Source organism: Actinoplanes sp. NPDC000266 (assembly GCF_042899005.1).
GTDB lineage: Bacteria > Actinomycetota > Actinomycetes > Mycobacteriales > Micromonosporaceae > Actinoplanes.
This window is the reverse complement of sequence record NZ_JBIAZI010000006.1, coordinates 392,278-449,626: the sequence shown is the minus strand read 5'-3', so window position 1 is coordinate 449,626 and position 57,349 is coordinate 392,278. Positions and strand designations below refer to the sequence as shown.

Annotated in this window: 51 protein-coding genes (2 of these 51 running past the window's edge); 28 read left to right on the top strand and 23 right to left on the bottom strand. The window is 70.6% G+C overall.

All coding sequences use genetic code 11. The annotated features are described in order from the left end of the window. A protein-coding gene (locus ACFY36_RS26315) for a sigma-70 family RNA polymerase sigma factor (protein WP_498656573.1) crosses the window boundary here: on the top strand, positions 1–411 show its 3' portion. It extends 111 nt beyond the left edge of the window; 411 of the gene's 522 nt are visible here — the last part of the coding sequence; the start codon falls outside the window, past its left edge; its stop codon occupies positions 409–411. Further along, the gene (locus tag ACFY36_RS26310) at positions 408–1,115 is read left to right on the top strand and encodes an anti-sigma factor family protein (protein WP_499748593.1); all 708 of its coding nucleotides are present in this window, start codon (positions 408–410) and stop codon (positions 1,113–1,115) included. The genes ACFY36_RS26315 and ACFY36_RS26310 overlap by 4 nt, the downstream gene beginning before the upstream one ends. Here ACFY36_RS26310 and ACFY36_RS26305 read toward each other — a convergent pair. From ACFY36_RS26305 to ACFY36_RS26285, 5 genes are all read right to left on the bottom strand, one after another. Beyond that, complete coding sequence (locus ACFY36_RS26305) at positions 1,108–2,112, bottom strand: ABC transporter permease (RefSeq protein ID WP_499748592.1); 1,005 nt, start codon at positions 2,110–2,112, stop codon at positions 1,108–1,110. The two genes, ACFY36_RS26310 and ACFY36_RS26305, sit on opposite strands and share 8 nt — an antisense overlap. Then, complete coding sequence (locus ACFY36_RS26300) at positions 2,109–3,059, bottom strand: ABC transporter permease (RefSeq protein WP_499748591.1); 951 nt, start codon at positions 3,057–3,059, stop codon at positions 2,109–2,111. The genes ACFY36_RS26305 and ACFY36_RS26300 overlap by 4 nt, the downstream gene beginning before the upstream one ends. Then, positions 3,056–4,558, bottom strand: coding sequence for a sugar ABC transporter ATP-binding protein (locus ACFY36_RS26295; RefSeq protein WP_499748590.1), 1,503 nt, complete (start codon positions 4,556–4,558; stop codon positions 3,056–3,058). Before ACFY36_RS26295 ends, ACFY36_RS26300 begins: the two co-directional genes overlap by 4 nt. 85 nt (positions 4,559–4,643) lie before the next feature. After that, positions 4,644–7,367, bottom strand: coding sequence for an AbfB domain-containing protein (locus ACFY36_RS26290; protein ID WP_499748589.1), 2,724 nt, complete (start codon positions 7,365–7,367; stop codon positions 4,644–4,646). Between the two features lie 9 nt (positions 7,368–7,376). Next, the gene (locus tag ACFY36_RS26285; protein WP_499748588.1) at positions 7,377–8,435 is read right to left on the bottom strand and encodes an ABC transporter substrate-binding protein; all 1,059 of its coding nucleotides are present in this window, start codon (positions 8,433–8,435) and stop codon (positions 7,377–7,379) included. Between the two features lie 287 nt (positions 8,436–8,722). On the opposite strand from ACFY36_RS26285, the gene ACFY36_RS26280 reads away from it, so the two are divergent. Beyond that, entirely contained in the window at positions 8,723–8,935 is a 213-nt protein-coding gene (locus tag ACFY36_RS26280; RefSeq protein WP_499748587.1) for a hypothetical protein, read from the top strand. Here ACFY36_RS26280 and ACFY36_RS26275 read toward each other — a convergent pair. Further along, positions 8,890–12,108 carry an ATP-binding protein gene (locus tag ACFY36_RS26275; RefSeq protein WP_499748586.1) on the bottom strand — a complete coding sequence of 1,073 codons (3,219 nt, stop codon included), beginning with the start codon at positions 12,106–12,108 and terminating at the stop codon, positions 8,890–8,892. The two genes, ACFY36_RS26280 and ACFY36_RS26275, sit on opposite strands and share 46 nt — an antisense overlap. 225 nt (positions 12,109–12,333) lie before the next feature. Here ACFY36_RS26275 and ACFY36_RS26270 point away from each other — a divergent pair, with 225 nt between their 5' ends. Both ACFY36_RS26270 and ACFY36_RS26265 read left to right on the top strand, forming a co-directional pair. Continuing rightward, a complete protein-coding gene (locus ACFY36_RS26270) occupies positions 12,334–12,957 on the top strand; it encodes a response regulator transcription factor (RefSeq protein WP_499748585.1) in 624 nt (207 codons plus the stop codon). A gap of 7 nt (positions 12,958–12,964) precedes the next feature. After that, positions 12,965–13,996 carry a S66 family peptidase gene (locus ACFY36_RS26265; protein WP_499748584.1) on the top strand — a complete coding sequence of 344 codons (1,032 nt, stop codon included), beginning with the start codon at positions 12,965–12,967 and terminating at the stop codon, positions 13,994–13,996. Here ACFY36_RS26265 and ACFY36_RS26260 read toward each other — a convergent pair. Both ACFY36_RS26260 and ACFY36_RS26255 read right to left on the bottom strand, forming a co-directional pair. Beyond that, positions 13,980–15,461: an MFS transporter gene (locus ACFY36_RS26260; protein WP_499748583.1), complete on the bottom strand. Its 1,482-nt coding sequence runs from the start codon at positions 15,459–15,461 to the stop codon at positions 13,980–13,982. The genes ACFY36_RS26265 and ACFY36_RS26260 overlap by 17 nt on opposite strands. A 40-nt stretch (positions 15,462–15,501) precedes the next feature. Further along, positions 15,502–15,963, bottom strand: a complete 462-nt coding sequence (locus ACFY36_RS26255) for a response regulator (protein ID WP_499748582.1) — start codon at positions 15,961–15,963, stop codon at positions 15,502–15,504. A gap of 138 nt (positions 15,964–16,101) precedes the next feature. On the opposite strand from ACFY36_RS26255, the gene ACFY36_RS26250 reads away from it, so the two are divergent. Next, positions 16,102–16,356 carry a helix-turn-helix domain-containing protein gene (locus tag ACFY36_RS26250; RefSeq protein ID WP_499748581.1) on the top strand — a complete coding sequence of 85 codons (255 nt, stop codon included), beginning with the start codon at positions 16,102–16,104 and terminating at the stop codon, positions 16,354–16,356. A 9-nt stretch (positions 16,357–16,365) separates the two neighbouring features. Beyond that, on the top strand, positions 16,366–17,379 hold the full coding sequence (locus ACFY36_RS26245; protein WP_499748580.1) for an NADPH:quinone reductase: 1,014 nt from the start codon (positions 16,366–16,368) through the stop codon (positions 17,377–17,379). Here the strand turns inward: ACFY36_RS26245 and ACFY36_RS26240 are convergent. From ACFY36_RS26240 to pseB, 6 genes are read right to left on the bottom strand one after another with little or no spacing between them, the layout of a single operon-like run. Next, on the bottom strand, positions 17,376–18,383 hold the full coding sequence (locus ACFY36_RS26240) for a PseG/SpsG family protein (protein WP_499748579.1): 1,008 nt from the start codon (positions 18,381–18,383) through the stop codon (positions 17,376–17,378). The two genes, ACFY36_RS26245 and ACFY36_RS26240, sit on opposite strands and share 4 nt — an antisense overlap. 2 nt (positions 18,384–18,385) lie before the next feature. Then, positions 18,386–19,111: a cytidylyltransferase domain-containing protein gene (locus ACFY36_RS26235; protein ID WP_499748578.1), complete on the bottom strand. Its 726-nt coding sequence runs from the start codon at positions 19,109–19,111 to the stop codon at positions 18,386–18,388. After that, the gene (locus ACFY36_RS26230) at positions 19,108–20,613 is read right to left on the bottom strand and encodes a class I SAM-dependent methyltransferase (protein WP_499748789.1); all 1,506 of its coding nucleotides are present in this window, start codon (positions 20,611–20,613) and stop codon (positions 19,108–19,110) included. The genes ACFY36_RS26235 and ACFY36_RS26230 overlap by 4 nt, the downstream gene beginning before the upstream one ends. Then, positions 20,613–21,440, bottom strand: coding sequence for a hypothetical protein (locus ACFY36_RS26225; protein WP_499748577.1), 828 nt, complete (start codon positions 21,438–21,440; stop codon positions 20,613–20,615). Before ACFY36_RS26225 ends, ACFY36_RS26230 begins: the two co-directional genes overlap by 1 nt. Positions 21,441–21,444: 4 nt before the next feature. Then, positions 21,445–22,569 (bottom strand): DegT/DnrJ/EryC1/StrS family aminotransferase, encoded by a 1,125-nt coding sequence (locus ACFY36_RS26220; protein WP_499748576.1) that lies wholly within the window; start codon positions 22,567–22,569, stop codon positions 21,445–21,447. Beyond that, the gene (gene pseB / locus ACFY36_RS26215) at positions 22,569–23,549 is read right to left on the bottom strand and encodes a UDP-N-acetylglucosamine 4,6-dehydratase (inverting) (RefSeq protein WP_499748575.1); all 981 of its coding nucleotides are present in this window, start codon (positions 23,547–23,549) and stop codon (positions 22,569–22,571) included. The genes ACFY36_RS26220 and pseB overlap by 1 nt, the downstream gene beginning before the upstream one ends. A gap of 189 nt (positions 23,550–23,738) precedes the next feature. Here pseB and ACFY36_RS26210 point away from each other — a divergent pair, with 189 nt between their 5' ends. The 9 genes from ACFY36_RS26210 to ACFY36_RS26170 all read left to right on the top strand — a co-directional run bounded on the left by ACFY36_RS26210 (position 23,739) and on the right by ACFY36_RS26170 (position 35,134). Next, on the top strand, positions 23,739–23,984 hold the full coding sequence (locus ACFY36_RS26210) for an acyl carrier protein (protein ID WP_097328818.1): 246 nt from the start codon (positions 23,739–23,741) through the stop codon (positions 23,982–23,984). After that, positions 23,977–24,714 carry an SDR family NAD(P)-dependent oxidoreductase gene (locus tag ACFY36_RS26205; RefSeq protein WP_499748574.1) on the top strand — a complete coding sequence of 246 codons (738 nt, stop codon included), beginning with the start codon at positions 23,977–23,979 and terminating at the stop codon, positions 24,712–24,714. The genes ACFY36_RS26210 and ACFY36_RS26205 overlap by 8 nt, the downstream gene beginning before the upstream one ends. After that, on the top strand, positions 24,711–25,940 hold the full coding sequence (locus tag ACFY36_RS26200) for an AMP-binding protein (protein WP_499748573.1): 1,230 nt from the start codon (positions 24,711–24,713) through the stop codon (positions 25,938–25,940). The genes ACFY36_RS26205 and ACFY36_RS26200 overlap by 4 nt, the downstream gene beginning before the upstream one ends. Continuing rightward, entirely contained in the window at positions 25,937–26,971 is a 1,035-nt protein-coding gene (locus ACFY36_RS26195) for a LuxE/PaaK family acyltransferase (RefSeq protein WP_499748572.1), read from the top strand. The genes ACFY36_RS26200 and ACFY36_RS26195 overlap by 4 nt, the downstream gene beginning before the upstream one ends. Continuing rightward, positions 26,968–28,161, top strand: a complete 1,194-nt coding sequence (locus ACFY36_RS26190; RefSeq protein WP_499748571.1) for an acyl-CoA reductase — start codon at positions 26,968–26,970, stop codon at positions 28,159–28,161. Before ACFY36_RS26195 ends, ACFY36_RS26190 begins: the two co-directional genes overlap by 4 nt. A gap of 51 nt (positions 28,162–28,212) precedes the next feature. Beyond that, positions 28,213–30,522, top strand: a complete 2,310-nt coding sequence (locus tag ACFY36_RS26185; protein ID WP_499748570.1) for a hypothetical protein — start codon at positions 28,213–28,215, stop codon at positions 30,520–30,522. Positions 30,523–30,581: 59 nt separating this feature from the next. Beyond that, on the top strand, positions 30,582–31,901 hold the full coding sequence (locus tag ACFY36_RS26180) for a sensor histidine kinase (protein ID WP_499748569.1): 1,320 nt from the start codon (positions 30,582–30,584) through the stop codon (positions 31,899–31,901). Positions 31,902–31,929: 28 nt separating this feature from the next. After that, complete coding sequence (locus ACFY36_RS26175; protein WP_498693989.1) at positions 31,930–32,574, top strand: transcriptional regulator; 645 nt, start codon at positions 31,930–31,932, stop codon at positions 32,572–32,574. A 412-nt stretch (positions 32,575–32,986) separates the two neighbouring features. Continuing rightward, positions 32,987–35,134, top strand: coding sequence for an MMPL family transporter (locus ACFY36_RS26170; RefSeq protein ID WP_499748568.1), 2,148 nt, complete (start codon positions 32,987–32,989; stop codon positions 35,132–35,134). Positions 35,135–35,156: 22 nt separating this feature from the next. Here the strand turns inward: ACFY36_RS26170 and ACFY36_RS26165 are convergent, their stop codons facing one another. From ACFY36_RS26165 to ACFY36_RS26150, 4 genes are read right to left on the bottom strand one after another with little or no spacing between them, the layout of a single operon-like run. Beyond that, positions 35,157–35,951, bottom strand: a complete 795-nt coding sequence (locus ACFY36_RS26165) for an endonuclease/exonuclease/phosphatase family protein (RefSeq protein WP_499748567.1) — start codon at positions 35,949–35,951, stop codon at positions 35,157–35,159. 35 nt (positions 35,952–35,986) lie between these two features. Continuing rightward, on the bottom strand, positions 35,987–36,616 hold the full coding sequence (locus ACFY36_RS26160; RefSeq protein ID WP_499748566.1) for a GNAT family N-acetyltransferase: 630 nt from the start codon (positions 36,614–36,616) through the stop codon (positions 35,987–35,989). A gap of 5 nt (positions 36,617–36,621) precedes the next feature. Then, entirely contained in the window at positions 36,622–36,966 is a 345-nt protein-coding gene (locus ACFY36_RS26155) for a fluoride efflux transporter FluC (protein ID WP_499748565.1), read from the bottom strand. After that, positions 36,963–37,472, bottom strand: a complete 510-nt coding sequence (locus ACFY36_RS26150; RefSeq protein WP_499748564.1) for a fluoride efflux transporter FluC — start codon at positions 37,470–37,472, stop codon at positions 36,963–36,965. Before ACFY36_RS26150 ends, ACFY36_RS26155 begins: the two co-directional genes overlap by 4 nt. 224 nt (positions 37,473–37,696) lie before the next feature. On the opposite strand from ACFY36_RS26150, the gene ACFY36_RS26145 reads away from it, so the two are divergent. Then, entirely contained in the window at positions 37,697–39,532 is a 1,836-nt protein-coding gene (locus tag ACFY36_RS26145; protein ID WP_499748563.1) for a hypothetical protein, read from the top strand. Between the two features lie 34 nt (positions 39,533–39,566). On the opposite strand, the gene pseI is transcribed toward ACFY36_RS26145, so the two are convergent. Then, complete coding sequence (gene pseI / locus ACFY36_RS26140) at positions 39,567–40,595, bottom strand: pseudaminic acid synthase (RefSeq protein ID WP_498693996.1); 1,029 nt, start codon at positions 40,593–40,595, stop codon at positions 39,567–39,569. Beyond that, entirely contained in the window at positions 40,595–41,047 is a 453-nt protein-coding gene (locus tag ACFY36_RS26135; RefSeq protein WP_097328833.1) for a GNAT family N-acetyltransferase, read from the bottom strand. Before ACFY36_RS26135 ends, pseI begins: the two co-directional genes overlap by 1 nt. Before the next feature lie 100 nt (positions 41,048–41,147). Here ACFY36_RS26135 and ACFY36_RS26130 point away from each other — a divergent pair, with 100 nt between their 5' ends. Together ACFY36_RS26130 and ACFY36_RS26125 are read left to right on the top strand one after the other, a co-directional pair. Continuing rightward, positions 41,148–43,412, top strand: a complete 2,265-nt coding sequence (locus ACFY36_RS26130) for a putative bifunctional diguanylate cyclase/phosphodiesterase (protein ID WP_499748562.1) — start codon at positions 41,148–41,150, stop codon at positions 43,410–43,412. 25 nt (positions 43,413–43,437) lie between these two features. Then, positions 43,438–43,611 carry a CsbD family protein gene (locus ACFY36_RS26125; RefSeq protein ID WP_097329123.1) on the top strand — a complete coding sequence of 58 codons (174 nt, stop codon included), beginning with the start codon at positions 43,438–43,440 and terminating at the stop codon, positions 43,609–43,611. A 52-nt stretch (positions 43,612–43,663) separates the two neighbouring features. On the opposite strand, the gene ACFY36_RS26120 is transcribed toward ACFY36_RS26125, so the two are convergent. Beyond that, on the bottom strand, positions 43,664–44,578 hold the full coding sequence (locus tag ACFY36_RS26120; protein ID WP_499748561.1) for an aminoglycoside phosphotransferase family protein: 915 nt from the start codon (positions 44,576–44,578) through the stop codon (positions 43,664–43,666). A 16-nt stretch (positions 44,579–44,594) separates the two neighbouring features. Then, a complete protein-coding gene (locus ACFY36_RS26115; protein ID WP_499748560.1) occupies positions 44,595–46,850 on the bottom strand; it encodes a putative bifunctional diguanylate cyclase/phosphodiesterase in 2,256 nt (751 codons plus the stop codon). 231 nt (positions 46,851–47,081) lie between these two features. Here ACFY36_RS26115 and ACFY36_RS26110 point away from each other — a divergent pair, with 231 nt between their 5' ends. The 8 genes from ACFY36_RS26110 to ACFY36_RS26075 all read left to right on the top strand — a co-directional run bounded on the left by ACFY36_RS26110 (position 47,082) and on the right by ACFY36_RS26075 (position 56,287). Further along, the gene (locus ACFY36_RS26110) at positions 47,082–47,843 is read left to right on the top strand and encodes a DeoR/GlpR family DNA-binding transcription regulator (RefSeq protein ID WP_498694003.1); all 762 of its coding nucleotides are present in this window, start codon (positions 47,082–47,084) and stop codon (positions 47,841–47,843) included. Positions 47,844–47,890: 47 nt separating this feature from the next. Then, entirely contained in the window at positions 47,891–49,240 is a 1,350-nt protein-coding gene (locus ACFY36_RS26105) for an ABC transporter substrate-binding protein (protein WP_499748559.1), read from the top strand. 8 nt (positions 49,241–49,248) lie between these two features. Further along, on the top strand, positions 49,249–50,169 hold the full coding sequence (locus tag ACFY36_RS26100) for a carbohydrate ABC transporter permease (RefSeq protein ID WP_499748788.1): 921 nt from the start codon (positions 49,249–49,251) through the stop codon (positions 50,167–50,169). Continuing rightward, the gene (locus ACFY36_RS26095; protein ID WP_499748558.1) at positions 50,166–50,966 is read left to right on the top strand and encodes a carbohydrate ABC transporter permease; all 801 of its coding nucleotides are present in this window, start codon (positions 50,166–50,168) and stop codon (positions 50,964–50,966) included. The genes ACFY36_RS26100 and ACFY36_RS26095 overlap by 4 nt, the downstream gene beginning before the upstream one ends. Then, positions 50,963–51,952 (top strand): zinc-dependent alcohol dehydrogenase family protein, encoded by a 990-nt coding sequence (locus ACFY36_RS26090; RefSeq protein WP_499748557.1) that lies wholly within the window; start codon positions 50,963–50,965, stop codon positions 51,950–51,952. Before ACFY36_RS26095 ends, ACFY36_RS26090 begins: the two co-directional genes overlap by 4 nt. A gap of 93 nt (positions 51,953–52,045) precedes the next feature. Further along, complete coding sequence (locus ACFY36_RS26085) at positions 52,046–53,551, top strand: APC family permease (protein WP_499748556.1); 1,506 nt, start codon at positions 52,046–52,048, stop codon at positions 53,549–53,551. Between the two features lie 388 nt (positions 53,552–53,939). Continuing rightward, positions 53,940–54,245, top strand: a complete 306-nt coding sequence (locus ACFY36_RS26080; protein ID WP_499748555.1) for a hypothetical protein — start codon at positions 53,940–53,942, stop codon at positions 54,243–54,245. A gap of 86 nt (positions 54,246–54,331) precedes the next feature. Beyond that, positions 54,332–56,287 (top strand): YncE family protein, encoded by a 1,956-nt coding sequence (locus ACFY36_RS26075; protein ID WP_499748554.1) that lies wholly within the window; start codon positions 54,332–54,334, stop codon positions 56,285–56,287. Here the strand turns inward: ACFY36_RS26075 and ACFY36_RS26070 are convergent. Then, on the bottom strand, positions 56,277–56,807 hold the full coding sequence (locus ACFY36_RS26070) for a hypothetical protein (RefSeq protein ID WP_499748553.1): 531 nt from the start codon (positions 56,805–56,807) through the stop codon (positions 56,277–56,279). The genes ACFY36_RS26075 and ACFY36_RS26070 overlap by 11 nt on opposite strands. A 176-nt stretch (positions 56,808–56,983) precedes the next feature. Here ACFY36_RS26070 and ACFY36_RS26065 point away from each other — a divergent pair, with 176 nt between their 5' ends. Further along, positions 56,984–57,349 carry the beginning of an MFS transporter gene (locus ACFY36_RS26065; protein ID WP_499748552.1) on the top strand. Its footprint extends 1,458 nt past the window's final position, so only the first 366 of its 1,824 coding nucleotides appear in the window; it begins with the start codon at positions 56,984–56,986; its stop codon lies off the right edge, out of view.

Here is a 57,349-nt window from a genome sequence, read left to right as displayed (position 1 = left end):
GAGGACCTCGTGCAGGAGACGTTGCTGCGGGCCTGGAAGCACATCGACACCCTCGACACCGACACCGGGCGCACCCGGTCCTACCTGCTCACCATCGCGCGCAACGTGGTGACCAACGCGTGGCGGGCCGAGCAGCGCCGGCCACATCTGGTGGCCGACGAGGCCGCGGTGAACGCGATGCCCTCGGCCGACAACGTCGACCAGCTGGTCGAGGGGTGGCTGGTGGCCGAGGCGCTGGAGCGGCTCTCCGACGAGCATCAGGCCGTGGTCCGGGCCATGTACTACGAGGGGCAGAGCGTGGCCGACGCGGCGCGGAAGCTGTCGGTGCCGGAGGGCACGGTGAAGTCGCGGGCCTACTACGCGGTGCGGGCGCTGCGCACTGCGTTCGAGGAGATGGGGGTGCTGCGATGAGCACGGATCCCCGGGAGAGCCACGACGACCTGCGACGGCTGCTCGGCGGCTATCTGCTCGGCGGCCTCGACGAGGCCGACACCGACCGGCTCGACGCCCACCTGCGCGACTGCGACGAGTGCCGCGACGAGCTCGACCGGCTCGCCCCCGTCCCGGAGCTGCTGCGGCGGCTGCCGGCCGCGGACCGGTCGGGGCCTCCGGTCAGCATGTCCGCCCGCCCCACGCAGGAGAACATCGACGGGCTGCTGCGGCGGATGCGGGCCGAGCGTCATCGGCAGACCCGCCGGGCGGGAGTCCGGTGGCTGGCCGCGGCGGCCGTGGTGCTGATCGCGGTGGCGGTCGGCATCGGCGTGATCCGCGGCAGCCGCCAGGACAACCGTCCGGCCGCGCTGCCCAGCGCCGAGCTGGTCACCGCCCAGTTCGAGCCGGCGCAGGGCAGCGGCATGTCGGGGCAGGCCGTGCTCACCCCCAAGACGTGGGGCGTCTCGGTCGCCCTCGACGTGACCAAGCTGCGTGGCGCCGGGCCGTTCCACTGTCAGGTGCGCGGCTCGTCGGGCCAGGTCGAGCAGGCCATGGTGTGGGGGCCGACGCCGAGCGGCAACGCCAAGGTGATCGGCGCCAGCTCCCTCCAGATCCGTAACGTCCGGTCGATCGAGGTGGCCGATCACAACGGCCACGTGCTGGGCAAGGCGACGCTCAAGTGATCCTTCGCAGACGTACGAGATAGGTCTGTGCCACCACGACCAGCGCGAGGAAGGCGCCGCTGATGACCTGTTGCCAGTTGCTGTTGACGTTGCCGACCTGGTTGATCAGGTTCTGGATCACGCCGAGCAGCAGCACACCGGCGACGGTGCCGGCGATCGTGCCGGCGCCGCCGGTCAGCAACGTTCCGCCGATCACCACGGCGGCGATCGCGTCGAGCTCCATGCCGGTGCCCAGGACAGTGACGCCGGAGCCGAGCTTGGCCGCGTTGATCGCGCCGGCGATGCCCGCCAGCAGGCCCGACAGCACGTACACCGCGACCTTTGTCCGGCGTACGGGCACGCCCATCAGCGCCGCCGCGTCCTCGCTGCCGCCGATCGCGTGGACGGACGCGCCGAAGCGGGTCCGGGCCAGCACGATCATGCCGAGCGCGACCAGCGCGGCGACCAGCCAGACCTGATATCCGATGTCGAGGAAGGAGCCGGTGCCGAGCCGGCGGAGCGCGTCGTCGCGCACCAGGTAGGTCTCCGAGCCCTCGGCGCTGATCGCCCGCATGAGGCCGCGCGCGCCGAGCAGAGCCGCCAAGGTCACGATAAAAGGTGCCATTCGGGTGTACGCAATAAGCAGCCCATTAGCCATGCCGATCGCACCGCAGACCGCGAGTGGCAGCGCGAACGCGGCGAGAATTCCGTATTGCGAGGCCCAGGCGGCCAGCACGCCACCGAGCACGTAAAGCGATCCCACCGACAGGTCGATCCCGCCGGTAATGATCACAAAAGTCATTCCCAGAGCGATCAACATCGGTGGTGCGGCCGCCACCAGAATGGTCGCCGCGTTGTCGAAACCGCGGAAGCCGGGAAAGGCCACCAGCGAGATCAACACGACGATGACCAGGACGGCGAGGGCGCCCTGGCGCTGCACGGCGCCGACCACGCGGTCGGTGCGCTCGGCCTTGCGGACGTCCTCGACCACGACGGCGGGCGCCTCGGACACGGTCACCGGGTCCTCCTCTCCCGGGCCACGTAGACCGCGATCAGGATGATGACGGCCTGCGCCATCTCGGTTGTCGAGGGCTGGAGGTCGTGCTTGATCATCGTGGCGATCACCAGCTGCATGAGCAGGGCGCCGGCCACGGTACCCAGGACGCGGACCTTGCCGCCGGTGAGCGGGGTGCCCCCGACGACCACGGCGGTGATCGCGGACAGCTCGATGAGCAGGCCGACCGCCGACGCGTCGCTCGACTGGATGCGGGCCACCGAGAGCAGCCCGGCGATCGAGGCGAGCACAGCGCACAGGACGTACACCGTGACCAGCACGCGCTTGACCGGCAGGCCGGCCAGCTCGGTGGCCCGGCGGTTGCCGCCGACGGCCAGCAGCCGCCGGCCGAAGACCGTGCGCCGGACCAGGAACGCCACGGCCAGCACCAGCACCGCGGCCACCCAGACGAGCACGGGGACGCCGAGTAGGTCACCCGAGCCGAGGTAGAGCAGGTCAGGGTTGCGGACGTCCTTGAGCTGGCCCTCGCTGATGACCACGGCCAGCCCGCGGCCGCCGACGAACAGGGCGAGGGTGGCCACGATCGGCTGGAGCCCGATCCGCGCCACCAGGACGCCGTTGATCAGGCCGACCGCGACGCCGGCCAGCAGCGACACAAGGACGGCCGCGACCACCCCGTACCCCAGGTAAAGGGGTATGAGAGCCGCCGCGAGGGCCATCACCGAGCCGACCGACAGGTCGATGCCCTCGGTGCCGATCACCAGGGCCATGCCGAGGGCGACGATCACGACGGGCGCCACCTGGATCAGCTGGATGCGCAGGTTGCTCCAGGTCAGGAAGTACGGCGTGAAGAAGACGTTGTAGAGCACGAGCACCGCGATGGCCAGGTAGACGCCGTACTTCGGAAGCCAGGCGGCGCTGATGCGCGGCCGGACCGCTAGAACAGTCATGATCGTTCTCCCGCGATGGCGGCCATCAGGTCCTCGGTGGTGACCGCCGCCCCGGTCAGGGTGCCGACGACGACGCCGTCGCGCAGCACCACGACCCGGTCCGAGCCCTCGATCAGCTCCTCGGCGTCCGACGAGACCAGCACGACGCCGAGCCCCTCGGCCGCGAGTTCGTCGATCAGCGCCTGGACCTCGGCCTTGGCGCCCACGTCGATGCCGCGGGTCGGCTCGTCCAGCAGCAGCACCTTGGGCCCGGTGGCCAGCAGCCGGGCCAGCAGCACCTTCTGCTGGTTGCCGCCGGAGAGGTCGCCGACGGCCTGGTCCGGGCTCGCTGCCTTGATCCGCAACCGGGTCATGTACGTCGTCACGACCTCGTCGACGCGCGCGTCCGAGACCAGGCCCAGCCGCGACATCCGCGGAAGGATGGCCAGCGCGATGTTCTCCCGTACGGACAGTGCCGGAATGATCCCCTCGGCCTTGCGGTCCTCGGGCTGGACGGCGATGCCGGCCTTGACCGCGCGCACGGTCGTGGGCTTCTTCAACGCGAGGCCGTCGACCTCGATGTTGCCGCTGTCCAGGTGATAGGCCCCGCCGACGGCCTTGACGGTCTCGCTGCGCCCGGCTCCCAGGAGGCCGCCGAGCCCGACCACTTCGCCCGGCCGCACGTCGAAGCTGACGTCGTGCAGTTTGTGCCGGCTGTTCAGCTCACGCACCCGCAGGACGGGCGGCGCCTCGGCGTCGCCCGTGCCGGCGCCGGAGAAGGCCGTCGTGCCCTCGGTCATCTCCCGTCCGAGCATGAGCGAGACCAGCTTGATCCGGGGCAGCGACGCCAGCTGTCCGGTGTGCACGACCCGGCCGTCGCGCAGGATCGTGACCGCGTCGCAGATCTCGTAGAGCTCGTCCAGCCGGTGGCTGACGTAGACGATGCCGATGCCGCGCGCGTGCAGGTCGCGGATGATCCCGAACAGGGTCCGCACCTCGCGCGGCTCGAGCGACGAGGTCGGCTCGTCCATGATGACGACCTTGGCGTCGACCATCACGGCGCGGGCCAGGGCGACCATCTGCTGCGCGCCGAGCGCGAGGGTGCCGAGCGGGCGCCGAACGTCGGTGGTGACGCCGTAGCCGGCCAGGATCGCGCGGGCCTCGCGCTCCATCCGCCGGCGGTCGAGCAGGCCGAGGGCGTTGCGGGGCTCCCGGCCGAGGAAGAGGTTCTGGGCCACGCTCATCAACGGGACGAGGTTGACCTCCTGATAGATGGTCGAGATGCCGGCCTGTTGCGCGTCCATCGGCGTGCCGAACCGGGCCGGCGAACCCCGGTAGGTGATCTCGCCGTCGTCGGGCTGGTAGACGCCGGTGAGCACCTTGATCAAAGTGGACTTGCCGGCGCCGTTCTCGCCGACCAGGGCGTGCACCTCGCCGGGCCTCAGGGTGAACGAGACCCGGTCGAGGGCGCGCACGCCGGGGAAGGTCTTGGAGACCTCGGTGACGTGGAGCAATGTCATGCTGAGCCTTCCTGCGGCATGCCCTTCAGGCCCTCGCCTGCGATGCCGTCGACCGGTGCGGCTGGGTGCCGCTCGGTGCAGGCGGTCATGCCAACGGCCCCGCGTTGTTCCAGGTCGCATCGGCGTTGAAACTGGTGGCGTTGTCCCAGGTGTTACCGCCGCCGTTGGTGGCTATGTAGACCGCCTCGGCGTAGTGCCGCCAGTAGTAGCCGGGGTAATTGATCGACTCCAGGGACAGGTTTCCGCCGCTGAGGCCGGGCTGCCCGCAGAACGTGGCGTCCTGGGCGAAGACGGCCGAGCCGTCGTTGCTCGCCTTCTGCAGCCGATATCCGGCGTGTCTCAGATACTGCCCGGGGTAGTTGACCGACTCGAACGTGTAGCAGCTGTTGTCGGCCAGGCCGGCCCGGACGGTGAAGGTGGCGTCCTGCCGGTCGGTGGCCGGGCTCGCGGTGGTGATCACGTCGGTGCGGGCCAGGCCGTCGCGGTGCCGCAGATATCGGGTGTCGTATCCGGCCGTGGTGACCCGGAACGACCGGTTCTGCCCGACGGTCAGGTCGGCACCGCTGCGCCACAGCGGGGCGCCGATGGCCCAGGTCGCGTCGTCGTTGAACGAGCCGCCGCTCGGAGCGTCCACCCATACCTCTTCGCCGCGGTGGCGCAGGTAGTAGCCGGGCAGGTTGGCCGACTCGAGCGACGTGCCCGCGCCGGACAGGCCCGGGCGGCCGCAGAACGTGGCGTCGGCCGTGAAGGTGCCGCCGCTGTTGGCCTCCCGGTAGACACGGTAGGCGCGATGCCGCAGGTACTGGCCGGGGAAGTTCCGCGACTCGAACGAGTAGCAGGCCGCGTTGGACAGGCCGGGCCGCACCCAGTAGGTGGCGTCCTGCCGGTCGCTGGTCGAGCTCGCCGTGCCGATCACGTCGGTCCGGGCGGCGCCGGCCGCGTGCCGCAGGTAGCGGTTGGTATATCCGGGCGTGGTCACCCGCAGCGAGGCGAGCCGGTTGACCGAGAGCGCTCCGCTGATCACCCGCTGGTTGACCTCACGGACCCGGGCGAAGTCCATCTTCTGGACCTGACGGTCGTACGTGAAGAAGCCGTTGAGCTCCTCCTCGACGTCGGTGGGCTCGGTGTAGACGGATCCGGACAGGCCGTTGCCGTTCATCAGGTCGACCAGGCGGGACGTGATCTGCACGTAGCGGCTGGTCAGGGCGTTGGAGTCGGGCAGCCACTCGTACGCGAACTTGCCGCTGGTCGGCCACTCGTGCCCGGCCGAGCGCAGGCCGAGGCCGCCGTACTCGCCGTTGACCACGAACCGGGTCGCCGTGGGCGGCCGCGAAATGCCGGGACCGACGTACGCGTGGTCGTCGATCACGTCGCCGTTGCCCGGATCGGGGTCGGAGTCGCAGCAGTTGGAGCCCGAGTTGTGGTTGACCATCCGGGTCGGGTCGAGGCTCTTGACCAGATCGGCGATGCGGCCGGCGTCGTACTCGCCCCAGCCCTCGTTGAACGGCACCCACTGGACGATCGACGTGATGCCCTTGTGCTGGTCGATCATCGCCCGCAGCTCCTTCTCGAAGCGCGTGCGCCCGGCCGTGGACGGCTCGCGGCCGCTGGCCAGGGCCGGCATGTCCTGCCAGACCATCAGGCCGAGCCGGTCGGCCCAGTAGAACCAGCGGTCGTTCTCGACCTTGATGTGCTTGCGGACCATGTTGAAGCCCAGCGCCTTCTGCTGCTCCAGGTCGAAGCGCAGCGCGGCGTCGGTCGGCGCGGTCGCGATGCCGTCCGGCCAATAGCCCTGGTCGAGGGTGCCGAGCTGGAAGACGAACTTGCCGTTGATCGTCGGCCGGAGCACGCCGCCGAGCATCGCCTTGCCCAGTGAGCGCATCCCGAAGTAGCCGCCCACGGCGTCGCCGCTGCTCAGGGTGACGCGCAGGTCGTACAGGAAAGGATCTGTGGGTGACCACAACCGGGCGTTCGGCACCGGCACGCGGAAGGAGGCGCCGACCGTGCCGGTGGCCGAGCCGACCACCGTGCCGCCGGAGAGGACCTGCGCGGTCACGGTCTGACCGCTCGCGTTGGCCGCCTGCACGACCAGGTCGAGGCCGCCGGCGGCGACGTTCGGGGTGGTGTCGAGCCGGGTGACGCGGGCCGGGTTCGTCGGTTCCAGCCAGACGGTCTGCCAGATTCCCGAGTACGGCGTGTAGAAGATCCCGCCGCGGCTCAGCCGCTGCTTGCCGACCGGGATGTCCTGGGTCTCGACCGGGTTCCAGACGCCGACGATGATCTCGTTGCTGCCGGCGCGCAGGGCGCTGGTGATGTCGTACGAGAACTTGTCGTAGCCGCCCTCGTGCGTGCCGAGCAGGGTGCCGTTGACCCAGACCTTCGACTGCCAGTTGACGGCGCCGAAGTTGAGCTGGACGTTGCGGCCCGACCAGCCGGCCGGGACGGTGAAGGCGCGCCGGTAGTACGAATAGTCCTGGCGCCGCATGATCCCGGAGAGCGCGCTCTCGATCGGGTACGGGACGAGGATCTCCTCGCCGAGCGTCTGCCCGGTCGGCGGGGTGTTCAGGTTCGAGGCGCCGGCGAACTGCCAGATGCCGTTGAGGCTCTGCCAGTCGGGCCGGGTGAGCTGGGGCCGGGGATATTCGGGCAGCGGATTGGCCGTGGACACCTGGCTGGTCCACGGGGTGGTCAGCGGCGGCGTCTTGGGGACGAAGGCCGCGGCCGGTCCGGTGGTGACGACGAGGGTCCCGGTGATGGCGACTGCTGTTCCGACGATGGCGACGAGAATTTTCCGAACAAAACTGAACATGGACGCCTCTCAGTACGCGCTGGAGAGATCCGACGTGGCATTGCTCGCGTCGTATTGACGGTCCTGAATGATGATGTCCTGGCCGACCGGCTCGCCGGACAGGAATTTGGTGGCGGTTTCGAAGGCCAGCGGGCCGAACCGCGGATTCGACTCGATGACGGCCGACGCCCAGCCGTCCACGATGGCCTGCACCGCGCCCTTGGTGCCGTCGATCGAGACGACCTTGACGTCGCCGGCCTTCTTGCCGGCGCCCTTGAGGGCGGTGATGGCGCCGAGGGCCATCTCGTCGTTCTCGCCGTAGATCCCGTTGATGTCCGGATTGGACTGGAGCAGTTGCTCGGTGACTTTCTGCCCGTCCTCGCGGGCGAAGTTGCCCGTCTGTTCAAAGACGATCTGGATGTCCGGCGCGATCTTCGCGATCTCGTCCTTGAAGCCGCTCGTGCGCAGCGTGGTCACGTTGTTGCCGGGCGCGCCGAGCAGGATCGCGACCTTGCCCTTGTTGCCGAGTGCCTTCGCCATCTCCGTGGCGGCGCGTTTGCCCTGCTCAGCGAAGTCGGATCCGATGAAGGTGAGATAGTCCTGGCACGGCTTGGCGTTGATCTTCCGGTCGATCGTGATGATCGGGATGTGCTTGGCCGACGCCTTGGCGAAGACCGAATCCCATCCGTCGGAGTTCAGCGGAGCGATGACGAGCAGCTGGACGCCCGAGTCGATCATTTGCTCGACGTCGCTGATCTGCTTGTTGAACTGCGAATTCGCATTGGTGGTCGTCAAATTGACGATGCCCTGTTCGGCCGCCTCGTCCTCGATCGACTGGGTCTCGGCGATGCGGAACGGGTTGGCCTCCTTCTCCGACTGGGAGAAGCCGACCTTGGCCGTTTTGAGGTCCACCTTGGATCCGCCGTACTGCTCGATCGTGCAGGTGGCGGCGCCGGAGGCGGCCGACTGGGCGACCTGGGCGCCACCGGCGGCGGCGGGCGCGGGGTCGTTGTCCTCGGATTTGGCGCAGGCGCTGATCAGGAGAAGGGCCGCGCCGAGAATGGCGGCAGCCGGGCGCACTCGGGTCATGGGGAATGGCTCCTTGCGGTGGATGTGACATCGGGGAGTAACCGCTTGGAAACACATTCCTGCACTAACGAACTTTTCTTGTCAAGGGCAACGGCCGCAAACGCTCAGGAACGCACGTGGAGCATCGGAAAGCGCTTTCCCGCATCGACGGCGATGATCAGAATGCGACAGCGTCAGGCGGCGCGCGATGGGCGGTGGGGCGGCGCGCGATGGGCGGTGGGGCGGCGCGCGATGGGCGGTGGGGCGGCGCGCGGTGCGCGGCGGGGGGCGGTGCGCGGTGAGGGGCGGTGCGGGGTGGGCGGTGCGGTGCGGGGTGGGCGGTGGGCGGTGCGCGGTGGGCGGTGCGCGACCAGGCGGTGCGCGACCAGGCGGTGCGCGACCAGGCGGTGCGCGACCAGGCGGTGCGCGACCAGGCGGTGCGCGACCAGGCGGCGCGCGGTCAGGCGGTGCGCGGTCAGGCGGTGCGGGCTACGTCCCAGCGGGCTGACATCGAGGCGTAGAGGCGGCGGGCCTCGTCGGGGCGGCCGCCCTCCTCGAGGGCCTGCGCGAGCTCGAAGATCCGGCCCACCTTGCGGTAATGCTCGGCCGCGGCCAGTGCCGGGGCCGGATCGCCCGTGAGCAGGGCCCGGCAGCGCAGGTCGGCCGCGTAGGCCCGGGCCGGGCGTACCTCGCGCTCGGCCTCGCCGGCGCAGATGGCGGCCGCCCGCCCGGCGATGTCGGCTCGGCCCTGTGCGAGGGCCAGCCGCACCACGCCGGGCAGCCACTGGTGACGCAGCATGATCGGGGCGTAGGCCGGTTGCAGCAGCGGCTGGAGCAACTCCAGGGCCTCGTCGGCGCGGCCGCGCTGCTCGGCCGCCAGCGCCCGCGCGACCAGGAGGAAGTCGCAATTCTCCCGCTCCGCCTCGCTCGCCGGCACGGCGTCGGCCGCGCCCAGGTGGGCGGCGGCCAGATCCTGGGCGTCGCGGTGCAGCGCGATCAGCGCGGCCACCCCGTGCAGCAGCATCGTGATCGCGCCCGGCTCGCGCTGGCCGTGGAAGGTGATGTCGCCGCTGGCCTCGCCCACCTCGGCCAGCGCCTCGTCCCAGCGCCCGAGCCAGTAGTCCTGCACGGCCGCCGTGACCCGCAGCCCGGCCGGAAGCGGCTGCTCGGCCCGGCGCAGCGTCTCCTGCGCCTCCTCCAGCCGGTCCAGGTTCTGCAGCGAGAACAGGCGGTTGTCGAGGAGGTCGTACGACAGTGAGGTCTCGCCGCGCATCACGGCCAGCGCCCGGTCGGCGTGCTCCAGCGCCCGCTCGTGGTCGCGCCGGATCGAGCTGGTCAGCCAGATCGTCTGGAGCGCGAACGCCGTCTCGTACGGCTGGCCGGCCGCCACCGCCTCGTCGTGCACCCGCCGCGCCCGCTCCTCGGCCCGGTCGAGATCGTCCAGGTCGCCGCGGCGGAAGTTGGCCAGCAGCACCCGGTGCCGCGAGCGCCAGATCGACGGCACCCGGTGATCGTCGACCGCGTCGCGCAGCATCGCGACCGCCTCGGCCTCCTCGCCCCGGCGATGCCGCATGGTGGCCAGCAGCTGGCGCATCTCGGCCCGGTCGCCCGGATCGGTGGCCAGGCTCAGCGCCTCCTCGGCCTCGGTCATCGGGAAGCGCTCGCGCCGGAACTCCAGCCGCACCAGGGCCACCAGCAGCACCCCGCGTTGCCCGGCCGAGGGCAGATCGGTGGCCAGCGTGCGCCGGATCAGGTCGCCGGCGATCTGCGGCGCCCGGCGGACCACCTCGGCGTGGTGCTCGACCAGCCACGACAGCACCCAGGTGTCGACCGCCGGCGCCGAGGCGTTCAGCTGCTCGGCCACGCGGGTCAGCGGGCTGCCCCCGGCCGCCAGCACCTCGGCCGCGTGCCGGTGCAGGCCCGCCCGCAGCGCCGGTGGGACGCTGGCGACCAGCGCCTGGCGCAGGAACGGGTGACGGAACGCCAGGTCGGTGCCGCTGTCCACCAGCACGCTGGCCGACAGCGCCTCCTCCAGCGCGCCGACCAGGTCGAGGGCCGAGCGGCCGGTGACCGCCACGACCTCGCTCACCGAGAACTCCGAGCCCAGCAGGGCGGCCAGCCGCAGCACCTCGCGGGTCTCGCCGGAGAGCACGTCCAGGGCCGCGTGCACCGCGTCGAGCAGGGTCTGCGGCGGGTCGACGGTCACGTCCGGCCCGATGTCGGCCCGGCCGCCCGAGATCTCGACCGCGTCGCGCTGCCGCAGCGCCTCGACCAGCTCGCGGGCGAACAGCGGGTTGCCGCCGGAACGGGCGGCCAGCGCGCGCAGGTTCGGGCCGGGCGGGGCGCCGATCAGCGCGCTGACCAGCCGGTCGAGCTCGGCCGGGGCGAGCGGGCCCAGATCGAGCGGCATCCGCTGCCGTGACCGGACCCGGTTGCGCAGCGCGGCCTGGTGCGCGTCGGGGCGGGCCGCCGCGACCAGCAGCAGCGGCGTGCGGGGGACCAGGGTCAGCAGCCGCTCCCAGACCCGCACGGTCGCGCTGTCGGCCCACTGCATGTCGTCGACCACGAGGATCAGCGGGGCCGTGCCGCAGGCGGAACGGACGGCGGCGACGATTTGGTCGTCGGCCGGCTCCGGCCCGTCCGCGTCCGGCGGCTGGCCCAGGGCCCGGAACAGCACCTGCAACGGCACCTGCGAGCCCAGCTGGTCGGCCGCGCCCCAGGCCACCCGGCATCCGGAACGGGCGGCGTCGGCGAAGGCGTGCGTCAGCAGCTCGGTCTTGCCGATGCCGGGCTCGCCGGAGATCCAGACGGCGCCGCCGACACCGGCCGCCACCGAGCGGACCAGACTTCGAAGGTGATCGATTTCGGCCACTCGGCCCACCCAGGATCGGCCGGCCAGGCCGTCCCGCAGCGCCTTGGCGATCGGGGTCGGCACGACCGTACGGGTCGAGCGCTCCTCGGCGCCCCCGAGCACCTGCCGCTGCACCGACCGCAGGCCCGGACCGGGCTCGATGCCCAGCTCGGCCACGAGCGTCCGCCGGGCCGTGCGGAAGACCTCCAGCGACTCGCCGTGCCGGCCGGCCTGGTGCAGCGCCCGCATCAGCAACTCGTGCAACGGCTCGTGCAGCGGATGGTCGTGGACCAGCGCGGTCAGCTCGGCGATCAGCCCGTCGTCGCCGCCGGCCTCCAGCCGCAGCCGGGCCCGCTGCTCGGCCGCGGTCAGCCGCAGCTCGGCCAGGCGCTGCCGGTCGAGCTCGAGGAAGGGGCCGGCCAGGGTGGCGTACGCGTCGCCGTGCCACAGGGACAGAGCCTCGTCGAGCCGGGTCACCGCGGTGCTCGCGTCGCCCGCCGCCAGCGCGGCGCTCGCCTGCGCGCGCAGGCTCTGGAACCGGGCCGAGTCGAGCTGGTGGGGGTCGAGACGCAGCAGATAGCCGCCGGCGCCGGTGCCGAGCATGGGCGGTTCGAGCATGCGGCGCAGTCCCGAGACGTACGTATAAATACTGCCGACCGCCGTCGCCGGCGGTGAGTCGCCCCAGGTGGCGGTGATCAGCTCGTCGCGGCCGACGGTGCGGCCGGCGTGTGCCGCCAGCACCGCGAAGACGGCCCGCTGCCGGGCCGGGCCCAGATCGATCTCCTCGGCGCCGACCCACGCGCGCACCGGCCCGAGCACACTGACGCGCAAGACGTTCGCCACGTGTCCTCCCAGGTCGGTGAGTGTCAACTTCAGGGGAGACGGGCCGGGTGTCAATGGATAACACAAACCGCACGGACGGGCACTGATCGGGGTCAGCGCTTCCCAGCCCGCATCAGCCTCTGTTGAACTGTTTCATCGGCCTTGCCGGCCCGATGAAGGATCCGTGAAGGTTCCCTGAAGGCACTTCTCACAGACTGGCTCCACCGCCAGGCGAGGGGAGCAGCCGTGGAACAGATCCGGGTCGCCGTGCAGGCGACGGACCCGCTCAGTCATGCCGGACTCGCCGCGTTGCTCCAGTTCCGGAGCGACCTGACCGTGCTGCGCAACGCCCAGCGGGCCGAGGCCGACGTGCTCGTGGTGGCCGCCGAGCGGCTCAGCACCGAGGTGGTGGCCAGCCTGCGCCGGGCCACCGGCGAGACCAGCGCGCCGGTCGTGCTCGTGGTGCAGGACATCGACGAGGGCGACCTGCTGACCGCCGTCGAGTGCCGGGTCATGGCGATCCTGCCGCGCGGGGCGGTGAACCCCGACCGGCTGGCCCACAGCGTGCGGGCCGCGGCCACCGGCGGCGGCGTGATGCCGCCCAACCTGATCGGCGAGCTGCTCAAGCACGTCGAGCGGATGCAGCGCGACGTGCTCGCCCCGAACGGGCTGAACGCCTCGGGGCTGAGCCCGCGCGAGGTCGACGTGCTGCGGCTGATGGCCGACGGCTTCGACACCAACGAGATCGCCGGCAAGCTCTGCTACTCGGAGCGGACGGTCAAGAACGTCATCTACGGCGTGACGCATCGGCTGAAGCTGCGCAACCGCTCGCATGCGGTGGCCTACGCCCTGCGGGCCGGGATGATCTGATGGCGGGATGGATTCACCCCCCAAACTGAAGCAGGGCGACCGGGTGGCCGTCGTCTCCCCGTCGTGGGCCGGTCCCAGTGTCTTCCCCGCCGTGCACGAGCAGTCGCTGCGCCGCATCCGCGAGGATCTCGGGCTCGAGCCGGTCGAGTTCCCCTTCACCCGCGTGCAGGGCACGCCGGCCGAGCGGGCGGCCGATCTGATGGCCGCCTTTGCCGACCCGGCGATCCGGGCGGTCTTCGCGACCATCGGCGGCAGCGACCAGATGACCGTACTGCCGCACCTCGATCCTCAGATTTTCCGGGCCGACCCGAAGCCGTACTTCGGATATTCCGACAACACCAACATGCTGAACTGGCTGTGGGCGCACGGCATCGCGAGCTATCACGGCGGCTCGACGATGGTGCACCTGTCGCGTGGGCCGTCGATCGACGCCGAACATCTGACCTCGCTGCGGGCGGCGCTCTTCGAGACCACCGACCTGCCGATCACCCCGGTGCCGGGCTTCCGCGACGAGGAGATCAACTGGGAGGATCCGCGGGCGCTGATCGACGCGGCGCCGGTCGAGCCCAACCCGGGCTGGGTGTGGCACAACGCCGACCGGGTGGTCACCGCGCCGACCTGGGGCGGCAGCATGGAGATCTTCCACTGGAGCCTGGCCGCCAACCGGTGGATCCGGCCGAACGCCGACTACGCCGGCTCGATCCTGCTGCTGGAGACGTCCGAGGAGATGCCGGAGGCCGAGACCGTCTTCCGGATGTTGCGCAACGCGGGGGAGCGGGGCCTGCTCGAGCAGTTCCCGGTCGTGCTGATGGCCGCGGCCAAGGCCAGCCAGTTCGGCTCCCGCCCCGATCGAGCCGATCGGGACGGATATCGCGATGAGCAGCGTACGGCCGTACTGCGGGCCCTGGAGACCTACAACCCCTCGGCGATGGCCGTCTTCGGCGTCGAGTTCGGGCACACCGGGCCGCAGTGGATCCTGCCGTACGGGGGCCGCCTGACGGTCGACGGCCCGCAACGCCGGATCATTGCCCACTTCTGACCGGTTCGGCGCGGCTCGGGTGCACCGGCGGTGCGCCCGGGTCGCAGAACGACTTGACCGGCGTGTGCCCGCGCAGTCGTGTCGGGATCAGGAACCAGGCCACCACACCACCCGCCACCATCAGGGCCGCACAGATCATCATGGTGTTGCGATAGACCGGTGACAGCTGGGCCGAGTCGGTCAGGTTGCCGCTGCCCAGACCGGCCGCGAGCGGGAGCACCGCCACCGCCAGCAGACCGGCGGCCCGGGCCACCGCGTTGTTGACCCCGGAGGCGATTCCGGCGTACGCGTCGTCGAGCGCACCGAGAGCCGTGGACGTCAACGGCGCCACGAGCAACGTCAGGCCCAGCCCGAAGACGATCACCGAGGGAAGGACGCCGGTCCAGTAGTTCGCGCCGGCGCCGATCCGCGACATCATCAGCAGCGCCAGCGCGCAGATCAGCGGGCCCACCGTCATCGGGATGCGCGGGCCGATCCGCTGGCCGAGCGCGCCCGAGCGGGCCGAGAACAGCAGCATCAGCACGGTCGAGGGCAGCAGCGCCGTCCCGGCCAGCAGCGGCGAGAAGCCGGCCACGACCTGGAGGTTGATGACGAACAGGAAGAAGACGCCGCCGTTCGCCCCGTAGACCAGGAAGGTGACCAGGTTGGCCCCGCTGAACGCCTTGCTCTTGAAGATCGACACCGGCATCATCGGCTGCCGCGCGCGCCGCTCGGCCAGCACGAAGGCGACCAGGCCGAGCACGCCCAGCGCGAGCGTGCCGAGCACCACGGGATCGCCGGCGCCGCGCATCGGCCAGGCTGTGAAGCCGTACGTCAGACCAGCGAGACCGATCGCCCCGGTCAGCACGCCCACGTAGTCGATGTGGCCGCTCGCGTCCGGATTGCGCGACTCGGGCACGTGCTTGGCCGCGACCAGCAGCACCAGGGCGGCCAGCGGCACGTTGATCAGGAAGATGTAGCGCCAGTCGCCGATACCGACCAGCCATCCGCCGATGAACGGTCCCAGCGCGCCGCCGATGCCGGCCAGGCCGGACCAGGCGCCGATCGCCTTGGACCGGTCGTCGCGATCGAACGAGGCCTCGAGGATCGCCAGCGAGCCCGGAGTCAGCAGGGCGCCCCCGATGCCCTGCAGGATCCGGGCGGTGATCAGCCAGCCGATGTTCGGCGAGAGACCGCAGAGCAGCGAGGCCACCGCGAACCAGGTGACGCCGAGCATGAAGATCCGCTTCCGCCCGAACCGGTCACCCAGCGACCCGCCGAGCAGAATCAGCGCGGCCAGGCTCAGCGCGTAACCGTTGATCGTCCATTGCAGACCGGCGGCGTCGGCGCCGAGATCACGCCCGATCTCGGGCAGCGCGATGTTGACGACGGTCGAGTCGATGAAGGCCAGGCTGGAGCCGAGCACTGTCGCCAGCAACACCCATCGGCCGGCCGGCGTGCTGTAACGCACCATGGTGGCATTCATGCGCCCGACACTATCTCCGGCCGCCCGGCGCCGGGATCAGTCAGTTGACTGCCTGTTGGCGCGTCTCCGACCAGCTCTTCCGGGCCGACTGCCGCGCCGCCGCGGCCACCGCGGCCGGGGGCCGGCTCACGCCGGGCCGGTGCCGCAGCAACCCGTCGAGCCGGGCGCAGAGCTCCTCGCGCTGAAAGGGCTTGGGCATGTAGTCGTCGGCCCCCGCGTTGATCGCGTGCAGGATCCGCTGATCGTTGACATCGGCGCTGACCACCATGATCGGCAGGAAGGCCGTGGCCGGCTCCCGCCGGAGCCGCTCGCACAGCTCGATGCCGCTCTCCCCGGGCATCCGCACATCGAGCAGGGCGGCGTCGATGCCGCCACCACGCAGCACGGACATGGCCGACGGCGCGTCCAGGGCCCGGATCACGGTGTGCCCGGCCCGCTCCAGCGCCAGGCTCATGAGCTCGAGGTGGTCAGCGTCATCGTCGGCAATCAGCACGGTGGGCACGCGGACCTCCAGGAGCCGCAGGAACAGCGATCACAGAGAAGTTCGGACGGCCCGCCGGATCACTGAGGTCGCCGAGCGAATGTGCACGTACGTGCACAACATCTAGAATGTGCGCGTACGTGCACAACGGGAGGTTCGATGCGGCTGAACAGTCCGGATGATCTGGGACGGTACGTGCGGGGCAGCCGTAAGGCGGCCGGCCTCAACCAGATGGCGCTGGCCGAGCGCGCCGGCGTCAGCCGGCGATGGCTCTCCGACCTCGAGGCGGGTAAGCCGACCGTCGAGGTCGGGCTGGTCTTCAGGGTGATCGCGGCCCTGGGCCTGTTCCTCGACGCGCGCCCGCAGCCCGAGCCCGAGATCGATCGCGACGCCTATCTCAGCCGTTGGTCCTAGGGTGGGGAGATGCGTGCTGCTGTGTTCCACGAGCCCGGTCCGGCGTCCGTTCTGACGATCGAGGAGCGGGATCTGCCGCCCGCCGGGCCCGGGGAGGTGCGGGTGCGGATCGTGTTGTCGGCGGTCAATCCGACCGACACCGGGACGCGGGCCGGCAAGGGTGTGCCCGATGGGGTGTCGCCGCCCCGGGTGCCCAACCAGGATGGGGCCGGTGTGGTCGACGCCGTCGGGGACGGGGTGACCGGGCTCGAGCCGGGGGACCGGGTCTGGGTGTGGGACAGCGGCTACGGGCGGGAGAACGGCACCGCCCAGGAATACGTGGTCCTGCCGCGGCGGCAGGTCGTGCGGATGAACGACGACGTTCCGTTCGAGGTGGGTGCGGCCCTCGGCATCCCGGCGCTGACCGCTCACCGCTGCCTCACCCTGGCCAGTGACGGGCCGCAGCGGCTCGGGCCCGGTGCGCTCGACGGGCGGACCGTGCTTGTCGCCGGTGGGGCCGGTGCGGTCGGCAACGCGGCCATTCAGCTGGCCAAGTGGGCCGGTGCGCGGGTGCTGAGCACCGTCTCGTCCAAGGAGAAGGCCGACCTCGCCGTGGCCGCCGGGGCCGACGCCGTCATCAACTACCGCGAGGAGGCCGTCGTCGCCCGGGTGGCCGAGCTGGCCGAGGGCGGCGCGAACATCATCGTCGAGGTCAGCACCGACAACCTGCCGATCGACCTCGACGTCGTGGCGCCGGGCGGCAACATCGCCATCTACGTCGGCGGCAAGGTGACCATTCCCAGCTTCAAGGCGATGCTCAAGAACGTCAGCCTCGACTTCGTGCTCACCTACACGACCAGCGCCGAGGAGAAGGACAACGCCGTCGCCGCCGTGGCCGAGGCCGTGAACGCCGGCGCTTTCCGGGTCGGCGAGGAGGCCGGGCTGCCGATTCTGCGCTATCCGTTCGAGCAGGCCGGCGCCGCGCACGAGGCCGTCGAGGGCAACGCCGTCGGCAAGGTCGTCATCGAGGTGACCCAGCCCTAACCAGCGGCCTTGGCCAGCAGCGCGTCGGCCACCCGGGAGACGCCCTGTCCGTCGACCGCGGCCCAGGCCTTCCGGGCCAGATCGGTGCGGAGGGCCGGGTCGGTCAGCAGCGTGCGCAGCGTGGTCACCGCGTCGGGGCCGAAGTGGCCGAGCTGCCCGATCCCGGCCGCGAAGCCGCGGGCGAGCGTGCGGTCGTACCCCAGGATCTGGTTGTCGACCACCCAGACCAGGGCGGCCGGCAGGCCGAGGCACAGCAGTTCCCAGGTCGACGTGCCGCTGGCGCTGACCGCCAGGTCGGCCCCGGCCAGCAGCTTCGGCAGGTCGTCGGTGGGCGGGATGATCTCGAAGCGCTGCCCCCCGGCCGGCGTCACCGCCTGGAGCTCCTGGCGCAGCTCCTCGTTGGCCCCGATGATCGTGGCGTCGAGCGGTGCTTCCGTCAGGGCCAGCAGCCGGGCGATCGCCGGCGCCGCGCGATAGGCGTCGGTGCCGCCGAAAAAGGCCACGACCTTGGGTGTACGCCCGGAGGTGTGCACCGGAGGTGAGAGCGGCCGCAACTGCCGCACCGAACCCCGCAGCAGCGCGTAGTCGAGCCCGGCCAGGCCGATCGCGTCCTCGACGTCGATGACCGCGTCCAGGTTCTGGTCGACGTAGATGTCGGCCGACTGCCCGCGGAAGTCGCCGTCGACGATGGCCAGCACCGGCAGCCCGGTCTTGCGGACCGCGACCGTGTGCTGCGGCGGCAGCGTGTACGAGTCGACCACCAGCGCGTCGAGCTGGAGCCGCTCGGTCGCCGCGACCAGGCCGATCTCGTCGAACGGGGCCGGGTGCCAGGGCAGTCCGCGCTGGGTGAGCTGGGCCTCGGCCCATTCCACGCCGCCCAGGTCGCTGAGGAACCGGACGGACACGCCGCGCGACACCAGCTCCTCGGCCAGGGCCACGCAGCGGACCAGATGCCCGACGCCGGTGCGGGCACCGGCGTCGCAGCGAATTCCAACGATCGTCACTGTTACGCCTGTACCAGGGCCTTCTGAAGGACGTGCGCGTTCAGCTCGGTGAGGTCGGGCCGGCCGGCCAGCCAATCGGTGAGCTTGCGGACCGAGATGGGCTCGTCGCCGAAGTGCTGGACGATCGCCTCGATCAGCTTCCAGTCGTCCTCGGTGTCGAGGGTGAGCCGCAGGTGCGACAGGTCGGGCTGAAGCGTCAGCCCGATCACGTCGAACTCCTCCGAATGGGTGTAGATGTACGACGTCACGTGCGTGCGGTGGTGCTCGGTGGCGAGCGCGTCGATCTCGCGCAGGACCGGCGTGCGGACCACCTCGACGTCCAGGCCGCGCGGCAGCGTCTTGACGATCGACGTGGTCATGTAATCGGCCTCGGCGGCCATGAAGACCCGGTAGGCGCGGGCGATCAGCTCCGGGTCGAGCAGCGGCGAGTCCGCGGTGAAGCGGAGCACGACGTCGCTCTCGTGTTCGTCCAGCACGCCCAGGAAGCGGTCGAGGACGTCGTCGACCGAACCGCGGTAGCAGGGCACGCCGAGGGCGGCGCACTCGGCCGCGACCGCGTCGTCGTCGGGCTCGGTGGTGGTGGCCACCACGATGGTGTCGAGGACACCGCTCTGCGCGGCGGCACGGACGACCCGCTCGAGCACGCTGCGGTTGCCCAGCTTGCGCAGCACCTTGCCGGGCAACCGGGAAGAGCCCATCCGGGCCTGGATGATGCCGAGGGTTGTCATGAAAGTCCTTTTCGAAGGCGATTGCGGGCCTTGCGGGCTACCCCGACTCCGAGTTTTGCAACACGGAAGCTCACGGAGCCGCTGAAGGCGGCGATCTGCATGCGGGCCTTGCGAAGTTCGGAGTCCCGGCGGTTGAGCTCGCGCTCGAACCACTGGGCGCGGGAGGCGGCGTCGGCCAGTTGCCGGCGCAGTGCCCGGATCTGTTCCTCGTGCTCCCGGCGCGAGTCCGGCAGCGGGGGTTCCTCGCCGGCGTCCTCGGTCTCCGCGTCGTCGCCGGGCAGTCCGGCGGCGGCGTGCAGGATCGAGGACAGGGTCGGAAGGTCGATGGCGGCCGGCCAGGGGTGCGCGTAGCCGCCGCCGAGCAGCGTCTGCGCGAACCGGCGGATCACGTCGGTCCGTGGCGGGACGCTGGGATCAAGCACTGTGTAGTTGTCCTCGTGGACCACCACGTTGTCGGCGGCGGCGCCGGGGTGCGCGGAGGTCCAGCCGGTGAGCAACCGCCGCACGATCGGAAGATCGTGCCGCAGGCAGGCGGCCAAGAGCAACTCCTCGAGCAGGCGACCTTCCGGCAGCGGCCCGTTCAGCGCGGAAAGGTCCTGACCAGCGACTTCATGGAGTACGCGCCGTGTCCACGCGCCGTCACGGCCGGGCGCCAGCTCGACCACCGGGCCGTCGCCGATCAGCACCGGCGGCAGGCTCAGGGCGGCCGCCGGGCGGGGTGCGCGGTGGGCCACGACGAGCCAGGCCGCGGCCAGCTCGGGGCCGAGCCCGCCGCGCACGGCGGCCGCGGCCAGCCGGCGCGGGTCACTCAGGACGGGCTTTTCGGTGTACGCCTTGGCGGCGGCGCTCGCGGTGACGGCGGCCAGCGCGTCGGCCGGCCCGTCCTGGAGCGCGTTCGGCGTGGCGATCAGCGTCGGGGCGGTCGGCTCGGGCCAGGCCGCGCCCAGCCAGTCGACGGCCAGGCCCTCGGCCGCGAGGCGGCCGGCCAGGCGGCCCGGGTTGCCGGGTTTGGTGTCGAACTCGCCCAGCGGGCGCCAGGCGCTGTCGGCCTGCGACGCGGTGGCCGAGGACGGGTCGACGAGCTTGTGCACGCCCAGCTCGTTCTCGACGGCCAGCAGCAGCGTGCCGCCGGGCCGCAGCAGGCCCTGGAGCGCGCGCAGGCTTTCCACCCAGTCGAGCTGGGCCCCCTCGACCGAGCAGAGGCGCTCGAGGCCGTCGAGGGCGACCACGACGTCGTACGACTCGCCGGTGACCTTGGGCAGGCTGCCGCAGAGCACGCGCACGCCGCGGCTCTCCAGCTCGATCGCGTCGGGCTGGGAGCGCAGCAGGCAGGTGACGGTGGCGCGGGCGGCGAGCGCGCCGATCAGCGCGGCGTCGTGCGGTCCGGCGACGAGCACCTCGGCGCCGTCGGGAACCTGCTCGGTGAGATAGCCGAAGAGGGCGCCGCCGGCGGGCGGGCGCTCCTCGGTGAAAGAGGGCATCTCGCCCCCGACCATTTGCATCACGCGGGCACCCTAGCCTTCGCGCTCCACCCGAGAATCACGCGGAGCTCGTCCGGCGAGGCGAGATATCCGTCGCCGAGCTCGCTCAGCGCCGACGGCCGGGCGACGGCCATGTCGAGGTGTTTGCCGTGCAGCTCGGGCCACTCGCGGCGGATCCGCTCGGCCATCGGCAGGTCTTCCCGGTCGAGGTGCATCGGGTCGCCGTAGACGGCCGGCTCGCAGCCGGCGGCCACGCCGTGGAAGATCGCGCTGCTCAGCCTGTTCGAGGCGACGCGCTTGTGCCGGCGCAGCTCGGCCAGCTGCTTGTCGAGGAAGAAACGGTCGGTGTCGAGCCACTGCTTGCCGCGGTAACCGTGGCAGACCACGCGGCCGTACTGCTCGTACGACTCCCGGACCTTGTCGTTCTGGAACTCGTTCCAGTAGAGGCAGAAGGTGACCGGGCCGTCCTCGGTCTCCAGGATCTCCTCGACCTGCCGCTGGTGATCGCCGAGGACCTGCTGGTTCTCCCAGCCGTGGAACGGATAGAAGATCGTGCCCTCGCGTGGGGGAGCGTCCGCCTCCTCGGGGCGCATGGTCAGCAGGTAGAGGAAGGGGGCGCCGATGACCGTGACATGCCGGCGCCCCATCGACCATGCCCGTCGCCTCGTGCGTTCCGAGTAGACGAGGATGGGCCGGCCCGGCACATAAGGCGTGCCGTAGCCGAGCCCGTCCACCACGTTCCAGCCGTGCTGCACGAAGCCGTCGATCCGGGGTGGATCGTCCGGATCGAGGCCGCAGTATTCCGCGAGGATGTGCGCGTGGCCGTAGAAGTGGTTGGCGTGGTGCACCCGTCTAGCTCCCGAGGATGGTCCGCAGCGCCTCGACGACTCGGTCCTGGTCGGCATCGCTGAGGTCGACGAAGAGCGGCAACGATAGCTCCTCAGCGTAGAAGGCCTCGGCGACGGGGCACATCCCGCGGCGGTAGCCCAGCTCCTCGAACGCGGGATGCCAGTAGACCGGGATGTAGTTGACCTGCACACCGATGCCCGCTTCGCGCAGCCGGTCGTACACCTCGCGGCGACGGCCGTCCAAAACCCGAACGGGGTACAGGTGACGCAGCGGGTCGACACCCTCACGCTGGATCGGCAGCCGCAGGCCCGGAACGTCGGCCAGCAGCGCGTCGTAGCGGGCGGTCAGCTCCTGGCGGCGGGCCTTGAACGCGCCGAGCCGCTTGAGCTGCGAGCTGCCGAGCGCGCAGAGCAGGTCGGGCAGCCGGTAGTTCAGCCCGAGCTCCTGCACCTCGTAGAACCAGCCGCCCTCGTCGGGGTGACGCAGCTTGGCCGGGTCTTTGACCATGCCGACGTTGTGGAACGTGCGGGCACGCTCCAGCAGATCGGGACGGATCGAGGCGACCGCGCCGCCCTCGGCCGTGGTCAGGTTTTTCGTCGGGAAGAACGAGAACGTGGTCAGGTCGGCCAGCGAGCCGACCGGGCGGCCGTTCAGCGACGACCCGATCGAGTGGGCGGCGTCGCCGATCAGCACCGCGCCCGCGCCCTCCGAGATCTTCCGGAGGGCGTCGTAGTCGGCCGGGTGGCCCGCGTAGTCGACCGCGGCGATGGCCTTGGTCTTCGACGTGACCAGCGACTCGACGGCGGCCGGGTCGATGTTGGCCGTGTCGTCCTCGATGTCGGCGAAGACGACCTTGGCGCCCAGCATCATGGCGGTCGAGGCCGTGGCCACGAACGTCATCGGGGTGGTGACCACCTCGTCGCCCGCGCCCACACCGGCCGCCGCGTACGCCGTGTGCAGCGCGGTCGTGCCGTTGGTGACCGTGACGGCCGGCGCGCCGGCCGCGGCCTCGATGTCCGCCTCGAACTGGGCGACGCGCGGCCCGGTGGTCAGCCAGTCGCTGCCCAGGGCCGCGACGACCGCCTCAGCGTCGGACTCGTCGATGGATTGCCGCCCGTAGGGCAGCATCAGTTCTCCTCGAGGAGGGCGCGCATGTCCTCGACCGACAGCCAGAGGTCGTTGTTGTCGGAGCGGTAGTTGAACCCGTCCGCCACCTCTTCGCCGCCCTCGGGGGCCTCGTAGCCCCAGCTGGCCACGACCGGCTGGACCACGTAGCGGTCGGGGAAGCGCAGCGTGCGGCGGCTGTCGTCGGAGGCGATCATCTCCTCGTGCAGCTTCTCGCCCGGCCGGACACCCATCTCGTGGGTGGGCGAGTTCGGGGCGACGGCCTCGACCAGGTCGAGGATCCGCATGCTCGGGATGCGCGGGACGAACAGCTCGCCACCCTGCATCACGTCGAACGAGTCGACGACGAACTTCACGGCCTGGGGGAGCGTGATCCAGAAGCGGGTCATCCGCTTGTCGGTGATCGGCAGGCTCTTGCCCTCGGCGGCGAGCTTGCGGAACAGCGGGACGACCGAGCCACGGCTGCCCATAACGTTTCCGTAACGAACGACCGCGAGGCGCGTCGGGTGGGTCGCGGCGTAGTGGTTGCCGGCGATGAAGAGCTTGTCGGCGACCAGCTTGGTGGCGCCGTAGAGGTTGATCGGGCTCGACGCCTTGTCGGTGGAGAGCGCGACGACCTTCTTGACGCCCTTGTCGATCGCGGCGTCGATCACGTTCTGCGAGCCGTTGATGTTGGTCTCGACGAACTCCGAGGGGTTGTACTCGGCGGTGTCGACCTGCTTCAGCGCGGCGGCGTGCACGACGTAGTCGACGCCGTGCATGGCGCGCTCCAGGCGAGACTTGTCGCGGATGTCGCCGAGGAAGAAGCGCAGGCGCGGGTCATCGTTGAACATCTGCCGCAGCTCGTACTGCTTCAGCTCGTCCCGGGAGAACACCACGATGCGCTGCGGGTCAAGGTGGGTCAGGGCGTAGTTGAGGAACGCCTTTCCGAAGGAACCGGTCGCGCCGGTGACCAGGATCGACGATCCGCTCAGAACAGACACTTGATTTTCTCCCGGGGGGTGGGACAGGACGCAGTACGAGCCGGAAGCATAACCATCCGACCTGCCGATTCGCGGGTCAAGCTCAAACGATCACCGTAGTTCACCTCGTGTTCAGCTAGCATTGGCCCGGCCTTCATGAGCCACCGTCAGTTTTAGAATCCTCTGTCCACACCCCCTTGGAGTAACCCCGTGAGCGAACTGCAGAGACTGCGTGAGGCGTTCCGTACCGCCCTCGACCTTCCGGCGGACGCCCCCGTGGACGACCTGCGGTACCAGGACAACGAGAAGTGGGATTCGCTCGCGCACATGTCCCTGGTGGCGACCATCGAGGACGAGTTCTCGGTGATGATTGACACAGACGACGTCATCAACATGTCGAGCTTCCAGGAAGCGATCAGCATCCTCGGTAAGTACGGGATCAACTTCAATGAGTGACCGGGCGGCCCTGGTCACAGGCGCCTCCCGCGGCATCGGCAAGGCGACCGCCACCAAGCTGGCGGAGCGCGGCTACGACCTGGTCCTGCACGGACACGGCGCCGACGCGGTGGCCGCCGTCGCGGCTGAGCTGGGCGAGAAATTCGGCGGCACCGTGCTGCACGCGCACGGCGACATCGCCGACCCCGCCACGAGCAAGGCGCTGGTCCAGCTCGCGTTCCAGAATTTCAAGCGCCTCGACGCGCTGGTCGTCAACGCCGGCACGCACGCGGCCGGCATGCTCGGCATGACCGACGACGCCACCATCGAGCGGCTCTTCGCGGTCAACGCCACCGGCGCCGTGTTCACCCTGCGGGGCGCCGCGCGGCTGCTGGCCCGCGGCAAGAACCCGGCTGTGGTGCTGCTCTCGTCGATCACCGCGAGCCGCGGCGTCGCCGGGCAGGCGGCCTACTCGGCCTCCAAGGGCGCGGTGGCCGCGCTGGCCCGGTCCGCCGCCAAGGAACTCGGGCCCCAGGGCATCCGGGTCAACGCGGTGGAGCCCGGTTTCATCCGTACGGACATGCTCGACACCCTCGACGAGAAGGGCCGCGAGCAGACCGTCGGCGACACCGCGCTCGGCCGGCTCGGCGAGGCCGAGGACGTGGCCGACGTGATCGCCTTCCTTCTTTCCGACCAGGCCCGCTTCGTCACCGGACAGGTGATCGGGGTCGACGGAGGACTCAAGCTGTGAACCTGTTCCACCCCGGTGCCCGCGTCGTCGACGCGGCCACCGGCGAGACGCTGACCGAAGAGACCATCGAGGCGGCGGCCGCCGTCCTGGCTGAGGAGCCGGGCGGGGTGGTCTTCCTGCCGATCGAGACGACCATCGCGTCGATCGCCCGTTATCTGGCGGCGCTGCGGCTGGGCCGTCCGGTCGTCCTGCTCGACCCGGACGGCGACCACAGCGACCTGGTCGAGCGGTTCAGCACCACCGAGGTGCACCCCGACCTGGCGATCCTGCTGACCACCAGCGGGTCGACCGGCAACCCCAAGCTGGTCCGGCTCTCGGCGCCGGCCGTCGAGACCAACGCCGACCAGATCGCCCAGGTCCTCGACATCACCGCCGATTCGGTGGCCATCACCACACTGCCGCTCTTCTACTCGTACGGCATGTCGGTCCTGAACTCGCATCTGCTGCGCGGAGCCACGGTGGTCCTCGAGCGCACCGGCATCATGCAGCGCGACTTCTGGGCGGCCGCCGTCGAGCACAACGTGACCTCGATGGCCTTCGTGCCCTCGCAGTACGAGATGTTGCGCCGCCTGCGCTTCGACCCGGCGAAATATCCCACGCTGCGCAACCTCACCCAGGCCGGCGGCCGCCTGCGGGCCGACCTGGTCACCGACTTCGCCCAGCGGATGGCGAAGGTCGGCGGCCGGCTCTACGTGATGTACGGGCAGACCGAGGCCGCCCCGCGCATGACTACGCTGCCCCCGGAGCGCCTCGAGGAGAAGCTCGGCTCGGTCGGCCTCGCGCTGCCCGGCTCGCACTTCACCATCGAGGACGATGAGGTCGTCTTCCACGGCCCGAACGTGATGATGGGCTACGCCGACACCGCGGCCGACCTGGTCAAGGGCGACGAGCAGGGCGGCGTGCTGCGCACCGGCGACCTGGGCCGGCTCGACGACGAGGGCTTCCTGTTCATCACCGGCCGGATCAAGCGGATGGCCAAGGTCTTCGGTGTCCGGATCAACCTGGACGACGTCGAGAAGAACTTCCCGGTGACCGCGGTGGCCGGCGACGACAAGCTCGAGGTCTTCGCGGCCGGCATTTCGGACGACGAGGCCCGCACCCTCCGCACCAAGATCGCGGAGTGGCTCGGGACACACTTCACCGGCGTGAACGTGCGTAGTGTTGAGGCCTTGCCGCTGCTGCCGAACGGCAAGATCGACTATCGCGCGTTGGAGTCTTCGCTGTGAGTGTCTTCACCCTCCCTCAGGCCGCGAAGGAGGAGGTCCTTCTCAAGGAGCTCTCCGCGCTGGTCGAGCATCACCGGGAAAAGTGCGAGCCGTACGAGCGGATCCTCGCCGCTTCCGGCTACACCCCGGCCGACTCGATCGCGGGCCTGCCCTGGCTGCCCGTGCGGCTGTTCAAGAATCTCGAACTCAAGAGCATCCCGGACGACGAGATCTACAAGGTTCTGACCTCCAGCGGCACCACCGGCGAGGTCAGCAAGATCTACCTCGACAAGGAGTCGGCGGCCGAGCAGACCCGCCGCCTCGGCGCCACCGTGCAGAGCGTCCTCGGCCCCAAGCGGCTGCCGATGATCCTGGTCGACACCAAGGCCATGCTGAAGGACCGCAAGTCGTTCAGCGCCCGCGGCGCCGGCGTGCTCGGCATGTCGAACTTCGGCCGCAACCACGTCTGGGCGCTCGACGGTGAGGGCCACGTCGACCTGCCGGCCCTCAAGGAGTTCCTGGAGAAGTACGGCAATGAGCCGTTCCTCATCTTCGGCTTCACCTACCTCGTCTGGCTGCACCTCTACGAGGTGGCCCGCGACAACGGCCTCGACCTCAGCAACGGCATCCTGATCCACTCGGGCGGCTGGAAGAAGCTGATCGACCAGGCCGTCTCGCCCGAGGAGTTCCGCGCCCGGCTGGCCGGCGTCGGCCTGACCAGCGTGCACAACTACTACGGCATGATCGAGCAGATCGGCACGGTCTTCCTCGAAGGAAAGTCCGGCGGCTCGCTCTACTGCCCCGACTTCGCCGACATCGTGATCCGCAACCCGCAGACGTGGGAGGAGCAGCCCGTCGGCGAGCCCGGCCTGATCGAGGTGATCAGCACGCTCCCGACCTCGTACCCGGGGCACATCATCCTCACCGAGGACCTCGGCGTGGTGCACGGCATCGACGACGGCGACTGGCCCGGCAAGCGCTTCTCGGTGCTCGGCCGGCTCCCGCGGGCCGAGGCCCGCGGCTGCTCCGACACCTACCGGGAGGCGGCGTGACCACGATCAGGTACCGGTTCGGGGCCGAGGGCGACCTCACCGCCCCCTCGGCGGACCGGCTCGCCGTCGGCGACCCGCGGGTCGTCGACTTCCTGGGCAAGCTGGCCCGCAAGCTGCTCGTGCCCGCCGTCGCGCGGCGCCACCCGGAGCTGGGCTCGCTCGGCTTCTTCCTGCGCCCGGCCGAGCTGCACCGCGTGGTCAAGCACATGCAGCACGAGGACGCGCTGGTCTTCCCGCGCGGCAACGTCTTCCACGTGCCGCCGGCGAACGTCGACACGATCTTCGTGTACTCGTGGGCGCTGTCCGCCCTGGCCGGCAACCACAACGTGGTGCGCATCTCGGAGCGTTCGGCCACCGCGGCCGACACCATCCTGGGCGCGCTCAACGAGGTGCTGGCCGACTCCGACCCGATCATCGGCCGCACCCAGCGGATGGTCACCTACGGCCGCGACGACGCCATCACCGGCGCCCTCAGCAAGTGGGCCGACCTGCGGGTCATCTGGGGCGGCGACAACACCGTCGAGGCGATCCGCAAGCACCAGCTGCGCCCGTCCGCGCGCGACCTGACCTTCCCCGACCGCACGTCGTGGGCGGCGCTGTCGGCCACCGGCTGGCGCGCCGCCGACGACAAGCGCAAGCGCGAGGGCGTCCTCGGCTTCACCAACGACGCCTACTGGTTCGACCAGGCCGCCTGCTCGTCGCCCCGCACCGTGTTCATCGTCGGCGAGGACACCGGTGACGTGCGCGAGGAGTTCATCGAGCTGCTCATCGAGATCTCCGGCCAGCGCGGCTGGGAGATCGACGCGGCCATGGCGGTCGAGAAGAGGGTCAACGCGTACGGCCTGGCCGCCACCGGCGCGATCTCCTCGATGGCGTTCCCGGCCAACTCCGTGACCGCGATGTCGCTGGCCACCGTGCCGGACGCGCCGCGCCGCTGGATCGGCGCCGGCGCCTTCCCGTTCGCCGAGGTCGGCTCGCTGCTCGACCTGGTGCCGGCGATGAACCGGCAGGACCAGACGTTCAGCCACTTCGGCTTCGGCGCCGACGAGCTCCGCGAGTTCGGCCAGGCGCTGGCCGGCCGCGGCGTCGACCGGATCGTGCCGTTCGGCCAGGCGCTCACCTTCGGGTCGATCTGGGACGGCTACGACCTTCCGCGCGAGTTCACCCGATTGACGACGCTTTCCCTGTGACGGGGACTACGACCAGCCTCGGAACGTGACCGGGCTGATTACGCTCCCTGTGTGACAGCTGTTCTCGAGACCGCCGGACCCCCGGCGGTCTCGACTCGTTCGCGCCTGACCTCCGTGGCCCTCCGGGCGCTGCCGTGGCTCTTCCCGGCCGTGGCGCTCGTCGCCGGGCTGCTCCACACCGGTGTCTCCGTCGCCGAGATCGCGCTCTACACGGCGTACTTCGCCCTCGGCGTGGTGCTCCCGGGCACGCTGGCGCACCGGGCCGTGCGGGGCAGCCGGGGCAACCTGCCGGAAGATCTCGGGCTCGGCGCCGCCACCGGCATGCTGCTCCTGCTCGGCGGGTGGGCGCTGGCCGCCGCCCTCGACTGGTTCTGGCTCCTGCCCTGGTGGCCGGCGCTGATCGTGGCGTTGTTCCTGGCCGTGCCGGGCCTGCGGCGGCACTGGCGGATGAGCGAGCCGCGGCCGTTGCCGGTGCTCTGGTCGTGGATCGTCGCGGCCGGCCTGCTCCTGGTGGTCGTCGTGGCGTACCCCAACTGGATCCGAAGCCCCTTGCCGCCGGCCGGCGGAGCGCTCTATCAGGACCTGCTCTACCACCTGGCGCTCGTGCACGAGATGACCCGAGCCATGCCGTTCCAGGTGCCGCAGGTGGCCGGCGAGGCGCTGCACTACCACTATCTGAGCGACGCCGACATCGCCGTGGGCAGCATGATCACCGGCATCGACCCGGCCGTCGTGCTGCTGCGCCTGTGGTTCGTGCCGGTGGCCGGGGTCGCGATCTTCGTGTGCGCCGCGCTGATCCGCGAGCTCAGCGGACGCTGGTGGGCCGGAGCCGGTGGCGGTGTCGCCGCCATCCTCGCTTTCCCACTGCTGCTCGGCAGCCCGGTCACGCCGATCGGCGTGATCCCGATCAGTTTCGTCAGCCCCTCACAGACGTACGTCCTCGGTCTGCTCGGTCTTCTGATCCTGTTCGCCGTCGACGTGCTGCGGGGCCGTCCGCTGCGCTGGGGCTGGACAGCGATCTTCCCGTTGGCCCTGGCCGTCGCCGGATCGAAATCCAGCGCCCTGCCGCCGTTCCTGGCCGGGATGGCCGCCGCCCTGCTCATCGTGCTGCTCCGCGAGCGCCGCCGGCTTCTTCCCACCCTCGGCTTCTTCGGCCTCGTCCTGGCGGCCGTGGTGGTCGGCTTCCGGCTGTTCGCGGGCGGCGGCGCCGGCACGCTCAAGCTCGAGCCGCTCGCGGTCCTCTACTGGGTGGCGCCCTATCGGCAGACCCTGGGGCGGCAAGACACGATCGAGGTTCCGTACGGGGTGGAGCACGCCGGCCTGACCGGCGGAGTGTTCCTGGCCGGGCTGCTGATCTGGTGGGTGATCATGCAGGCGCCCCGGATGCTCGGCGTGGCCGGTCTCGCCGTCGGGCGCACCCGCCGGGAACCGGCGGCCTGGCTGTTCGCCGGCATGATCACCGCCGGCGCGGGCGCCGCTTACCTGCTGTGGCACCCGTCGGCCAGCCAGAACTACTTCTACCTGTGCGCGGTGCCGTTCGGCACGGTGCTCACCGCCTGGCTCCTGGCCGACCAGGCCCGCAGCCTGCGCCCGGTGGTGGCCGGCGCCATCGCCGGCGGCGTGTGGGCGGCCGTCGCCCCTCGCGTGCCCGCTCCGAAGCCGCCGACCAAGTCCGGATGGGCCTGGGCGCTGGCCGAGCCGCTCCTGCTCACGGCGGCCGTCGCGCTGATCGTCACCCTGATCGCCCTGCACCTGTGGCGGCGGCGGACCGGTCGCCTGGCCTGGCGGGCGGTCTTCCCGGCGCTGATCGCGGCCACCCTGATGGCCGGGCTCGTCGGCGGCGCCGAGCAGCAGGCGCGAGGCGTCGTGAGCGCGGTCAACTGGTCACACTCGCCCCGGCCCGCCCTCGACCGGCAACGGGTCATCCAGCCCGAGGAGATGCGGGCCGCGGCCTGGCTCGACCACCACGCCGGCCGTTACGACCTGGTCGCCACCAACGTGCACTGCCGTCCCATCGCCGGCACGCCCGAGTGCGACTCCCGGGCGTTCTGGGTGGCCGGGCTCGGCGGCCGTCGCACGCTGGTCGAGAGCTGGGGCTACACCGACTCGGCGGTCGCGGCCGAGGGTGTCGGCGGCAAGCGCTACATGTACCAGCCCGCCCCCGACCAGACCGCGTACCAGCTCAACCAGCGGGTCTTCGCCCACGGCGGCCCGGCCGACGTGGCCGAGCTTCGCCGCCGGTACAAAGTTCGGTGGCTCTTCGGCGACGACCGCGCCCAGGGCGGCGTCTCGGGGAATTTGGCGAGTGTGGCGACGCTCCGTTACCGTTCCGGGCCGGTAAGCATCTATCAACTAACGTGACGGTAGGGCCAGCCCTACCAAACAGACGGCGGTCAGCGGGATCGGAACAGGGGGCGCCGATGCCTAACGTCAAGGACATGACGACGTACGCCTCTCCCGCGCCCACGCAGGCCCCCGCCGTCCGGCTCCTGCGCCGGATCGGCATCGACACGCAGTACGTGCTCCTCGGCTTCCCGCTCGGCCTGGTGACGCTGGTCGTCTGCATGACCGGCTTCTTCACCGGAGTCGGCCTCGTGGTCATCTGGGTCGGCCTGCCGCTGCTGGTCGGCACCCTGATGGTCTCCCGCGGCTTCGCCACCATCGAGCGGGCCCGCATCGGGCCGGTCTTCGGCCACAAGGTGCCACACCCGGCGTACAAGAAGAACCCCGGTGGTGACCTGCTGCGCCGCACCTTCACGCCGATGTCCGACGGCCAGTCGTGGCTCGACATGCTGCACGGGATGTTCCGCTTCATCCCCAACACCATCGGTTTCAGCTTCGTCGTCACCTGGTGGACCGCCGCGATCAGCGGCCTCACCGTCCCGCTCTGGGACTGGGCCATCCCGGACGGCCCCGACCGGCACGACCTGCCCGAGCTGCTCGGCATGGGCGACGCCACCAGCACCCGCCTGATCTTCTACTTCGCCATCGGCGTCTTCTTCGCCGGCACGCTCTACCCGGTCGTGCGCGGCGCCGCCCTGATGGAGGCCTGGTTCGCCCGCGGCCTGCTCTGCGGCGTCAACGAGCTGCGCGAACAGGTCAACCAGGCCAACGCCGCCCGCGACGTGGCCCAGCAGCAGAAGGCGGCCGCCGTCTCGGCCGAGGCCACCGCCCTGCGCCGCCTCGAACGCGACATCCACGACGGCCCCCAGCAGCGCCTGGTCCGCCTCGCCATGGACCTGGGCCGGGCCGAGCAGCAGTTCGCCACCGACCCCGACGCGGCCCGGGCCACCGTGGCCGAGGCCCTCGCACAGACCCGCGAGACCCTCGACGAGCTGCGCGCCCTCTCCCGCGGCATCGCCCCGCCGATCCTGGTCGACCGCGGCCTCCAGGCGGCGCTCACCGCGCTCGCCGGCCGCTGCACCGTCCCGGTCGACCTCGACGCGCCGGTGACCGAGCGGCTCGACCCGGTGGTCGAGTCGACGGCCTACTTCGTGGTGGCCGAGGCGCTCACGAACGTCGCCAAGCACAGCCACGCCAGCGAGGTGCAGGTCACCGTCAAGCGCAACCAGGCCGGCCTGCTGGTCTCGGTCAGCGACGACGGCGTGGGCGGCGCCAGCCTGGCCAAGGGGCACGGCCTGGCCGGCCTGGCCGACCGGGTGCAGGCGGCGGGCGGACTGCTCGACGTGACCAGCCCCGCCACCGGTGGAACGCACCTCACGGCGGCCCTCCCCCTATAGACAGCTCCGCATCTGACAGCATGACGGGATGCGGGTGGTTATTGCCGATGACGCGGTCCTGTTGCGCGAGGGACTGGTGAGGCTCGTCGAGGAGAACGGTCACACTGTGGTGGCGGCCGTCGGCGACGGGCCTTCCCTCGTGTCCGCCATCGCCGAGCACAAGCCGGACGTGTCCATCGTGGACGTGCGCATGCCGCCCTCGCACACCGACGAGGGCCTGCGGGCCGCCGTCGAGGCGCGCGGCCTGGTGACCGGCACGCCCATCCTGGTGCTCTCCCAATACGTCGAGGTCTCGTACGCCGACGACCTGCTGGCCGACCGCATGGGCGCGGTCGGCTATCTGCTCAAGGACCGCGTGTCCCTGGTCGCCGAGTTCCTCGACGCCCTGGCCCGGGTGGCCGCCGGCGGCACGGTGCTCGACCCCGAGGTGGTCAGCCAGCTGCTGGTCCGCCGCCGCCGCGACGACCCGCTGCGCACGCTGACGCCCCGCGAGCGCGAGGTGCTGGGCCTGATGGCCGAGGGGCTGTCGAACACGGCGATCGCCCGCAAGATGGTCGTCACCGACGGCGCGGTCGAGAAGCACGTCCGCAACATCTTCACCAAGCTCCGCCTCCACCAGGACGACGAACAACACCGCCGGGTGATGGCAGTGCTGGCCTACCTCCAGGGATAGACGCTCAGGTCTACTGTGGTCGCGGCGGACAATTGGGCGCTCGCCTTTACGGCCGAGGTGGAGCGCGCCGAACGACTTCCTGCTCGGTCCCGCTCGGTGGTCGGTGTCGACGTCGGCATCCGGCATCTCGTCGCGCTGGGATCTCACTGCCGTCTGTAACTTGGCTGACCTTGCAGCTGAGTACCACACCGCCGGGAGTGGCCCGGTGGCAGGACGCGGTGGGCAAGCGGCTATGAAGCGTCAACCCGGCGCGGCAACAGCCGATCAGACCGGGACCGTCCCATCGCAAGGTGTGACTACCGACTTTGCGCTCAGCAGAGCGTACTGACAGGTAACGGTAGGGCTATCCCCACCATCAACAGGGGGGTCAAGGGGATCGAACGCCGTTCCTCTTCTTCATAGCGTTCTTCCCATGAATACCAGGGGGAACGTGAAAGGGATCGCGGCCCGTGCCGCGTTGTGGAGCGCCCGTCATCGGACGCTCGCGATTCTGGGCTGGATCGCTTTCGTCATCGGTGTGACCGTCCTCGCCGGACAGTTTCAGACGGTCGAGGCGACCGGCGCCGATCAGGGGCACGGCGACTCCATGAAGGCCGACCAGATCATCGACGGGGCCGGGTTTCCGGAGCAGCCCGCGGGCGAGATGGTCATCGTCCAGAACCGCTCGTCGTCCGATCGGGCGGCTGCGATCTCCGATGTGACCGCGGCGCTGAAGAAGACCGCGAACGTCGTGGACGTGCGGCCGGCCATCACGTCGCCCGACGGGCGCTCCTCGCTGGTCACCTTCGGCATCAGCGGCGATCCCGCCACGGCCTCCGACCGGGTCGCGCCGGCCCTCGACACGGTGGCTTCCGTTCAAGCGAAGCATCCCGGTCTCTACATCGCCGAGGGTGGTGACGCGAGCGGGGACAAGCTGATCGGGGAGGACCTCGACAAGGGGCTGCACACGCTGTCGCTGCTGTCGATCCCGGTCACGCTCGGCATCCTGCTCATCGCGTTCGGCGCGGTGGTCGCCGCGTTCCTGCCGGTGCTGCTGGCCGTCATGGCGGTGGTCGCGGCGATCGGGCTCCTCGCCTTCGCCAGCCGCTTCGCGCCGACGGTCGACACCACGATGCACGTGATGCTGCTGGTCGGCCTGGCCGTCGGCGTCGACTACTGCCTGTTCTACATCCGCCGCGAGCGCGACGAGCGGCGCAACGGCGCCGATCCGCACCGCGCCCTGGTCATCGCCGCGCAGACGTCGGGCCGGTCGATCTGGGTCTCCGGCCTCACCGTGATCGTGGCCATGGCCGGCATGTTCCTGACGTTCGACGCGACCTTCACGAGCTTCGCGGTCGGCACGATCCTGGTGGTGGCGACGGCCGTGCTCGGCTCGCTGACCGTGCTGCCGGCGCTGCTGTCGGCGCTGGGCGACAAGGTCGACGCGATCAAGATCCCCGGGCTGTACCGCAAGCGCAGCGACGGCCGGATGTGGAACGCCTTCCTCGGCGTGGTGCTGGCCAAGCCGCTGATCTCGGCGGTCATCGCGGTGGCGGCGCTGGGCGCGCTGGCCTGGCCGGCGCTGGACCTGCGGACGAAGGGTGAGGGAATCGAGGATCTTCCGCCGGACGCCGCGATCGTGCAGGCGTACAAGGCGGTCGAAGAGGCCTTCCCGAGTGAGATCTCGCCGGCTCAGGTGGTGCTGCGCGCGCCGTTCGACCAGAAGGAGATGGCGAACTTCGAGAAGGCGGTCGCGGCGAGCGGCGGACGTCTCGTCGGGCCGGTCGAGGTGGAGGTGAACCCGGCCAGGACGGTCGAGGTGGTCTCGGTCGGGCTGGCCGACAAGGACGACCTGCCCCTGCTGCGCGAACAGGTGGCGCCGGCCGCCTTCGGAGCGGACGCACTGGTCACCGGAGAGGCGGCGGGTGAAGCCGACTTCAACGCGCGGCTCAGCTCGAGCCTGCCGTGGGTGTTCGGCTTCGTGCTCGGACTGGCCTTCCTGCTGCTGCTGGTGTCGTTCCGCTCGGTCGTCGTGGCGATCACCGGGGTCGTGCTGAACCTGATGTCGGTGGCGGCGGCGTACGGCATGCTCGTCTTCGTCTTCCAGTACGGCCATTTCGAGAGCCTGCTCGACTTCCACGCGGCCGACGGGATCATCAACTGGATGCCGCTGTTCCTGTTCATCATCCTGTTCGGACTGTCGATGGACTACCACGTGTTCGTCCTGAGCCGCATCCGCGAGGGTCACGACCGGGGCCTGACCACACGGCAGGCGGTGCGCGAGGGCATCGGCCGCACGGCGGGCGTGATCACGAGCGCGGCGGTGGTCATGGTGGCGGTGTTCGCGCTGTTCGCCACGCTGCCGCTGGCCTCGACGAAGCAGCTCGGCATCGGCTTGGCGGCGGCGGTCCTGCTGGACGCCACGATCATCCGGGCCGTCCTGCTGCCGGCCGTGATGGCCCTGCTGGGCGAGAAGAACTGGTGGCTGCCGCGCTGGCTGGGCTGGCTGCCGCAGATCGCCCACGAGCCGCCGGCGACGCCGGACACCCGCGAGCCGGAGAAGGAGCTCGTCCCGGCCTGACACCGTTGCGCTGATCCTCGGCCTAGAGGTCGAGGATCAGCGCGCGATGGTCGGAGATCTCCGGCTCGGCCATGACCTCGAACCGCCGCACCGCGGCGACGTCGGAGACGAACAGGTAGCTGGCGTGGCGCACCGGCTTGGCGTAATGCGAGGTCCGGGTGTCGGCCTCACCGACCAGGTCGGTGAGGCCGATCTCGGCCAGCAGGCCGAAGGTCTCGCTGCCGGGCAGGAGATTGAAGTCGCCGCAGACGACCGTCACGTCGTGCGGTTCGCGGAACCGCTCCACCAGCTCGACCAGCCGCTCGGCCTGCCGGCGGCGGGCCGGGCTGTCGGCCTTGCCGGCCGGGTCACGCAGGCCGTGCAGCTGCACGACGCCGACCGAACGGCCGCCGGCACGGTCGACGGCGCGCACGGCGAGGGCGACGCGGGGACGGTCGGCGGCGTGCCACGCGAGGTGGTCGGCGAAGCGCCCGTGCACGAACGCGGAGTCGACCCCGACCACCGGGACGTCCTCGGCGACCAGCGTCGCCACCCCGAAGTCCTGCCGATGGGCGGCGCCCGCGGCGTCCTGGACGGGGCCGGAGTCGGCGGCCACGAAGATCGCCTGGTGGCGGGGCAGGGCGGCCCGGACGTCGTCGAAGAGGCCGGCCCGCTGGGGCAGGCTGCGGTGCTCGTCCTCGAACCGGGTCCAGCCGCTCAGCCCCGGAGTCCGGGTCACCTCCTGGAGGCAGACGATGTCGGCCCCGCTGCCCGGCAGCCAGGTGACCAGCTGGTCGAAGAGCGCGCCACCCCACGCGTTGACACTCGCGATCCGCACGCTCCGATCTTCCCGGAGCGGCGTGACGGCGCGGGTCAGGGGTACAGGAGGAGCTCGGAGGCGATGGGGCGATATCCGGCGGCCTGAAAGGTGCGGACGCTCCGGGCGTTGCCGGGGGACTGCTGGGACCACAGCCAGGCGCCGGACGGAATCAAGTGGCGGGCGGCGGTGGCCAGCAGGCGGCCCAGGCCCCGGTGGCGGGCGGCCTCGTCCACCTCGACCGAGATCTCCCAGCGGCCCGCCACGCCGCGGCCCAGGGTGAGCACGCCCCCGTCGGTCCACCACGCCTGGACGTCGTCGCGGTGGGACTGGGCGCGGCGTACACGGGAATGGTCTTGATCTTGACGGGTCAGGGGAAGAGGGGGCGGACCGGGCAGGGCGGGGGCGACCGTCAGCAGGTCGATCGTGTCGGCCTGGCGGCCGGTCCGGGTCAGCAGGGCGGTCAGGAACAAGGGGTGCATGGTCCTGGCCAAGGGGTCGACGTCGATGGTGGCCAGGGTCGCGGTGATCCAGTCCGGGTCCTCGTCCAGGAAGATCACCGTGTGGGCGGTGAAGGCGAGCACGCCGGCGTCGCGCTTGCTCGGCTGGGGGACCACGGTGACGCCGCCGTTCGGGGGCGGGAAGTAGCCGTCGGCCGCCGCTTCCAGGATCTTTGCGAGCTCCATGACCCCTATTGTGTGTGGCTGCCCAGGAAGCGGCCGAGGAAAGCGGCGCTCAGGCCCAGGACGATGCTGCTCAGCGCGTAGACGAGGGCCCGGTGCGGCCGGTCCGAGCGGGCCAGGGTGAGCGTCTCCCAGCTGAACGTCGAATATGTGGTCAGGGCGCCGCAGAAACCGGTGCCCAGCAGCGCGGACAGCGTGGGGTTGACGTGAAGGCCGATCAGGAAGCCGAGCAGCAATGATCCGCCGACGTTGACGATCAAGGTGCCCCAGGGGGACTTGAAGGCCTGGCCGGTCAGATAGCGCAACGGCGCGCCTACCGCGGCGCCGGCCGCGACCAGGAGGACAGTGGTCATCGGGGCACCCGTTCGGCCAGGACGGTCGCGGCCCAGACGGCGAGCAGCGCGCCGGCCAGGGTGGTGAGCAGATAGACGGCGCCGGTCACGGTCGGCGCGGTCAGCGCGTCGGTCATGGCGGTCGAGAAGGTCGTGTAGCCGCCGAGGAAGCCGGTGCCGAGGAACGGGCGTACGAGACGCTGACGCGGGCGGAAACGCCCGAGCCAGACGTAGAGGAGGCCGATCAGGAAGCAGCCGGACACGTTGATCGTCCAGACTGCCCACGGAAAGCCGTCCGCGTCGTGCGGCCAGGCCAGCGTCAGGCCATAGCGGGTCAGCGCGCCGAGCACGCCACCCAGGGAGATCACCGCCAGCACCACGATGATCACGGTATCGCCACGGTCGAGGAGGCCGGGGCAGACGTGGCGGCGCCCACCCCGGCCGGTCTCTGGTCGTCCACTGTAGGCGATGATCTTGCCGGTCGCGCGGCGAGCGGGGCCGCTGGGGAAAACGGTGATGCGCGACACAGGTGATAGGCTCTGGCCGCCGGGGACGACTCGCGCGGGCCGGGACTTTGCGGACAATTCACCCATTGTCCTACCTGCGCCACAGGGGAATGCAGCCCCAACTATCCGAGTAGTTACTAACCTTGAATGGTACCTTTCGGCGTCGAAATGACGGGCCGAGACGGCGACGCCTCCGCGACCCCCGACGACCTGGGCCGGCCCGCAGCAACAGAGAGGTCTGAGTGATGTCGGAGCGCGCCTCTGCTCTGCTTCCCACCGATGGCACGAACTTCACGGCCGCGCTGAACGCGCCGCCGGTGAACAATCTTCAGCGCATCGGTGGCGAGATGTTCAACTGGACCGATCTTGACGAGCAGCGGGGCCCGGCCCTGCCGCGCGGCGCCGTCCTGCTCCACCTGCTCGCGCAGCACGTCGGCCCGGGCCGCACCGTGCTGGTCGCCGGCCCGCACTCCCCGGAGATCGTCGCGGCTCTGGCCGACAGCGGCGCGGCGGTCACGTGGCTGCTGCGCTCCCTCGGCGACGCCGAGCGGGCCGCGCGGGCCAACCCGCGGGTGACCGTGCTCGGTGGCTCGGTGCTGAAGGTCGACCCGGCCGCCACCTTCGATGTCGTGGTCGCGGTCGACGGCGTGGGCCGGCTCAACTCCACCGAGGGCGAGCAGCTGTCCGCCGGTGAGCTGATCGACCGTCTCGCCTCGGCCGTGCGGCCCGACGGCGCCCTGATCCTGCTCCACGACAACAACTTCGCGCTGCACCACACCCTGCGGCTAGAGCCCGGCGCCCGCGAGCGCCAGGACTCGGCGTGGTACCCGGTGGACGAGCACGACGCCCACCGCCCGGCCTCCCGCGAGCAGCTGATCTCCCGGCTGAGCGACGCCGGCCTGACCGTCGGCTCGTCGTACGCGGCGTTCCCCGAGCCCGCCACCCCGACCGTCCTGGTCGGCGAGGGCCTGCTGGGCGAGGTCTCCTCGCCGCTGCGGCCCCGGCTCGGCACGGCGCTCTCGCAGGCGTACGCCACCGCCTTCCGTAACCGCCCGGTCCTCACCGACCCGCGCCGCCTGATCAACCGGGCCGTGCGCGCCGGCGCCGAGAGCACCGTGGCCGCGGCCTGGCTGGTCGTGGCCCGCGCGGCCGGTGCCACCGCCGCCACGCCCGGTCATCAGCTGCTCATCGGCGACCCGCGGGGCACCTTCGTCTACGAGGTCGCGGGCGGCGCCGGCGGTGTCCGCACGACCGTCCTGAAGTCGCTGGAGGCGCCGGTCGAGCGGTACGGCCTGCGCCGCGTCAGCGAGCCGGCCGCGCCGGGCGCCGACCTCGGCTATGTGCTGGAGGAGCGCCTGCTCCACCTGGCCGCCACCGACAACCTGCGGCAGATCCGGGTCGAGCTGGCGCAGTACGACGCGTGGCTGCGGGCGCAGGCCCACGACGGCGTCCTGACCGGCCCGGTCGGGCTGGCCGGCCTCGCCGACGTCTTCATCGGCCAGGACGGGCCGGAGCTGCTGCCCACCCGCTGGGCCCCGATCGAGCCCGTCCCGCTGGAGACGGCCCAGGTCCGGGCCGTCTGGGCGTTCGCGGTGCAGCTCATCACCTCGGGCCAGCCGCACCCGTGGCCGATCACCTCGCACGCGGTCGACCTGACCGCCATCCTGCTCGGCATGATCGGCCAGGGCGTCGACGCCGAGGAGATCCGCCGCGCGGTCGACCTTCAGGTGATCCTGGAGTCGGCCGAGTTCGAGCTGAACCTGGAGCAGCAGCACGACCGCCGGCTCCAGCTGCTGTCGGTGTCGCCGGGCACGGCCTCGGTCGACGTGCCGGGCTTCCGCGAGCTCACCGAGGCGCTGTGGCGCCAGCGGTACGAGGCGAGCCACCTGCTCGCGATGATGGAGTGGACCGAGCAGATGATCAAGTCGCGGGACTTGGCCGTCAGCAAGATGGACTGGGAAGTCCAGTTCTACAAGAAGAGCTGGGCCGGCCGGATCCTGATGGTCGCGCGGGCCGGCTACAAGGTCGTGGGCCGCGACGGCCGCAAGGCTCTCGGCAAGCTACGGCGCCGAGGACAGTGAAAATGGGGGGCCTTTTGGAAGGCCCCCCATTTCTTTAGATCAGGTCCCAGGTGAGCGGGGTGCCCTTGGCCGCGTCCTGGGTGAAGGTGCGGCCGATCACCGTGCGGATCGCGTCGGGCTCCAGGCCGCCGGTCGGGCGGATCGAGCGGACGTTCTCCTCGGTCACCGGGTCGCCGGCCTTCACGTCGGTCACCACGTAGAGCGACCGGCGGAACCGCAGGCCCTCCTTCTCGGCCTCGGTCGGGCCGATGTGGGTGGTGCCCAGCGCCTGCCAGGCCCGCTCCGACTCGATCCGCAGAGCCTTGAGCTCGGCCGGCTCCAGCGAGAAGGCCGAGTCGACGCCGCCGTCCTCGCGGTCGAGAGTGATGTGCTTCTCGATCAGGCAGGCGCCGAACGAGACGGCCGCGATCGGCACGCCGATGCCCAGCGTGTGGTCGCTGAGGCCGATCGGCAGCTCGAGCATCTGGGCCAGCACCGGGATGCGGCGCAGGTTCGTGTACTCCGGCGGGGCCGGGTACGACGCGGTGCAGCTCAGCACGGTGATGTCGGTGGCGCCGACACCCTGGGCGGCCTCGACCGCGGCGGCGATCTCCTTCACCGAGGCCATGCCGGTGGAGATGATGATCGGCTTGCCGGTGCTGGCGGCGAGGCGGATCAGCGGCAGGTCGGTGATCTCCGAGGAGGCGATCTTGTAGAGCTGGGCGTCCAGCTTCTCGAGCAGCTCGACCGCCGTGCGGTCGAACGGGCTGGAGAACGGCAGCAGGCCCCGCTCGCGGGCCCGCTCGAAGATCGGCTGGTGCCAGTCCCACGGGGTGTGCGCCCGCTCGTACAGGTCGTACAGATAAGCCTCGGACCACAGCTCGTGGCCCTTGGAGATCTGGAAGCGGGGGTGCTTCACGTCCACGGTCATGGTGTCCGCCGTGTACGTCTGGATCTTGATGGCGTCCGCGCCGTTGTCGGCCGCCGCGTCGACCAGCGCCAGCGCCCGGTCGAGAGAGCCGTTGTGGTTACCCGACATCTCCGCGACGATGTACGGCCGCTTGTCGGGCCCGAACTTAGTCATTACTTCCCTCTCTCAGTCCAGACGACCGTCTTCGGAACCCCGTCGACGAGTCGTTCGTAGCGCCGCGTCTCCTTGAAACCGAACCGACGGTGCAACGCCAGCACCTGCTTGTTCTCTTCCAGGGTCTCGCCGCCCAGCGTTTCCAGCCCCAGTGTGCCGAACGCGTAGTCGATGGCTTCTTTCTCGAGCCGCATCCAGGCGGCCAGCTGCCGGTCGCCCAGACCCTCGGTGTCGAGATAGAAGGACCAGGTGTTCTCGTTGAAGATGACGACGCCGGCGGGCACGCCGCGATCATCCTCGTAAATCAGCACGGTCTGCCAGCGCTTTTCCCACCAGGCAGCGTGCTCCTCCGGCTTGATCTCGTGGGTGGTCAGGCTGACCGCCCGCACCGACGGATGGTTCCGCCAGGGCAGGATCAGGTCGCGTTCGGCGTAGGTCGCGGGTCGCAGCACAGTGTCAAAGTATGGCCGCCCCGGCAAGCCGGCTGCCGGGGACCTAGGTCACAGCGGCTCTTTTCTCACCCGGGGCCCGCCCGCGGCCGATCCGAGCGGCGTGACTCTTCCGTCCGACCGTTTGCTCAGGGCGAACGCGCTGTTGCTCGTGGTGACCGTGGTCGCCATCGGCGTGAACGTGGTCAGCCCGGTCATCCCGTGGGCGCTGCTCTGGCTGCCCGGCATCGCCGGCGCCGGTCTGCTCGCCGTGAACTGCGCGCGCACCGCCCGGGCCGGGCACCTGCCGGCGCCGATCCGCCGCTTCTGGCGGCAGATCTGGGTGGTGTGCCTGCTGGTCGGGCTGGGCGCGACCGCGCAGGCGGCCCAGGTGACCGGCGCCGGCAACCCGCCCGGCCTGCCGATGGGCGCCGGGCAGATGATCTTCGACGGCCTGGCCATCCTGATCGTCATGTGGGCCCTGATCCGATTGCCGTTCGGGACGCAGAGCCGCGGTGAGACGTTCCGCCTGGTGCTCGACGCCGGCACGGTCATGCTGGCCTGTGCCGTCTTCGTCTGGCACTTCGCGACCCGGTACTCGCTGCACGAGACCGACGCCGGACTCGTCTACATCTCGCTCACCCTGAGCACGCTGGCCCTGCTGGCGGTGTTCGCGGTCGCCAAGTTCATGCTGGCCAGCCAGTCGCTGTTCGACCGCGGCGCGCTGCGGATGATCGCGATGGCGGTGCTCGTGGGCGCCGTCGGCCCGGTGCTGCAACCGCTGTTCACGGCGCTCGACCCGCATCTGTACGCCGACTATTTCAGCATGCCGGCGGTCTACTTCTTCGGCGCGCTGGCCGCCGACCGGCAGCGCCGCGCCTCCTACGGCCCCCGCCGCGGCGCCAAGCCGAACCGCCGGTGGAGCTTCAGCGCCCTGCCGTACGTGGCCGTGGCCGCCGTCGACGGCCTGCTGCTGTCGGTCACCTGGCCCGCCGACGGCGACGACCGCCGGATCGTGGTGGTCAGCGCGGTGCTGCTCACCGCGCTCGTGGTGATCCGCCAGATCACCGCCTTCCGCGACAACGGACGCCTGCTGCGCCGCCTCGACCACGGCGCCACCCACGACGCGCTGACCCAGCTGCCCAACCGGGTGCTCTTCCACGAGCGGCTCGACAAGGCCCTGACCAGCCCCGGTGACCGCCCGGTGGCGGTCGCGCTGATCGACCTGGACGACTTCAAGGAGGTCAACGACACGCTCGGCCACGAGGTGGGCGACCTCCTGCTGATCGCGGTGGCCCAGCGCCTGGCCGGCTGCGTCCGGGCCGAGGACACGGTGGCCCGCCTCGGCGGCGACGAGTTCGTGCTGGTCCTCGACGGCGCCGACCCGGCCGCGGCCGACCTCGCGGCCCGCCGCATGATCGAGGCCCTGCGCGAGCCGGTCGTGGCCGACGGCCACGAGCTGCCCATCCGGGCCAGCATCGGCATCGCCGACGGCCGCAGCGGCGACGACCCGAGCCTGCTGCTGCGCCGGGCCGACATCGCCATGTACGCGGCCAAGGCGCTCCCCGGCACGGCGTTCCTGCACTACGACCAGGGCATGGCGGCCAGCGACCAGTCGTACCTGGGCGCCGAGCTGCGCGAGGCGATCCGCGACAACCAGCTGTTCCTGCTCTACCAGCCGATCGTGTCGCTGGCCGACGGCCGGGTGCTGGGCGCCGAGGCCCTGGTCCGCTGGGCCCACCCGGTGCACGGCACGCTGGCGCCGGACGCCTTCATCCCGGTCGCCGAGCGGACCGGGCTGATCGTGCCGATGGGCCGCTGGGTGCTCCGCCGGGCCGTGCGCGATCTGGCCGGCTGGAGCCCGGAGATCGTTCTGAACATCAACATCTCGGCCCGTGACCTGCGCGAGCCCGGTTTCGCCTTCTTTGTCGGTGCGCTCCTGGAGGCGTACGAGATCGAAGGCTCCCGGATCGCCCTGGAGGTCACCGAGTCGATGCCGATCGACGTCGAGGCGTCGGCGGCCAATCTGGCCGATCTGCGGGCGCGCGGGGTGCGGGTGTCGCTGGACGACTTCGGCACCGGCGCGTCGTCGCTGACCATGCTGCACGACGTCGAGGTCGACGAGGTGAAGCTCGACCGCGCCTTCACCCAGGCCGTGCCGGACGGGAGGGCGCCCGTGGCGGCGGCGGTGCTCCAGGTGGCGGGCGCGCTCGGGCTGGACGCGGTGGCCGAGGGGGTGGAGACCCGCGACCAGGCGGACCGGCTGCGTGATCTGGGCTATCGGGCGGCGCAGGGCTTCCTGTTCGCCCGGCCGATGCCGGCGGCCGACTTCGGCGATGTCCTGGAAAGGGATTGGCCGAGCCGCTCTCGGGTACTTCGGACGGTGTAGGCAGCTGACCCCCCCGGAGGTAACCATGGGTACCGACGACAAGATCGACAACAAGGCCGAAGAGCTGGGCGGCAAGGTCAAGGAGGGCGTCGGCAAGGCGACCGACGACGAGCGCCTCGAGGCCGAGGGCAAGGCCGACCAGTCGAGCTCCAAGCTCAAGCAGGCCGGGGAGAACATCAAGGACGCTTTCAAGTCCTGACGTACGACCTGAGCAGGCGGCCGCTTCGATCCGAAGCGGCCGCCTCTGTCGTTCAGCCCGATCGCAGGTTGGCCGCCAGGTAGGTCAGGGCGGCGGCCAGGTCCGCGCCCTCGGTGTGGGGCCGGCGGAGATCGTCGGTGTAGTTGGCGATGTCGGCCAGAATCCACCAATTCCGGTAGAACTCGATGGCGGCCGCGGAGACGCGGTGACCGGTGGCCCGCTCGTATCGCGATAAAAGCGGCATGTCGTTCGAGGGCGGCGCGTCGATCATGGCGTCGGTGAGCATCCAGAGATCCCGTTCCGGCGGGGCCAGCTGGACGGTGTCCCAGTCGATCAGAAGAGGGCCGGACGGGGTCCGGAGGACGTTCCCCGGATGGGGCTCGCCATGGGTGACGACCCAGGACTCGGTGGACGGCGGAGCGTCGAGGCGGGACAGCCTGCGGGTCACCGCGGCCGTGTGCCCGGCCAGGAGCCGGCGCGCCGGCTCGGCGTAGGGGCCGGAGGTCCAAGGGCGGTCGAGGTCGGCCAGCGCCCGCTCCAGACGGGCGCGACCGGGGAGGCGGAGGTCGGCCCGGGGTGCGGTCGCCCTCGTCCCGTGAAGAGCGATCAGCATGTCGAGGACGGCGTCGCGATCGGCCGGGGGATGCGGGCCGAAGGAGCCGGCGGAGCCGGGCACGAAGGGGTGGACCGTCACGGCGTACCGGTCGCCCAGGCGGCGGACCAGGGTGCCGTCCGGGGCGCGGATCGCGGCGACGACGAAGTCGAGGCCGAGGCGGGCCGCCGTGTCCAGTGCGGGTTCGAGGGCCGGCGAGTAATCCGTGACCGTGACGAACCACGGTGGGGCCGACCAGTGGTGGCCGCCCGCGCCGACCGGCAGATAGGCGAGGGCCGGGGCGTGGATGCCCCAGCCCTCGGCCAGCGTGGCGGCCAGTTGGGCGTCGGTCAGGTCGGCTGGGCGTTCCCGCATGACCCAGCAGTCTGGCCTATTCGCACTCGGTCGGTGGGACGTCCGTGGGGAAGAGCAGGTCGTCGAGAGCGCCGTGGGTCAGCGGCTCGGCGAAGTAGTAGCCCTGTCCCAGCTCGCAGTTGCCGCCGGCCAGCGAGGTGAGCTGGCTGGCGTGCTCGATGCCCTCGGCGATCGTCGACAGTTGCAGGGCCCGGCCCAGCTGGATGATGCCGTGGGTCAGGGCGGCCGCCGTGGGCTCGTCGACCACGTCGTCCACGAAGGACTTGTCGATCTTGATGATGTCGACCGGGAAGCGGCGCAGATAGGCCAGCGACGAATAGCCCGTGCCGAAGTCGTCGATGGCCAGGCGGACGCCGATGGCCTTGATCTCGTGCAGCCGGTCCAGGGTGGCCGGGCGGTGCTCGACCAGCAGCGATTCGGTCAGTTCGAGGATCAGGCGGTCCGGTGGCATCCCGGCCGTCTCCAGGGCGTCCCGCACGACCTGCGGCAGCGAGGTCTGGTCGAGCTGGACGGCCGAGATGTTCACGCTGACCGACAGCGGCGGCCCGAGCCGTTTGCGGTTCCACTCGGCCACGCGGGTCGTGGCCTCGCGCAGGACCCACTCGCCGATCGGGACGATCATGCCCGTCTCCTCGGCCAGCGGGATGAAGTCCATCGGCGGGATGACGCCACGCTCCGGGTGCTGCCAGCGGATCAGGGCCTCGACGCCGGTGATCTCGCCGGTGTGCAGGTGGACGATCGGCTGGTAGCGCAGCTGGAACTCGTGCCGCAGGACGGCGCGGCGCAGGTCGGCCTCGAGCTCGATGTTGGCCTGGAAGGCCTCGCGCATGGCCGGCTCGAAGACCTCGTAGCGGTCCTTGCCGTGCTTCTTGGCCTGGTACATGGCCAGGTCGGCGTGGACCATGAGCTCGGCCGCGTCGTGCTCGCCGGGCTTGCTGAACGCGATCCCGATGCTGGAGCTGACGAACGTCTCGGCGCCCAGGTCGAACGGGAGCCGCAGAGCGTCCAGGATGCGCTCGGCCACCGGAACGGCCTCGCCGGTGCTCTGGATGCCGGGCAGCAGCACGGCGAACTCGTCGCCGCCGAGGCGGGCGGCCGTGTCGCCGTCGCGCAGGCAGGACTGTATGCGCTCGGCGACGCCGGTGAGCAGGGTGTCGCCGGCGGCGTGGCCGAGGGAGTCGTTGACCACCTTGAAGCGGTCGAGGTCGACGAACAGGACCGCGCCGCCCAGGCCCTGCGCGCCGAGCGTCTCCTCCATCCGGGTCTGGAACAGGGCGCGGGTGGCCAGGCCGGTCAGCGAGTCGAGGTAGGCCCGGCTCATCTGCTCCTGGGTGCGGGCGTCGGTCAGGGCCAGGCTCACGTGCTCGGCGAACGCGGTGACGATCTCGCGGGTCGCCTTGTCCCAGTCGCGGCGCGCGCTGTAGGTGCCCACGGTGACCGCGCCGACCGACTGGTCGCCCTCGTGCACGGGCACGGCCAGGACCGACTGCAGGTTGACCGCGGTCAGGGCGGGCATCGCGATGGGCGAGGTGGCGTAGTCCTCCACGGCGACCAGCTCGTCGCCGAGGATGGCCAGCCCGGTGACGCCGGCCGCGGCCACCGGCATCCGCTGGGCCAGGGCACGCATCTCGGGGCTGACCCCGACCGCGGCCACCGTGCTGCCCAGCTGCGGATCGTCCCGCTCGACCAGGTTGACCGACACCATCTCGACGCCCAGCAGGTCGCGCAGCGACGCGGTGACCAGCTCGAAGACGTCGGTCAGGGGCCGGCGGCGGCCGATGGCGCGCTGCACACCGGAGAGCTCGGAGAACACGCGGCGGCCCTGGTCGAGATAGCCGAGCAGGCGGCCGTTCTCCTCCGCGTACCGGCGCTCGGACTCGACGACGTACAGCGACTGGAGGCAGAGCTCGAGGACGCGGGCCATGCCGCGCAGCAGGGTGATCTCCTCGGCGCTGAAGGCGGCGCCGATCCGGCCCAGCACCAGGACGCCCGGCGCGGGCCCGCCGATCGGGGCGTGGGTGACCGCGTAGCGGCCGGCGCCGAGCTCGAGGGTGTCGCGGCGGCCGGCGGCCACCTCGGCCAGGGCGTACGCGGGCACCTCGTCGGCCGTGAGGCCGATGGTGGCGACCACCCCGTCGTCGATCATCAGCACCGCGACGTCGGCGTCGAGGGCGCGGGCGGCGCACTCGACGGCAGCGTATTGCGCGGCCGGACCGGCGGGCCGGTCCGCCACCGCGGACAGGAATTCTGTCAGTTGCTCCGTCGCTAGCACGGGACTCTTGTCGTCCGTTCGGGCCCGGATATGAGGAGAACGCCCGAGCGCACACGAGCGGGCATCGTCCGGTCACGTTTTCCGGCGAAACGGTCGGACGTTTCGCGGAAAAGGTCCGGCTAAAGACCGGTTTGATCAACGAGCCGGGCCGGGCCAAGCGGGCAAACAAACAACGAAGTCGATGACTTTGTGAGGCAGGCCACAGGTTTCTCCGGTGTTACAAATATCGCCATGAACGCTGACGAGCGACAGCACCAGATCGTCGCCCTGGCCCGCCGGCACGGCGAGGTCGAGGTCGCGAAACTGGCGGCCGAGCTGTCGGTCAGCGCCGAGACGATCCGCCGCGATCTGCGGCTGCTGGAGAAACACGGTCTCATCCGCCGTACGCACGGCGGCGCCTATCCGGTGGAGACCGCCAAATTCGAGACCGATCTCGCGATGCGCACCATGCGCGGGGTGCCGGAGAAACGGCGGATCGCGACCGCCGCGGCCGGCCTGATCGGCGACGCCGAGACGATATTCATCGACGAGGGCTTCACCCCGCAGCTGATCGCCGAGGCGCTGCCCACCGACCGTCCGCTCACCGTCGTGACCGCCTCGCTCAACACCGCGGCCTGGCTGGCCGGGTCCACGCCGGCCACGGTTCTGCTGCTCGGCGGCCGGGTGCGCGGCCGCACGCTGGCCACCGTCGACCACTGGGCGGCCGGCATGCTCTCCGGTTTCGTCATCGATCTGGCGTTCATCGGGGCCAACGGCATCTCCCGCGAGGTCGGCCTGACCACCCCCGACCCGGCCGTGGCCGACGTGAAGGCGCGAGCCGTCGCCGCCGCCCGCCGCCGGGTCTTCGTCGGCATTCACACCAAGTTCGGCGTACGCACGTTCTGCCGTTTCGCCGAGATATCCGATTTCGAATCACTGGTCACGGACACCGGATTGCCGGCGTCCGAGGCGAACCGCTACTCCCGAATGGGCCCTCAGGTCATCCGGGTCTGAAAAAGAAACTCCCCGAAGCCGTTTTCGCATAAAACGGAGGACTCACCATGCCCAGAAAACTGGCCTTGGCCGCCGCATGCCTACTTCTCGCCACCGCCGGCTGCTCGGGCGCCGGCTCGACCAGCGGTGGTGGCGGCGATGAGGCCGACAACACCATCACCGCCCTGATGGTCGGCAACCCGCAGATGGAGGACATCCAGAAGCTGACCGCCGACAACTTCACCAAGCAGACCGGGATCACCGTGAAGTTCACGATCCTCCCGGAGAACGAGCTGCGCGACAAAGTCACCCAGGACGTCGCCAACCAGGGCGGGCAGTACGACGTGGCCACCGTGGGCGCCTACGAGGTGCCGATCTGGGCCAAGAACGGCTGGCTGCACGAGCTGTCGACGCAGGCGCAGGCCGACTCGGCGTACGACTCGGCCGATCTTCTCAAGCCGATGGTCGACTCGCTGACCGGCGAGGACGGCAAGATGTACGCGGCGCCGTTCTACGGTGAGTCGTCGTTCCTCATGTACAACAAGGAACTCTTCGCGGCCAAGGGCCTGACCATGCCCGAGCACCCGACGTGGGCCCAGGTCGCCGACTTCGCGGCGAAGCTGGACGACAAGGGCAAGGGCGTGTCCGGCATCTGCCTGCGCGGCCTGCCCGGCTGGGGCGAGCTGTTCGCGCCGCTCACGACCGTCGTCAACACCTATGGCGGCACGTGGTTCGAGAAGGACTGGACGCCGAAGGTCAACTCGCCCGAGTTCACCCAGGCCACCCAGTTCTACGTCGACCTGCTCAAAAAGCACGGCCAGCCGGGCGCGCCGCAGTCCGGTTTCACCGAGTGCCTCAACACGTTCGGGCAGGGCAAGGCCGCGATGTGGTACGACGCGACGTCGGCCGCGGGCACGCTGGAGGACGCGAAGGCCAGCAAGGTGGCGGGCAAGGTCGGTTACGTGTACGCCCCGGTGAACAAGACCGAGTACTCCGGCTGGCTCTGGACGTGGGCCTGGGCCATGCCCAAGACCACCAAGAAGGCCGACGCCGCCTGGAAGTTCATCTCGTGGGCCACCAGCAAGGACTACGAGCAGCTGGTCGGCAAGCAGCTCGGCTGGTCGCGGGTCCCGTCCGGCAAGCGCACCTCGACGTACTCGATCCCCGAGTACAAGGAGTCGGCCAAGGCGTTCGCCGACATCACGCTCGGCTCGATCGAGCACGCCGACCCGACCAACCCGGGCGTGCAGCCCCGGCCCGCGCTGGGCGTGCAGTTCGTCGGCATCCCCGAGTTCGCCGACCTCGGCACGAAGGTGTCGCAGGAGGTGAGCGCGGCCATCGCCGGCAGCAGCACGGTCGACAAGGCCCTCGCCGACGGCCAGAAGCAGGCCGAAGACGTCGCCAAGAAGTACAAGTAGTGACCACCATGGTCGCCCGGCCGGACGAGCGGACCCAGCCGCCCGTCCGGCCCACCAAGGGCGGAGCCAAAGACCGCTGGGTACGCCGGGCGCCGCTGCTGCCCGCGCTGATCTTCGCGATCGTCATCACCCAGATCCCGTTCCTCTACACGCTCTACCTCTCCACGCTGAGCTGGAACGCGCTGCGCCCCGGCGACAAGCCGTTCGTCGGGCTGGACAACTACGTCACCGTGCTGACCGACACCCGGCTGCGGTCGGCGCTGGTCAACACGGTCCTGCTCACGGCGGGCGCGGTGATCTTCTCGATGATCCTGGGTCTGCTGCTGGCCCTGCTCCTCGATCGCAAGTTCCTGGGGCGTTCGGTCGTACGCACGTTGCTGATCACGCCGTTCCTGGTGATGCCGATCGCGGCCGCGCTGCTGTGGAAGCACGCGATCTTCAATCCGGCGTACGGCCTGATCAACGGCATTTTCGGTGGCTCGACCGACTGGATCTCGTCGTATCCGAAGGGCGCGGTCATCGCCACCCTGGTGTGGCAGTGGACGCCCTTCATGATGCTGATCCTGCTGGCCGGCCTGCAGTCGCAGTCGCACGAGGTGGTCGAGGCGGCCCGGGTCGACGGCGCCAACGCGTGGCAGATCTTCCGCCGGATGACCCTGCCCCACCTGCGGCAATATCTGGAGCTGGGCGCGCTGCTGGGCTCGATCTACCTGGTCAACACGTTCGACGCGATCTTCAGCATCACCCAGGGCGGCCCCGGCACGGCCACGACCAACCTGCCGTACGAGATCTATCTGACGACCTTCCGCAAGTTCGAGTACGGCGAGGCGTCGGCCGCCGGTGTGATCGTGGTGCTGCTGACGATCATCGTGGCGACGTTCGCCCTGCGCGTCATCTCGTCCCTCTTCAAGATGGAGGAGCACAGGTGAAGCGGCTATGGGGAGTCGTGGCCTGGATCGCCGGGATCGTGTTCGTCTTTCCGGTCATCTGGATGGTGCTGACCAGCTTCAAGCAGGAGCAGGACGCGGCCAGCAACCCGCCGAGCTGGGTCTTCACCCCGACCCTGGCCCAGTACGAGCAGGTCTTCGACCGCAACATCACGCCGTTCCTGCTCAACTCGCTGATGGCCAGCGTCTTCTCGACGCTGCTGGTCGTCGCGCTGGCGACACCGGCCGCCTATGCCCTTTCGCTGCGCCCGGTGGCAAAGTGGACGGACACGCTGTTCTTCTTCATCAGCACCAAGATGATGCCCGCCGTGGCCGCGCTGCTGCCGCTCTACCTGCTGGTCAAGCACCTCGGCATGCTGGACAACATCTGGACCATGGTCGTCCTCTACACCTCGATGAACCTGCCGCTTGCGGTCTGGATGATGCGGTCCTTCCTGCTGGAGGTGCCGCGCGAGGTCCTCGAGGCCGGCGAGGTGGACGGCGCCGGGCTGCTCACCTCCATCCGGCGGATCATCCTGCCGATCGTCTCGCCCGGCCTGGCCGCGACGGCGCTGATCTGCTTCATCTTCGCCTGGAACGAGTTCTTCCTGGCGGTGAACCTGACCGCGACGAACGCCGGCACCGCGCCGATCTTCCTGGTCGGGTTCATCTCCTCCGAGGGCCTGTTCCTCGCCCGGCTGTGCGCCGCGGCGACGCTGGTCTCGCTGCCGGTGCTGATCGCCGGCTGGCTGGCGCAGAACAAGTTGGTCCGTGGCCTGTCGATGGGAGCCGTCAAGTGAAAGCAGCCGTCGTCGTGACGCCCGGCACGATCGCCGTCGAGGAGGTGCCGGACCCGACGCCCGGGCCGGCCGAGGTGGTGGTCAAACCGGCCGCGGTCGGCATCTGCGGCACCGATCTGCACATCATGGACGGTGAGTTCGCGCCTGCCTTCCCGATCGTGCCGGGCCACGAGTTCGCCGGTGAGATCGTCGCGGTCGGGGCCGAGGTGATCGGCTATGCGGTCGGTGACCGGGTGGCCGTCGACCCGTCGCTGTACTGCGGGCACTGTTACTACTGCAAGCGGGCGCGGGGCAATCAGTGCGAGAACTGGGGTGCCATCGGGGTGACGGTCAGCGGTGGGGCCGCCGAATATGTCGCCGCCCCGATGGCCAACCTCTTCAAGCTGCCGTCGCACCTCGCGGCCGGCGACGCGGCGCTGATCGAGCCGCTGTCCTGCGCGGTCCGCGGCTTCGACGTGCTGCCGCGCGCGATGGCCAGCTCGTACCTGATCTACGGCTCGGGAACGATGGGACTGATGATGCTCTCCCTCGCGCTGCGGGCGGGTGCCGAGTCCGTGTCCATGGTGGATCTGAATCCGGCCCGGCTGGAGACGGCCCGGTTGCTCGGCTGCTCGGCCGCGGTCACCTCGGCCGATGAGATCGACGCGCCGCGCGGGTTCGACGTGGTCATCGACTGTACGGGGGTGGCCGCGGCCATCACCGACGGTCTGGGCCGGGTCGGGCGCGGGGGCACCTTCCTCCAGTTCGGGGTGGCCGCCTACGACGCGCGGGTGGCGATCGAGCCGTACGAGATCTATCGGCGGGAGATCACCATCACCGGATCGATGGCCGTGCTGCACAGCTTCGACCGGGCCGGCCAGATGCTCGCGGCCGGGGTGCTGGACCCGTCGATCTTCGTGAGTCACCGGTTCCCGCTCGACTCGTATGCCACCGCTTTGAACCAGTTTCGGGCGGGCGAGGGCCGCAAGATCCTCATAGAACCGTAGGTCGGAAGCGGTTTGTGCCAACCTGACCCACGGTTGGTGAGTGAACCGCTACGACCAGTTGTCAAGCGGGGGACTTCAGGATCAAATAGGTCCGTGGGTACGCCCGAGGAGTTACCGCACACCCTCGCACCCGGTCGCATCGGCGCGGCCGCCATCGCCTACTTCGCGCTCGCCGCGACCGCGCCGATCGCCGTACTGATCCACGTCGTGCCCACCGCCTACGCCGAAGGGGGCGGGCCGCTCGTCCCGCTCAGCTTCCTGGCCGCCGGCGTCGTCCTGATCCTGTTCATCGCCGGATACGCGGCCATGGGCCATCGCGCGCCGTTCGCCGGCGCGATGTACACGTACGTCGCCAAGGGACTCGGGCGGCCCGGCGGCACCGCCGCCGCGTGGCTCGCCCTCACCTCGTACCAGGTCATCCAGCTCGGTCTCTACGGCCTGGCCGGCGCCGCGGCGGCGCCCCTGCTGCGCAGCTGGTTCGACGTCGGCGCGCAGTGGTGGATGGTGGCCGCGGGCTGCTGGCTCGTGGTGGCGGTGTGCGGGCCCATCCGGATCGAGGTGAGCAGCGGGCTGATCGCTCTGCTGGTGCTCGTCGAGGGTGTGGTCGTCGTGGGATTCGCCGCGGCCAACGTGATCGACCCGGCTGCCGGACAGCCCACCACGGCCTCGATCCTGCCGTCCGGAGTGGACATGCCGGTGCTCGGGCCGCTGCTCGTGGTGGCGACGCTGGCCTTCGCCGGCTTCGAGACCTCGGGGACGTACGCCGAGGAGGCGATCCGGCCCCGGCGTGATCCCGGGCGGAGCGCCTATCTGACCGTGGTCGTGGTGGCGGTGCTGCTGGCCGGGGCGTCCTGGTCGCTGGCCACGGCGGCCGGACCCGGCCGGATCGCCGAGCTGGCCCGTGCCCGCGGGCCGGAGCTGCTCTTCGACCTGGCCGCGGCGCGGCTGGCGCCGTGGGCGGTCACGCTCGGCCGGTTGATGCTGCTCACCGGGCTGGTCGCGGCCATGCTGGCGTTGCATCACGCGATCGCCCGCTATCTGTTCGCGCTCGGTCGCGAGCGCGTGCTGCCGTCCGGGCTGAGCCGGACGGCGCCGCGGACCTGGGCCCCCCGCGCCGCGTCTCTCGTGCAGTCGCTGGTCGCGGGTGTGGCGCTGCTGGCGGCGTACGCCGTCGGAATCTCAGAAGTTGACCTTTTGGGCCGTCGCCTGCTGGTCGCGGGCGGGCTCGGCGTGCTGGCCCTGCTGATCGCGACCTCGGTGGCGGCGCTGCTGCACCTCAACCAGGTGCCGAACGGCGAAGGCGCCTGGAGCCGGTTCGTGGCGCCGACCCTGTCCACTGTGGCCCTCGGGGTGATCGGCTATCTGGCCGTGGGTGACACAGGGCAGCTCGGGGTGCCGGGCTGGATCGTTCCAGGAGCGATCGGCGGGGTGGTGCTGCTGGGTGCGCTGCACGCGGTGCTGCTCCGCCGGTTCCATCCCGTTATATATGCGGGAATCGGGCACGGCGGCGTGCCGGTCGTGGTGACGCCGCCCAAGGCCCCCCAACAGCGCCCGCATGCCGAACCCGGCGCTCACCGGCCGGAGCGGGTGAACCGCTGATGAGTGCGCCGGGTCCGCTGCGAGAGCTGCGACGGATCCGTGCGCTGGGGATGGACCCCGCCACCGGCCGATATCGGCCCAACGAATCGGAGACCGCCCTGCGGATCGAGAGCGAGCTCGGCGTACGGCTGACCCGGGCCCGGCCCGGCTGCCGGGCCGACTGGTTCGATCAGCGCGGGCTCTCCTACGACGCCGTGGGACCGTTCGCGGCCCACAGGTTCGACCAGCAATGGGCGCGATTCTCGTTGCAGATCGTGCTGCACCTGAAGAAGGCCGACCTCGTACCGGTGGACGTCTCACGCTTCACCCCGGACCAGGTGGCCCGCATAGAACGGTTCATCGCGGAGCGCCGACTGGCTCCGCGCGTCTTCATCCTGGGGCGGCGGCAATGGCGGCTCTCATCATGGTCCGGCCGGGCACGGACTGGCAGTCGACGGGCGGTCTCTTCGAATGGACGCTGGAGTTCCTCATCCCGAGGATCGGCGACCCGAAGACGGCCGACTGGCTCCGCATGGTGGTCACGGAGAATCTCGGCAGCCTCTGGATACCCGACCTCCCCGAGGAGGGCCAGCGGGAGATCTACGCCCTGCTGCGCTCGGGCCTGGTCGCGGCGGCCCAGCGGGAACTGCCCGACTCGCCGGCCAAGAGGGACGCCCTGGCTCAGCTGAGCGACCTGGTGGCCCTGACGTATTAGGCCTCGACCCCCGTTGATCTTTGTCGTACGCTGTCGCGGCCGCGCCGCTGTCTCGCCGAGCGCGGGATTCACGGGGAGTTCCATTCATGCTTCGCGCTGCCCTCACTTCTGTCGCCCTGGCCGCCGCCACCCTCGTCGTGACCGGCGGCCCGGCCACCGCCGTCGCCGAATCGAGCCTGCCGGTCAAGGCGGCCAGCGACCTGCTGGTCGACGCGGCCCACCGGCGTGTCCTGATCAGCGACGGGAAGACCGGCATGATCATGGCCCAGGATTACGTCACCGGCGCCCGGATCTTCCGCAACAACCTGCCCGGCGTCGGCGAGCTGGCGCTCTCCGGCGACGGGAAGAAGGTCTACGCCGCGGTGGCCGACGCGCACGCCATCGTGGCCTTCGACGCGGCGACCATGACCGAGACCTCCCGGTACGCCCTGTCCGATGTGGCCTATCCACGCACCCTGGCCCTCGCCGGTGGGACGCTCTACTTCGGCTGGGACAAAGATCCCGCGGTGACCCCGAGAGGTGTCTTCGGCTCCGTGGACCTCGCCACCGGCGCCATCCGGCCGAACATCTTCCCGTCGCCGGTCGGCATCCCGCACGGGGCGCCGCGGCTCCTCACCGCTCCCGGCGCGCCGGACAAGCTCGTCGTGGCCGACACGTCGGGCGACGCCACCACGGCGGGCAACACCTGGGTCTACGACGTCTCCGGGGCCACTCCGGTGCTGACCGCGGAGGCGACGGCGGCGCCCGGACCGGTCACCGCCGTCGCTCTTTCCCGGGACGGCAGCAAGATCATTGGTGTCGACGGGACCTGCGGGGCCTTCACGGCCGACACGGCGAACCCGGCGCAACGGACCCCGCTCTACAGCGGGCTCTGCGCGCGTCCGGCCCTCGCCGTCCACCCGAGCGACGGGCGGGTCGCGGTCGGCCACGGCAGCCAGGACCTGACCGTCTTCCCGGCCGGTTCCCAGGTTGCCTCGCAGAGCCTCGGCCTGAACCTCGCCACGCCCCAGCGGCTCGCCTGGGAGCCGGGCGGCAAGAGGCTCTTCGCGATCGGCCTGTTCCTGGGCGAGTACAGCCTTCACGTGCTCAACGAGCCGATCACCACGGCGATCTCCCTGGGCACGACCACGGCTCCCGTCCCCCAGGGCGCCGGGGTCACGATCTCCGGCAAGTTCACGATGTCGGGACCGCCGCCGATTCCGCTGCGCCTGTTCGACGTGACCCGCACCGACGCAGAATCGCCGTCCGGCCGGCCCCTCCCGCAGATCATCGCCCAGCCGTACGACCCGTACTTCTCCTTCGTCGACTATCCCGAGGCCGCCGGCAAGGTGACCTACACGGTCACTTACCGCGGGGAAGGCCGCATGGAGCCGGCCACCGCCAAGGTGTCGGTGAACGTCAAGTTCATCACCCCGGTTCTCACCCTCACGGGAGGGAAGGTCGCGGCGTACGGTTCGACGGCGACCGTCACCGCTCGCCTCGGGAAGACCTACCGCAACCGGACGGTCGCGATCTGGGCCGACCCGGCCGGCGCCGAGCCGGCGAAGCTGCTCCGCAACACCAAGGTCGACGCTAACGGCAACCTCACGGCCTCGGTCAAGCTGACCCGCAACACCGGAGTGGTGGCCAAGTTCGCCGGGGACACCCGCTACGCGCCGGTGTCGAGCCCGGTGCAGATGCTGTACACCCGGGTCGCGGTGGCGCTGACCAACGCGAAGCAGTACAAGACGGCGACGCTGGGCGGGGTGCCGACCTCGTACTACCGCAAGACGGTCCATCCGGTCTTCAGCACGACCATGACGCCGTACCCGAAGCGCAAGGAGCGCCTGCAGTTCGAGGTGCTCTGGAAGGGTAAGTGGACGGCGTCGCGGACGGTCGACGTGCCGCTGAACAGCGCGGGCAAGGCGTCGTACACCCTCACCGGGGCCCACTCGACCGGGCTGCGCTACCGGGTGCGGGCCGTCTATCTGGCCGGCGCCTCGGGGGACACCGTGAACGCCACGACGTACGGCGCCTACCGCTACTTCACCTTCACGAACTGAAGAATTCCTCGATCTGGGTGAGGGTGATGTGCTCGGGGTCGTCGCCGACGACCTCGGGCAGTCGCTTGGTGGTGACCGGGACGTCGGGGACGTCGGACGGCAGGTCGGGCACGGGCGGGGTGGGCGGCAGGGCCGGCATGGTCAGGGCCTGGCGGATCACCTCGAACATGGCCCGGATCTCGCCCGTGGCCGTGCGGGTGGCCAGCTCGGAGCCGTTCTCGACGGGTGCGCGGGCGGGCAGCGCGCAGGTGAAGTTGGCCTGAAGCCGGTCGTCGAGGCGGCGGATGTCGGCGCTGGGGCGCGGATGGTCGAGCGGGCCCTCGGCGACGATGCCGAGTTCGCACGCGGACAGGCCGGACTGCCTCCACCAGGAGCGCCAGCGCGGGTCGGCGTCGAGCGTCAGTGCCACGTGGCGCAGGGCGACCACGTATTCGCGCGGGGCCGGGCCGCCGGCCGTGGTGGCGCCCAGGTGGGGATGCAGCCAGGAGTCTCGAGCCGTGCAGAGTGTCTGCTCACCCATACCTGCATAGTGACATTCCGGACGCGTTACGGCTCGGTGGACGACATGGCACGTACGGGCGAATTCCCCATCCGACCACCCCGCCGCCGCTCTTGATCGGACTGAAGGCGTCCTTTTGCGTGGTGGATCACTCCCGGTCGCCAGGTCCATAAGGCGGTGATATAAATTTTCTCGTGATGCTGACCGTTGACCATCCGCGCTACAAGTGGGTCGCGCTCTCGAACACCACCCTCGGAACCCTGCTGGCGACGATCAACTCGTCGATCGTGCTGATCTCGCTGCCGGCGATCTTCAAGGGCATCGACATCAACCCGCTCGAGCCGGGCAACGTCAGCTATCTGCTGTGGATGCTGATCGGATACATGCTGGTCACCGCGGTTCTGGTGGTCACGCTGGGCCGGCTCGGCGACATGTACGGGCGGGTGCGGATCTACAACGCCGGCTTCGCCATCTTCACCGTCACCTCGATCATCCTGTCGCTCGACCCGTTCGACGGCGGGGGCGGCGCGCTCTGGCTGATCGGCTGGCGCGTGGTCCAGGCG

Bases quoted from the DNA above. Each gene is read 5' to 3' on its own strand.
- ACFY36_RS26300 (WP_499748591.1), bottom strand. From the start codon at position 3,059: ATGACTGTTCTAGCGGTCCGGCCGCGCATCAGCGCCGCCTGGCTTCCG.
- ACFY36_RS26075 (WP_499748554.1), top strand. From the start codon at position 54,332: ATGCTTCGCGCTGCCCTCACTTCTGTCGCCCTGGCCGCCGCCACCCTC.
- ACFY36_RS26120 (WP_499748561.1), bottom strand. From the start codon at position 44,578: ATGCGGGAACGCCCAGCCGACCTGACCGACGCCCAACTGGCCGCCACG.
- ACFY36_RS26295 (WP_499748590.1), bottom strand. From the start codon at position 4,558: ATGACATTGCTCCACGTCACCGAGGTCTCCAAGACCTTCCCCGGCGTG.
- ACFY36_RS26220 (WP_499748576.1), bottom strand. From the start codon at position 22,569: ATGCTGCCCTACGGGCGGCAATCCATCGACGAGTCCGACGCTGAGGCG.
- ACFY36_RS26155 (WP_499748565.1), bottom strand. From the start codon at position 36,966: ATGACCACTGTCCTCCTGGTCGCGGCCGGCGCCGCGGTAGGCGCGCCG.
- ACFY36_RS26230 (WP_499748789.1), bottom strand. From the start codon at position 20,613: ATGCAAATGGTCGGGGGCGAGATGCCCTCTTTCACCGAGGAGCGCCCG.
- ACFY36_RS26105 (WP_499748559.1), top strand. From the start codon at position 47,891: ATGCCCAGAAAACTGGCCTTGGCCGCCGCATGCCTACTTCTCGCCACC.
- ACFY36_RS26235 (WP_499748578.1), bottom strand. From the start codon at position 19,111: ATGACAACCCTCGGCATCATCCAGGCCCGGATGGGCTCTTCCCGGTTG.
- ACFY36_RS26290 (WP_499748589.1), bottom strand. From the start codon at position 7,367: ATGTTCAGTTTTGTTCGGAAAATTCTCGTCGCCATCGTCGGAACAGCA.
- ACFY36_RS26265 (WP_499748584.1), top strand. From the start codon at position 12,965: ATGGATTCACCCCCCAAACTGAAGCAGGGCGACCGGGTGGCCGTCGTC.
- ACFY36_RS26170 (WP_499748568.1), top strand. From the start codon at position 32,987: ATGAATACCAGGGGGAACGTGAAAGGGATCGCGGCCCGTGCCGCGTTG.
- ACFY36_RS26180 (WP_499748569.1), top strand. From the start codon at position 30,582: ATGCCTAACGTCAAGGACATGACGACGTACGCCTCTCCCGCGCCCACG.
- ACFY36_RS26160 (WP_499748566.1), bottom strand. From the start codon at position 36,616: ATGGAGCTCGCAAAGATCCTGGAAGCGGCGGCCGACGGCTACTTCCCG.
- ACFY36_RS26260 (WP_499748583.1), bottom strand. From the start codon at position 15,461: ATGAATGCCACCATGGTGCGTTACAGCACGCCGGCCGGCCGATGGGTG.
- ACFY36_RS26310 (WP_499748593.1), top strand. From the start codon at position 408: ATGAGCACGGATCCCCGGGAGAGCCACGACGACCTGCGACGGCTGCTC.
- ACFY36_RS26250 (WP_499748581.1), top strand. From the start codon at position 16,102: ATGCGGCTGAACAGTCCGGATGATCTGGGACGGTACGTGCGGGGCAGC.
- ACFY36_RS26205 (WP_499748574.1), top strand. From the start codon at position 23,977: ATGAGTGACCGGGCGGCCCTGGTCACAGGCGCCTCCCGCGGCATCGGC.
- ACFY36_RS26245 (WP_499748580.1), top strand. From the start codon at position 16,366: ATGCGTGCTGCTGTGTTCCACGAGCCCGGTCCGGCGTCCGTTCTGACG.
- pseI (WP_498693996.1), bottom strand. From the start codon at position 40,595: ATGACTAAGTTCGGGCCCGACAAGCGGCCGTACATCGTCGCGGAGATG.
- ACFY36_RS26070 (WP_499748553.1), bottom strand. From the start codon at position 56,807: ATGGGTGAGCAGACACTCTGCACGGCTCGAGACTCCTGGCTGCATCCC.
- ACFY36_RS26285 (WP_499748588.1), bottom strand. From the start codon at position 8,435: ATGACCCGAGTGCGCCCGGCTGCCGCCATTCTCGGCGCGGCCCTTCTC.
- ACFY36_RS26100 (WP_499748788.1), top strand. From the start codon at position 49,249: ATGGTCGCCCGGCCGGACGAGCGGACCCAGCCGCCCGTCCGGCCCACC.
- ACFY36_RS26110 (WP_498694003.1), top strand. From the start codon at position 47,082: ATGAACGCTGACGAGCGACAGCACCAGATCGTCGCCCTGGCCCGCCGG.
- ACFY36_RS26125 (WP_097329123.1), top strand. From the start codon at position 43,438: ATGGGTACCGACGACAAGATCGACAACAAGGCCGAAGAGCTGGGCGGC.
- ACFY36_RS26175 (WP_498693989.1), top strand. From the start codon at position 31,930: ATGCGGGTGGTTATTGCCGATGACGCGGTCCTGTTGCGCGAGGGACTG.
- ACFY36_RS26145 (WP_499748563.1), top strand. From the start codon at position 37,697: ATGTCGGAGCGCGCCTCTGCTCTGCTTCCCACCGATGGCACGAACTTC.
- ACFY36_RS26080 (WP_499748555.1), top strand. From the start codon at position 53,940: ATGGCGGCTCTCATCATGGTCCGGCCGGGCACGGACTGGCAGTCGACG.